We start from the raw sequence: 56,473 nt of genomic DNA, 5'->3' as shown, positions 1-56,473 counted from the left end.
GACGAGCGTTGATCATGGTGTTGTCGTGGTCCGTCTCGGCGTTCCGCCACGACAACGCCACGATCAACCGAAGTGGGTGCGTTCGGGAAGGTGGGTGGTGAACCAGGTGGCAGCCTCGTGCGCGACCTGCTCCAGGGTGCCGGGTTCCTCGAAGAGATGGGTGGCCCCCGGGATGACGGTCAGCTCGGCGTCGTCGGGCAGGGCGTCCTGGGCCTGCTCGTTGAGCGCGATGACCTCTTCGTCCCGGCCGCCGACGAGCAGGAGCGTCGGCGCGCGTACCCGGCCGAGGGCCGGGCCGGCCAGATCGGGCCGCCCACCCCGGGACACCACCGCGCGGACCAGTCCGGGCCGCTCCGCGGCGGCGACCAGGGCGGCGGCGGCCCCGGTGCTCGCCCCGAACAGCCCGACCGGCAACGCCCGGTACGGTTCCTCCGCGGCGAGCCAGTCGACGATCCCGGCCAGCCGGCCGGCGAGCAGGTCGATGTCGAAGCGCAGCTCGGCCGTACGCTCATCCACCTGGTCCTCGGCAGGAGTCAGCAGGTCGACGAGCACCGTGGCGAGGGCACTGCGGTTGAGCACGTGCGCCACCGCCACGTTGCGCGGACTGTGCCGCGAACTGCCGCTTCCGTGCGCGAAGAGCACCACCCCGGTCGCCGGCTCCGGGACCAGCAGGTCGGCCGGCAGCTCCACCGCACCGGCCGGAATCGTCACCGTACGACTCCGCACGTCCACGCCCCCACCTCCACTTCCCGCTCCCACTCCGTGACCCGTGCGGCCCGGACCCACAGCCCCTGCCCCGCCCCACCGGTTCTCCCTGGCCCCGCCGACTCCCCCTCGACCCGCCAAGCTCCCCTTGCCTCGTCAGGTCTTCCCGACTTCCCCGCGAACCCTTCCGCACACCGTCATCCGCCGTCCTGTCCCCACGTGGTGCCCGTGGTCGAGGCGCGCGGACGGCCGACGCGCGGACGGCCGGCACGCGGCAAGGGTGGCGGGTGGCGAGGGTCGCGGGTGGCGACGGTCGCGGGTGGGGGACGGTTTGCGGCGTTTGGCGGCATGCCCGCCGGGTAGGCGACGCGGGACCGCAGACCGTACCGGCGCGACGAGTGCCCCGACGGATCGCGAGGATCGCCATGGCGCAGCAGGAGCAGCGAGGATCCCGGCAGCAGCCCGCCGAGCGGGATCGACCGGAACAGGACGCCGAGCGCAACCGCGACTGGGCGGACGAGGCCGCTGAGGCGCGTACCGCCGACGATCCGCGGGCGATGGCACCGCGCGACGCCGGTGGCCGCCCCTCCCAGGGACGCCCGCTCTGACCGACCGATGTGAGGAAGGGTCCCTTTTACCACGCCAGGCGTTAATAGGGGGCCCTTCCTTACACCCCTTCCTTACATTTACTGCTCGCGTTCGGGGAGGCGGAGGAGGGGTGCGCGACCGGGGGCCTGTTCCGGTGGCGGGCCGGTCACCTCGGCCGGCGGGATCGGCACGGTCACCGGTTCACCGGCGGTGACGGTGATCAGTTCACCGTGGTGGCGAAGCTCGATCAGGTCCTGCGGGCCGCCGTGCCGCAGGGAGTACGTGGTCTGGTGTGGGCGTACGTCCACGCGCAGCCGCAGTCCACGCCACTGGAGGGAGAACTCCAGACCGGCGAGGCGGCTGGAGAGGCGGGGCGCGAAGGACAGTTCCCCGTCGTGGTCGCGCAGCCCGCCGAACCCGGCGACGAGGGCGATCCACGCCCCGGCCAGCGAGGCCATGTGTACGCCGTCGCGGGTGTTCTCGTTGAGGTCGTGCAGGTCCATCAGCGCGGCCTCGCGCAGGTAGCTGTGGGCCAGCTCGGGATGACCCACCTCGGCGGCGAGGACGGCCTGGGTGCACGCCGACAGCGACGAGTCCCGGACGGTACGCCGCTCGTAGTAGAGGAAGTTACGCAGCTTCTGGTCGGGGGTGAAGGCGTCGCCCCGCCAGTGCATGGCCAGCACCAGGTCGGCCTGCTTGATCACCTGCTTGCGGTACAGGTCGAAGTACGGGTAGTGCAGCAGTAGCGGGTACTTCTCCGGCGGGGTGCCCTCGAAGTCCCACTCCTGGAGCCGGGTGAAGCCCTCCACCTGTTCGTGGACGTCGATCTCCTCGTCGTACGGCAGGTGCATGGCCGCGGCGGCGTCCCGCCACGCGGCGGCCTCCTCGTCGGTGACCCCGAGGTGGAACGCCTCGTCCCGGTACTTCATCACGGCGTCGGCGGCGGTGACGAGGTTCCGCTGGGCCATCAGGTTGGTGTAGATGTTGTCGTTCTTCACCGCGGTGTACTCGTCGGGGCCGGTGACCCCGTCGATGTGGAACTGGCCGTGCCGGTCGTGGTGGCCCAGCGAGCGCCAGAGCCGGGCGGTCTCGACCAGCAGTTCCAGCCCGATCTCCCGTTCCAGGTCGGTGTCCTCGGTGGCCAGCACGTACCGGCGTACCGCGTCGGCCACGTCGGCGGCGATGTGGAAGGCGGCGGTGCCGGCCGGCCAGTAGCCGGAGGACTCGGCGCCCTCGATGGTCCGCCAGGGGAAGGCGGCACCCTCCAGGTTGAACAGCCGGGCCCGTTCCCGGGCGGTCTCCAGGGTGCGGTACCGCCAGTGCAGCGCGTCGCGGACCGCGACGGGATAGGTGTACGTGAGCACCGGCAGGACGAACATCTCGGTGTCCCAGAACGCGTGGCCGTCGTACCCGGGACCGGTGAGGCCCTTGGCGGAGATGGCCCGGCGTTCGGTGCGGGCGCCCGCCTGGAGGACGTGGAAAAGTCCGAAGCGGACCGCCTGCTGGACCTCGGGGTCGCCCTCCACGACCACGTCGGCGGCGTCCCAGAACTCGTCGAGGTATTCGCGCTGCTCGCGGAGCAGCCCCTCCCACCCGTCCAGGCGGGCGGCGGCGAGGGCCGCGCCGACCTGGTCGCGCAGCGCCGGCAGCGAGCGGCGGGAGGACCAGCCGTACGTCAGGTACTTGACCACGCGCAGCTTCTCGCCGGGCTTGAGGACGCAGGCGACGGTGGTGCGGACCCAGTCCTGGTATCCCTCGGACTCGACGGTGGTCCGGGCGGTGGTGCTGATCTCGTGGTCCATCGCGGCGGCGAGCCGCAGCCCGGAGACCTTGGTGCGGTGGATGAGCAGACCGCCGTCCGCGGTGGTCAGCTCCTCCTCGGCGGCCAGCGGTGACTCCAGCACGGCCGCCACCCGGGGGTCCTTGCTCTGCGGCGGCAACGTCTCGTTGGCGACCAGCTCGGACTGCACGATGAGCCGCAGCGGTACGTCGACGGCCTCGACCTCGTAGTTGATCGCCGCGACCGAACGCTGGCTGAACGACACCATCCGGGTGCTGCGGACCTTCACCTCGCGGCCGGCCGGGGAGCGCCAGTGCATCTCCCGGTGCAGGGTGCCGGCGCGCATGTCGAGGACACGCTCGTGGGAGAGGAGTTCGCCGTACCGGACGTCCAGCGGCTCGTCGTCGACCAGCAGCCGGATCAGCTTGCCGTTGGTGACGTTGACGACGGTCTGGCCGGACTCGGGAAAACCGAAACCCGCTTCGGCGTACGGGAGGGGACGCAGCTCGTAGAAGGAGTTGAGGTAGGTGCCGGGCAGGCCGTGCGGTTCGCCCTCGTCGAGGTTGCCGCGCAGCCCGAAGTGGCCGTTGGAGAGGGCGAAGACCGACTCGGACTGGGCCAGGACGTCCATGTCGAGCCGGGTCTCCCGGACGTGCCAGGGCTCGACCGGGTACGCCCGTTCCCGGATCACGCGGGATCCCCGGTGTGCGGCTCGACGTGCAGCAGGTCGGCCAGGTCGGTGACCACCACGTCGGCGCCGTGCGCCAGCAGCTCGGCGGCCTGGCCGACCCGGTCGACGCCCACCACGTACCCGAATCCGCCGGCCCGGCCGGCGGCGACCCCGGCGAGCGCGTCCTCGAAGACCACGGCGTTGGCCGGGTCGACGCCGAGCAGTTCGGCGCCGGCCAGGAAGGTGTCCGGCGCGGGTTTGCCGCGCAGGCCGCGGGCGCGGGTGACCAGGCCGTCCACCCGGGCCTCGATGAAGGGCTCCAGGCCGGCGGCGGCGATCACCTCCTGACCGTTGGCGCTGGCCGTGACGACCGCGCGGCGCAGGCCGGCGGCGGCCACCTCCTTGAGGTACGCCACCGAGCCCGGGTAGACGTCCACCCCGTGCGTGCGCAGCTGGTCCAGCAGCAGCACGTTCTTGCGGTTGCCGACGCCGTTGACGGTCTCCGCGTCCGGCGGGTCGTCGGGGTGCCCCTCGGGCAGCACGATCCCCCGCGAGGCGAGGAAGCCACGGACCCCGTCGGCGCGGGGACGTCCGTCGACGTAGCGGTTGTAGTCCGGACCGGGGTCGAACGGCCGGAACGGCAGCCCGGTGGCGGCGGCGTGCCGTTGCAGGAACGCGTCGAAGGTTGCGGTCCAGGCGGCGTTGTGGACGCGGGCGGTCTGCGTCAGCACACCGTCCAGGTCGAAGAGACAGGCGGTCACATGAGCAGGTAGGCCCAGCACGGTACGAATCTATCCAGGCGACGCCGAACGCAAACCGACTTCGGGTGAAGGCCTTGACGCAACCAGGCGGTTGCCATAAGTTTTTGGCAACTGAATGGTTGCTATCGAAGGAGTTATCCGATGGGCTTTCCCGACCGGATCGAACGCACCGTACGGATAGACCGGCCGCTGGACCGGGTGTGGGACGCGATCACCACCGCCGAGGGACTGGGCACCTGGTTCGGCGACAGCGCCGAGGTCGACCTGCGGGTCGGCGGCACCGCACAGTTGACCTGGGACAGCGGCGACGCGGCCCGACTGCGCATCGAGCGACTCGAACCGAAGACGGTCTTCGGCTACACGTGGGGCATCCACGGCCTGCCGGCGGACGACCCGCGCCGCACCTACGTCGAGTTCACCCTCGCGCCGGAGGGCGACGGCACCAGCCTCACCGTGGTCGAGACCGGGTTCGCCCAGCTCGCCCCCGAGGAGCACGACCGGGCGTACGGCGGCAACACCAAGGGCTGGGCCAGCGAGCTGGACGAACTGGTCGCCTATCTCCATGTCTGACCGCGCGTCGGAGTCCGTCGCCGAGGCCGTGTTCGTGGCGCTGGCCGACCCGAACCGGCGCGCCATCCTGGCCGCCCTCGCCGAGGCCGGCCCGGCCACCGCGACGGATCTCGCCACCCGCCTGCCGATCACCCGGCAAGGGATCGCCAAGCACCTCGGGCTGCTGGCCGAGGCCGGCCTGGTCACCGCCGAGCCCGGCGAACGGCGCCGGGTCCGCTACCGCCTCCGGTCCGAGCCGATGCGGGTCGCGCAGCAGTTCCTCGCCGCGCTGGCCCGCGACTGGGACGGCCCGCTGGCCGCCCTCCGGGAACACCTGAGATGAAGGAGCAGCAGATGAGCGACGACAGCTTCACCACCACGTTCGTGGTGGACCGGACCCCGGCCGAGGTCTTCTCGGCGGTGACCGACGTCCGCGGTTGGTGGTCCAGGGACATCGAAGGGCCGACCGACCGGCCCGGTGCCGAGTTCACCTACCACTACCAGGACATCCACCGGTGCCGGATGCGGATCGTCGAGTTCGTCCCCGACCAGCGGATCGTCTGGCACTGCCTGGAGAACCACTTCAACTTCACCGACGACAAGACCGAGTGGACCGGGACGAGGATCAGCTTCGACATCTCCCGCGAGGACGAGGGCACCCGGCTGCGCTTCACCCACCACGGGCTGACCTCCGACTACGAGTGCTACGACGTGTGCCGGACCGCGTGGGGCGGCTACGTGACGGAGAGCCTGCGGACCCTGATCCTCACCGGCAACGGCGACCGCGACAACGAGGTCCGCAACGCGAAGGCACTCAGCCAGCACCGCTGAATTTCTGAGTACGGCCTTCGGTGTCACGCTCCGCAGGGCGTGGCGGGGTTCGATGCCTTCGAGGCCGCGCTGCACGCCTTCGTCGCCGCACCTGGCACGCTGCGGGTCACCGGCACCTACACCCGGATGCCGGACGAGCCGGTCATCCTGAACCACAACCGGACGACACGACAGGTCGTGATCCAGAAGACCGCGACCGGGGAGTTCGTCTCCGGATGGACGATGAGTGAAGCCCAACTCGGTTACGTCGTACGAGATCGGAGGCTGGGTGGCGGAAGCTGAAGCATGGTGGGAGGCGACGCCGGTCTCCCCCACGGTCTACGCGCACCTGGCGGCCATCCGGGCCTTCGTCGACGGGAGGCTGACGGCCCGCGAGTTCGAGGTGATCTACCTGAACATCTTCAAGTACGACCCGCATCCGCACGAGGACTCGGTGGCGATGCCGCTGGAGCGGCTCTTCGCCGAGGTCGACGCCTTCGTCGCCGATCCTGCCCTGCGGGCGGAGGTCGGTGGGTCGGACGAAGAAACGCTGCGGCAGGTGGCCAGGGAGACGCTGGCAGGCTTCTGACCAGCTGAGGGTGGTGGGGTCGCGGCGAAACACCGGCCCCACCACCCGGACCGGCCACGAGCGCGATGTTTGCGACCCGGGCACGTCCGGGTAGCGACGGGCATCGACGAATGGCACCGTCGCCACCACGACGCACAGGGGGTAGCCGCCATGGATCGCCCATCCACCGGCGAGGGACCGTACAGCCGGAACACCATGCGCCTGCTGGCCATCAGCTCCGTCGTACTGGCGGCCGTCGTCGCCATCCGGGGCCTGTTCCTACTGGCGACCGGCGGCCCGAACGGCACCCGGATGCTCGTCATCGGACTGGTGCTCGGTGCCGTCACGGCGGCGGCGGTCCCGCTGGCCAAGCATCGGGGACGGATGTGAGCGGCGAGCTGCCGGTGGCGGTGCGGGTCACGCGCAGACCGAGCCGATGAGCGACCGAGGGCGCGACCCGGGACGGGTTGCCGGCATGCCCCGCTGGCAGCAATGGACACTGCTGGTCACCATGTCGCTGGTCTTCCTGTCCCAGGTCGGGACGGGATTCGACCGACCACTGAACATCATCGCCGGGGTCGGAGCCGCCGGCCTGGCGCTGTTCTGCGCCGCCGCCCTGGTCGTCGGCCGGAGACGGCGGTAGGCCGACGACCAGGGAGAGCACGGACGCGAGTCGGTCAGCGGTTCGGGCGCAGGGTCCAGATCACGGTCATCTCCGCGGTCGGCTTGCCCTCCTCGGTGGCGATCTCCACGCGTACCGGAAACTCCGGTCGCTGCCCGGCGTCCAGCTCCGCGATCACCTCGGCCGCCGCGCACCCCAGCCAGGCCTTCGCGAGCACCGGACCCATGGCGAGCTTGCGGTACGCGATGTCGGCGCGCACCGCGAGCGGCGTGGCCCGGTCCAGCAGGTGCCCGAACGCGGCGAGCACGACCGCGCCGGACGCGGTCTCGCCGAGGGTGAACATCGCGCCGGCATGCGGCCCGCCGACGTGGTTGTGGGTGGCCGGCGAGTCGGGCAGCCGGACGACCGCCCGGACGCCGCCGTCGGCCTCCGGGGCCACCTCGACGAATTCGAAGCCGAGCGTACGGGCGAAGGGCACCGCTTCGAGCATGCCGGCCGCCACCTGGCGCGAGTCGATGGTCATGCCCGAACGTTACTAGCCGGTAACTAGACCGGCAAGCGCACCATCGGCAAGATCCGCTTGCGCCCCGTTAGCCGGCCAGTTTCGACAGCGCCCGGAGGCCGTCGAGGACCTCCTCGGCGGTGGGCGCATTCTCCGGGTCACTCAGGCACTGGATCATCACGCCGGACATCAGGGCGAGCTGCACCGCGCCGAGCGTCCGAACGGACCCCGGCGGCACCTCACCCTCCGGCACGCTCTCCAGGATCGCCGCCATCCCTCGACTGCCCTGCCGAACGCCGTCGGCGAGCTGGGGGCGCAGCTCCGGTTGCCGCTGGGCCTGCATGAACAGCTCCACCGTGGCCAACCACAGGTCGGGGTGGGTGGCGAACTGCTCGATCAGGCTCCGCCAGAGCTGGGCGAAGTGCCGAACCGGGTCACCCCCGGGGTCGTCGACCGGGACCAGGGCCCGACCCATAGCGTCGCCCCACTCGTCCAGCATCGCGAACAGCGCCTGGTTGAGCAGCGCCTCCCGGGACCCGAAGTGGTAGCCGATGGCGGCCATGCTGACCCCGGCGGCCGAGGCGATGTCGCGGACGGTCGTGCGGTCGTACCCCTTCTCCCGCAGACACCGGGCCGCGCCGGCCAGCAGCTTTTCACGGTTGCCCATGCGGCGACCGTACCAAAGCTCTGGCGCGATCGAATTAGGCAAGCGCCTCAGGCGAACGCATTGCGCGTTCGCCCAAGTTTCTTTATCCTCGACGCACATCCGTCGAAGGGAGACGCAGCATGAGCGACAACCAGGATTCACGGCCGGATCGCTGGTCGAGGCTGCTCCGGGCAGTCATCGCCGTCGCCGGGCTGCTCGTACCGGCCGCCGCCTCCGTTCCCCCGGCGAACGCCGACGCCCGACCCGACCCCGCGGTGGTCCGGACCACCGCCGGTCAGGTACGCGGCGTGCTCGACGCCGAGGTCCGCAGCTTTCAGGGCATCCCGTACGCGGCGCCGCCCATCGACGATCTCCGGTGGGCGTCCCCCCAACCGGTGAGGTCCTGGAAGGACGTCCGGGACGCCACGGCCCCCGGTGCGGCCTGCCCCCAGGCGGAGAGCGGCTACCCGATCGGCGTCCCCAGCACCGTCGAGGACTGCCTCTACCTCAACGTCACCGCACCCCGCCGGCCCGCCCGGGATCTTCCGGTGATCGTCTGGATCCACGGCGGCAGCATGATGGTGGGCAGTGGCGACAGCTACCGGCCGAACCCGCTCGTGGCCGCCGGCGCGGTGGTCGTCTCGCTGAACTACCGGCTCGGCGTGATGGCGTTCCTGACCGACGCCGCGCTGGACGGGCCGGCCGCCCGCCACGGATCGGGCAGTCTCGCCCTGGAGGACCAGCAGGCCGCCCTGCGGTGGGTCCGCACCAACATCGGCGGGTTCGGTGGCGACCCCGACAACGTGACCGTCATGGGCCAGTCCGGTGGCGGCTACGCCGTCTGCGACCACCTGGCCTCACCGGTGTCGGCCGGTCTCTTCGACCGGGCCGTCGTGCAGAGCGCGCCTTGCGCCACCGGCGGGTCACGGACCCGGGCGGCGGCCGAGACCGAGAGCGCCGGCGTCATCGCGGCGGTCGGATGCGCCACCGCCGCCGACGTCGCGACCTGCCTGCGCGCCACCGAGGTCACGACGCTGCTGGACGCGTACGAGGCGACGGCCGGCGAACCCCGCCCGGTGAGCGGGACCGCGCTGCTGCCGTTGCCGCCGGGCGAGGCGCTGCGCACCGGACGGTTCAACCGGGTACCGGTGCTCCTCGGCGTCAACCACGACGAGGAGAACGGCCGTATCGGCGGCGCGGAGCTGGCCCCTGGAGGCGCGCCGATGCGGGACGAGGCGTACGCGCCGGCGATCCGTGCCGAGTTCGGCGCCGACGCTCCCGCCGTACTCCGACGCTATCCGCTGGCCGGCGACGTCTCCGCGGGGGAGGCGTTCGCCACCGTCCTCACCGACGCGCTCTGGTCCGTACCGACCCTGGACACCGCGCGGATGCTGTCCCGCTGGACACCGACGCACCTGTACGAGTTCACGGCGGAGGACACCCCGTGGTACGTCGGCTATCCCCGTCCCAGCTTCCCGATGCGCGCGAACCACATGTCGGAGTTGGCGTACCTGTTCGACATGGCGATCTTCGAGGAGTTGACCCCCGCCCAGCTCGATCTGCGCCTGCGCCTCGCCAGCACCTGGGTCCGCTTCGCCCGTACCGCCGAACCCGCGCGGCCGGACGCGTGGCCCGCGTTCCGCGACGACCTTCGGCACGGCAGGTACGTGCGGTCGCTGACCCCCGGACGGTGGTGTCGGGCCGACTTCACGGACGACCACCACTACTCGTTCTGGAAGCGGCTCGACCGTTCGTGACCGAGATCGACCTCGGGCGGGACGACAACCCGTTCGTCCCGCCCGGGCCGCTCTCGCTGCCGCTTGGCGAAGCCGTCCTCAGTGCCGCTTGGCGAACTGCACGAACGCCCGCCACGCCACCGGGTCGAACGCCAACGCCGGCCCCCGCCGGTCCTTGCTGTCCCGGACGCCGACCACGCCGGGGAGGTTGTCCGCCACTTCGACGCAGTCGCCCTGATTGCCACTGCTCCGGGTGCTCTTCCGCCAGATCGCGCCGGTCAGGTCCATTGCTCTGCCGCCTCCGAGATCATCCTGAGGGTGGCCCCGTGGGGCAGCGCCTCGGCCCGGACAGACTCCCAGGTCTGCCGCAGCGAGTTTACGTCCACGGTGCGCTCCACAATGGTGCCCTGCAACTGGTTGTCCAGGTAGACGATGTCGTCGCCCTCGGGCGGTGTCGCGACCACGAACGCGCCGTTCACGCCCGGGTACGCGCCGACGCCGCGCGGCACCACGTGCAGGTGCACCCTGGGTCGCTGCCCCACCTCGACCAGGTGGAGCAGTTGCTCGCGCATCACCTGTGCGCCGCCGATCGGCCGCTCCAGCACGCCCTGGTCGAGCACCACCACGAACTGCGGCGGTGTGGGCCGGTCCAGGACCGCCTGCCGCGCGAGCCGGGCCGCGAGCGGTTGCTCGACCTCGTCGCCGGCCAGGTGACTCGCACCCTCGTAGAGCGCCCGCGCGTACCCCTCGGTTTGCAGTAGCCCCGGCACCACCAGCGGCTGGAAGCTCCGCAGCGTCACCGCCTCCTGTTCGATGGTCACCCACTCGCGGAACCACGGCATCAGGCTCTCCCGGAGGATCGCCTCCCTGATGCGTACCAGCAGGCCGCCGGCCTGTAGGACGCTGTCGCACCGTTGGGTGAACTCCTCCCGGGGTGGCCGGCGTGACTGCTCCACCGCCGCCACCAGCGAGGCGGAGTAGTTGAGCTGCTCGCCCAGCGCCTCCTGGGACATCCCGGCGTCCACCCGCAGGCGGCGCAGCTCACCGGCGAACAATTCCAGCATCGGCATTCGGGACATCTGCACACCTCTGCACGCGGGGGACGGCTGATCGCACGACTCGCCTGGTCGAACACGAACGCCTTCCGACAGTAGTCGCGGCATCACCAGACTGTCACGCAGCGGATCCGCTCCCATCCACCGGGGACGGGGCGGATCCAGCCCGGGACCGCCCCGGATCCCGTCCCAGGAGCGGCCCCCGACCCGGGACCGTCCGCATTCCCCGTGCCGGGGCGGCCCGAACCGGGGCCGTCCCGGCATCCCCCCCGCCGGGACGGCCCCGGATCCGGGAGCCTGCGCGGGCCGGCTCCCGGGCCGACCACTTCCCGGCGGGCAGCCGCCCCCGCCGCCGCGAAGGGAGCCCGATGACCGGACAGCAACGTCCGCACCCCGCCGAGGGACCGCCACCGGACCGGCCCCGGCCGTACCCCCCGCACGCCACGCCGCACACCCCGCTGCGTCCGCTGTGGTGCTGCCGCGCGTGCGGCCGGCCATGGCCGTGCGCGCACGCCCGCCTACTACTCAAGGCCGAGTACGCGGACAACCCGGTCGGCCTGTCGATCTACCTGTGCGGGCTGCTGTACGAGGCGACCCGGGACCTGTACCGGCTCAACCCGGACGACGGCCCGAGCCCGCGCGACCTGTTCGCCCGGTTCGTCGCCTGGGGCCTGTACCGCCGCCCAGCCCTGCCGGACGCCGACCTCCCCGAGCCCGGGCGTTAAGAAGGGGCCCTTCCTCTACACCAGGCGTTAAAAGGGTGCCCTTCCTTACGCCTCAGCGCCAGCCGACGTCGATGCGGTCGCCGCGCTCGTCGAAGAAGTGCAGGGCGTCCATGCGTACCTGCACCGCCATCGGGTGACCGGAGCTGACCGCCGGGTACGGGGCCAGCCGGACCGCGAGTTCCGCCGGGCGGCGGTGGTGGCGGCCCGGGTCGTGCAGGACGCTGGTCCGGGTGCCGCCGCGCGGTCCGTCCTCGTCCTCGTTCTCGCCGCCGGACCGACCGGCGAAGCGCTGCATGACCTGGCCGAACCGGCGCAGGCCGCGCTGGCCGGACTCCGGGGTCTCCACCGGGCCGCTGCCCATCTCGTCGACGACCACGGCGGTCGCACCGATGTCGAGGAACGCCAGCGACTCGTGCCCGTGGTGCTCCAGGTAGCGGATGCGACCCTGGAGCACGTCGCCCGGGCTGTCCGGGGAGACCGGGGTGAGCGCCTCCGCGCGCATGCCGACCACGATCCGTTCCCCGTGGTAGTGCGCGACCGCCCGGGTACGGATGTCGTTCCACGGCAGGTAGAGGGCCTGCTCGCCGAGGGTGAGGGTGACGTACCGGTCGAGGTGGACGTAGACCGACGCCTCCAGCAGGTTCATCCGCGGGCTGCCCAGGAAGGCGGCCACATAGAGGGTGGCCGGGCGGCCGTAGACCTGGGTGGGGGTGCCGACGTCCTGGAGAACGCCCTTGCGCATGATGGCGACCCGGTCGGCCATGGTCAGCGCCTCGGCCTGGTCGTGGGTGACGTAGACCGTGGTGACGCCCAGTTCCCGGGTGAGGCCGGAGATCTCCGCGCGCAGCTCGGCCCGCAGTCCGCTGTCCAGGTTGGACAGTGGCTCGTCCATCAGGAAGAGCCCCGGCCGGCGGACGATCGCCCGGCCCATCGCGACGCGTTGCCGCTGCCCGCCGGAGAGTTGGCTGGGCTTGCGGGCGAGCACGTCGCCGATGCCCAACGCGCTGGCCACGTCGGCGACCCGTTCACCGCGCCGGTCCGGTTCGAGTCCGGCCAGCCGGAGTGGGAACGCGATGTTTTCGTTAACACTCATGTGCGGATAGAGGGCGAAGTCCTGGAAGACCATCGCGACGCCGCGCTCGCGGGGCGGCAGGTCGTTGGCGAGTTCGCCGTTGAGCAGCACCGCACCGGAGGTCGGGTCCTCCAGGCCGGCGACCATCCGCAGCACGGTGGACTTGCCGCAGCCGGACGGGCCGAGCAGGACCATGAACTCGCCGTCGGTGACGTCGAGATTGACCTTGTCGACGGCGAGCGTGCCGTCCTTGAAAACCTTTGTCACATCCTTGAGCGCGACGGTGGTCACCGTCTCCTCCCCCAGCTCGCCGGACAAACCCCGGCAATGACTGTGACGAGCATCATTCGGTTCGCACATCGGGTGAACGTGCCATGTTCGGCTCGTAACAGTCCCATTACACGTCTTCGAGGAAGACCCGGCGGACCACCCGCTCGGCGGCGTGCCCGTCGTCCAGCCGGCAGAAACGGTCCCGGAAGGCCCGGCGCGCCCGTTCCGCCTCCGCTCCGCGTACCGCGCCGGACCGGAACAGGTCCACCAACTCGGCGGGGGTACGGGCGACGGCGCCGGGTGGTTCGGCGGTCACGTCGAAGTAGACACCCCGGGCCAGCCGGTACGCCTGGAGGTCCGGCGCGTAGACGACGATCGGCCGGTCCAGCACGGCGTAGTCGAACATCGCCGACGAGTAGTCGGTGACCAGCACGTCGGCGGCCAGATAGAGATCCTCCACCCGGGGGTGACCGCTGACGTCGTGCACCCGTTCCCGGTCGACCTGGCGCAGGGCCCGCCGGTCCCGGTCGTGGAAGTAGTGGCTGCGGATCAGCAGGCGCCCGGTCGGGCCGAGGGCGTCCAGCAGGCGGTCCGGGTCGAACGGCGGCCGGTAGCCGGGCAGGTGCTCGCGGTGCGTCGGCGCGTACAGGACGACCTGCTCGCCGATGCCGAGCCCCAGTTCGGCCCGGATCCGCAGCACCTCCTCGGTGCCGGCGGTGACCAGCCGGTCGTTGCGCGGGTAGCCCACCTCCAGGGTGGTGTACTCGGCCGGGTACGCCCGCTCCCACATCTGGGTGGAGAAGCTGTTCGAGGTGATGCTGTAGTCCCACCGGTCCACCCGGCGCAGCAGCGCGGCGAAGTCCACGCCCGCCGCGCCCACCGGGTAGCGCTGCTGGTCCAGCCCCATCACCTTGATCGGGGTGCCGTGGTGGGTCTGCACGTGCACGGTGCCGGGCCGCTTGCGTACGTGGTCGGGGAAGTTGACGTTGTTGACCAGCCACCGGGCCCGCGCCAGCGCCCGGTGCGCGGCGGGCGTCCCGGCCACCACGTACTCGACGCCCTCGGGCAGCGTGCCCACCCGGTCCCGCCGCACGATCCACACGCCACGGATCTGCGGCGCCAGCCGCCGCGCGGCCTCGTAGATCGCGGCCGGGTTGCAGGCGTAGCCCCGGTACCAGTAGGCCGCGTAGACGGCCAGCGCCGGGTCCACCGGCCGGCGCAGCTCGGCCCGGTAGTACTCGCGCAGCACCACGTCCCGGCCCCGCCGGGCGGTCCGCCGCGCCGCCGGGGTCACCCGCCGCCGCACCCGCCGGACCCGACGCCCCGCCGCGTCCCGGGCCAGGTACGCGGTCCGCAGCGCGCGGAACGTCCGCCACCGCCCGGTGGCGACCAGCCGGTGCTTGAGCCCCTCCGCGCCGGCCGGGACCGGATAGCCCCCCGGCGGCAGCCAGCGCCGGTAGTCCTCGCTGATCCGGGCGAAGAACCGGGGCCGCAGCTCGGGTGCGATCCGTTCGGAGTTGACGAGCACGGTCAGGTAGTGCCAGATCATCCGCTCGAAGACGACCGGCCGCAGCTCGTCCACCGCCGGGCCCCACTCGTCCATCAGCCGGAACACCCGGTGCCACTGGTCGAACACCTCGAAGTGGCGGTCCCCCCGGGTGCGGGTGATCGCACCGGTGCGCCGCTGCCGGTAGTTGACGCACACCAGGTCGAGTACGCCGATCCGCTCGGCGGCCAGCAGCGCCGGGTAGCTGAACGAGACGTCCTCGTACCAGCCGGGGAAGAAGCGCAGCCCGTTGTCGAGCAGGAACTGCCGGCGCAGCAACCGGTTCCAGGCGGTGTGCAGCAGCCGGGCCGCCGCCGGCCGCTCGCGCAGGCGGAAGGTCTCCGGGCCGACCGGCTCGGCGAAGACCTCCCGCATCCCGCTGCGGGTGGTGGTGTCGTTCCACCAGGCCCGGACGTGGTCCACCACGAGTACGTCGGGGCGGGTGGCACGGAGCCGGTCGGCGACCGCGGTGAGGCAGTCCGGGACCAGCCAGTCGTCGGCGTCGACGAACCACACGTACCGGCCGGTGGCCCGGTCCAGCCCGACGTTGCGGGCCGGACCGAGACCGACGTTCTCCGGCAGCCGGATCACCTCTACCCGGGGGTCGCGGGCCGCGTACTCGGCGAGGATGTCGCCGCTGTCGTCGGGCGAGCAGTCGTCGACGCCGATGACCTCGATGTCGGTCTCCGGCTGCCCGAGGATCGAGTCCAGGCACTCCCGCAGATAGCCCTGCACCCGGTAGGCCGGTACGACGAAGCTGATCAGGGTCACACCGGCCGTCCCTCGTCTCAGCCCGGCGCGCCACCTCCGGCACCGACCGGACCGGCCGTCACGCGCGCGGCGCGGGCCGGCAGGACCACCCAGGCCAGGGCGACACTTGCCACGAAAAACACGAGAAGGTACGCACCGAGTGTAACCATCCCGATCTCCGCAATTCCGGCTATCGCCGCCAGTGCCAGCACCAGCGAGCGCCCCTCCCAGCCCAGCGTGAAGTCGTGCAGCGGCGGGGCCACCTGACGCTTCTCCAGCCGGGCGGTCAGGTCGTAGTGGTGCAGGGTCAGCACGAAGACGTACCCGAAGATCACCCACGCGGGCACCCCACCGACCACCCCGACGGCGATCGCGAACAGGTACTCGGCGGCCCGCAGCGCGGCCGGCACCAACCAGTCCAGCGCGCCACCGTGCGGCACCCGCGCCATACCGGCCGCGGGCAGCAGCCACACCAGGGCGGCCAGCGGCACCCAGCGCGGGACGGCCTCGCCGCCGAGCAGGGCGAGCACCAGCAGCCCCGCCATCCCCGCCGCGGCGAACACCCCCGACTCCAGCGGTCGCCGCCACCGCGGCGTCGGTAGCCGGCGGGCCAGCGGCCCGTCGTCGCGGTGCAGCGAGGTGTCGACCGTGTCCAGCACCCCGACCCGCATCCAGCGGGCGCGCAGCGTGCGCAACGCCCCGGTGTACGTGAACGCCAACGTCCCCCACACCAGCACCGCCACCAGGGCGACCAGCGGGTTGAACAGCGCCACGGCGATCGCGATCAGCGCCCACCGCTCGCCGATCGGGAAGACCACCGTCCGCTTCAGCCAGTACGACAGCGAACCCGTGTCCGACTGCACCCGGTTCGACGCGGCGTTGAGCCGGTCGCCGATGCCGCCGCCCCCGCCGGTCGTCTTCGGGCGGCGCGCCGCCTCGTCGTGCAGCGCCCCGTACCAGGTGTCGGTCATGTGCCGGACGGTCTGCAGGGTCATCGCGGCGATCGCCAGCGCCCACCCGTACCGGTGTCCGGCGGCGGTCGCGCCGTAGCCGAGGCCGGCGTACACCACGTACTCCTTGGCCCGGTCGGCCATCGTGTCCAGCCAGCCGCCCCACGCGCTGAAGTTCCGGGTGTAGCGGGCCAGCTGACCGTCGACACAGTCCAGCACGAAGCCCAGGTACAGCAGCACCCCGCCGAGGACCAGCGCCGGCCGGTCGCCGACGCCGAACAGCACCGCCGCCGCCACCGCGAACAGGATCGAGATCATCGTGACCACGGTCGGGGTCAGGCCCAGCCGCGCCGACACCTTGGTCACGTACGGCGACCAGGTGCTGACGAAGTACGTGGTGAAGAAGTCGTCCCGCTCCTTCACCGACAGCCGCAGCTCCGCCCGGTCCTCGTCGACGGCGGCCACCTCGGCCTCCGCGCCGCTCCGCTCGGTGGCGTCGGCGACCCGGTGCGCCACAAGCAGGCGTACCCGATGGGCGAAGGTCAGCGTGCCGCGCGCGGTGAGGTCGGCGAAGAGCCGGTCCAGCGCGGAGGAGGCCCGCTGCCCACCGGCCGGCGCGGCGGCACCCACGGTGACCACCCCGGCGGCCACCTCCCGGGCGGCGGCGACCAGCGCCGGCAGGTCGGCGGTGCCCACCCGCAACGCGCCACCGAACGTGCCGGTGGGCTCGCCGCCCAGCTCGTCGGCGACCACCTGGCCCCGCTCCTCGCGGACCGTCGTGCGGCCGTGCCCCGGCGGGTCGCTGAGCACCAGTGCCACCGTCGGCCCGACCGGGCTGGTGAGCAGGTGCCGCAGCACGGCGGTGTGCGCGACCAGGTCCGCGCCGGTGACCAGCACCGGGCCGGTTGCCGTGGCGGCCACGGCGGCCAGCTCGTCCAGGTCGGCGACCCGGCGTACCTCGGTCGCCCCGGCTTTCCGGCACTGCTCGGCCAGCCGCTCGGCCAAAGGGCCGTCGACGCCGGATGCGCTCCCGGCCGGACCACCGGCGGTGAGCACGATCGCCAGGGTCACCGCTCCACCGCGCCGTGGTACGCGGCCAGCGCCTCGTCGATCGTCCCGTCGACGATCAACCGGCCCGCGTCGAGGTAGAACCCCCGACGGCAGAACCGGGTCAGGTCGTTTTCGTTGTGTGACACCAGAACCAAGGTGCGCCCCTCTCCGAGCAGACGATCGATCGTCGCATAGCACCGCTGCCGGAACTCCGCGTCCCCGACCGCCGTCACCTCGTCCATCAGCAGGATCGGGTGGGGCAGGTGGGAGATGATCGCGAAGCCGAGCCGCACCTTCATCCCCGACGAGTAGTGCCGTACCGACGAGTCGATGGCGCGTTCCACCTGCTCACCGGCGAACGACACGATCTCGTCGAAGTGCCGTTTCAGGTACGCCGACGACAGCCCGTGCAGCCCGCCGACAAGGTACAGGTTCTCCCGGCCGGTCAGGTCGCTGGAGAACCCGGCGGACAGTTCCAGCAGCGGCGCGACGTCACCGGAGACCCGGATCGCGCCCTCGTCCGGGATCAGCACCCCGGCGATCAGCCGCAGCAGGGTGCTCTTGCCGGTGCCGTTGCGGCCGATCACGCCGACCGTCTCCCCGGCCCGCACGGTGAACGTCAGGTCGCGCAGCGGCCAGAACCGGCCGTCGTCGCCGGTCCGCCGCCCCCGGTGGATGAAGAGTTCCCGCAGCCGCAACTGCCGCCGGCGGTTCCGGACGAACCGGATGCCCAGCCCGTCGGCCTCGATGATCTTCTCGGCCATTCACAGTTCCTTGAGCACGGCCGGTTCGAGCCGGCGGAACGCCCACCAGCCGGCGGCGAGCACCAGCACGCTGCCGGCGACGGTGGTGGCCAGCAGCCGCGCCTCCGGGAACTCGTCCGGGTACCAGACCGCGTGGTGCAACTGGAAGATGCCGACCAGCGGGTTCAGCTCGTAGCCGGCCTTCACCCAGCCCGGCAGGTCGGAGCCCCGCACCAGGCTCAGCGGGTAGATGATCGGCGTGGCGTAGAAGAGCACCCGGATCACCAGCCGCATGAACCGCTCCACGTCGCGCATCAGCACGTTCGCCGCCGACAGCAGCAACGCCAGGCCGACCAGCAGCGTGCCCTGCACGGCGATCGCCAGCGGCAGCACCAGCACCGACCAGCCGATCTGCACCCGCCCGTACGCCGCGTACGCGATCGCCACGGCGACCAGGATGGGCAGTCCGGCCGCGTACTCGGCGACCCGGCCGGCGACCCGGCCGATCGGGAAGAGCTGCCGGGGCATGTTCATCGTGGTGATCAGCCGGGCCTGGCCGGTGAGCGCGTTGGTCGCCTCGCTCAGCGCCGAGCTGGTCCACATCCAGGCGAAGACGCCGGTGATCAGGAACAGCGGGTACGAGTCGGCCGCGTCGCCCAGGTTGCGGGTGGTGTCCCGGGCGTAGAGCACCCCGAACACGAAGAAGTAGATCGCCCCGGTACCCAGCGGCTCGATCAGCGACCACAGGTACCCGAGCACCGACTGCTGGTACTTCACCGCGAGGTCGCGCCGGACCAGGATGCGCAGCGCGGAGCGGTGCGACCACAACGCCCCGACTCCCGAGGTCACGCCGCCTCCCGCCCGGCCAGCGCGTGAACACCGCCGATCAGCACTCGATCACGTTGACGGCCAGGCCGCCGCGTGCCGTCTCCTTGTACTTGACCTTCATGTCCGCCCCGGTCTCGCGCATCGTCTTGATGACCTTGTCCAGGGAGACGTGGTGCACGCCGTCGCCGCGCAACGCGAGCCGGGCGGCGGTGATCGCCTTGATGCTAGCCACCGCGTTGCGCTCGATGCAGGGGATCTGCACCAGGCCCCCGACCGGGTCGCAGGTCAGGCCCAGGTTGTGCTCCATCCCGATCTCGGCGGCGTTCTCCACCTGCTCCGGGGTGCCGCCCAGCGCCTCCGCCAGCCCGGCGGCGGCCATCGAGCACGCCGAGCCGACCTCACCCTGGCAGCCCACCTCCGCGCCGGAGATCGACGCGTTCTCCTTGAACAGCACGCCGATCGCGCCGGCGGCCAGCAGGAACCGCACCACGCCCTCGTCATCGGCGTTCCCGATGAAGCGGGTGTAGTAGTGCAGCACCGCCGGGATGATCCCCGCCGCGCCGTTGGTGGGCGCGGTGACCACCCGGCCGCCGGCCGCGTTCTCCTCGTTCACCGCGAGGGCGAACAGCGTCACCCAGTCCATCACCCGCAGCGGGTCGGTGGCGTCGACCTCCGCGTCCAGGCCGCGCCGCAGCTCCGCCGCGCGCCGCCGGACCTTCAGACCCCCCGGGAGTACGCCGTCCCGCTCGCAGCCGCGCGCCACGCACTCCCGCATCACCCGCCAGATCTCCAGCAGCCCGGCGCGCACCTCCCCCTCGGTACGCCAGGACAGCTCGTTGGCGAGCATCACCTCGCTGATCGACAGCCCGGTCGCCCGGGTCACGTCGAGCAGCTCCGCGCCGGTCGAGAACGGGTACCGCACCCGGGTGGTGTCCGGCTTGATCCGGTCCGCCCCGGCCGCCGCCTCGTCGACCACGAACCCGCCGCCGACCGAGTAGTACGTCCGCGTCCGCACCTCCGCCCCGTCCGCGTCGTACGCGGCGAACGTCATCCCGTTCGGGTGGTACGGCAGCGACCGCCGGCGGTGCAGCACCAGGTCCCGGTCCGGGTCGAAGTCCACCTCGTGCGCGTCGAGCAGGCTCAGCCTCCGCTCGGCGCGGATCCGGGTCACCCGGGCGTCGACCGTGTCGGTGTCGACCGTCTCCGGCGCCTCGCCGGCCAGCCCGAGCAGGACCGCCCGGTCGCTGCCGTGGCCGTGGCCGGTGGCGCCCAGCGAGCCGAAGAGCTCGGCGCGTACCCGGGCGGTGCCGGCGAGCAGCCCGTCGGCCTTGAGCCCGGCGGCGAACGTCCGCGCCGCCCGCATCGGCCCGACGGTGTGCGAGCTGGACGGCCCGACACCGACGCTGAAGAGGTCGAAAACGCTGATCATGTCTGCACTTCCTCGCCGCCGCCCTCGTCGTGGGAGGACGGCACGTCCGGGCGCCCGGGGTGTGGGCGCCCGACCGACGAGCCTACCCGCCCTGGTCACCCCCGACCCGCACTAAACCCGCCCGCCCACCCGTCCCCGCACCCCACGCCCCGCACCCCTGCGGCCCCGCACCCCTGCGGCCCCGGGGCCCGCACCCCCACGCCTCACGTCCCACGCCCGCGCCCCGCACCCCCGGCGGCCCCGCGCCCCGTACCCCGTACCCCGTACCCCGTACCCCGTACCCCGTACCCCGCGCCCCGCGCCCCGCGCCCCGCGCCCCGCGCCCCGCGCCCCGCGCCCCGCGCCCCGCGCCCCGCGCCCCGCGCCCCGCGCCCCGCGCCCTGCGCCCCGCGCCCTGCGCCAAGATCGTGCTCGATCCGTGAAGTAGTGCCCTCCGACCCGGTCCGAGGCCACTACTTCACGGATCGAGCGTGATCTTGCACGCTCGGCGGAGTCGCGGGGGAGGCGTTGCGGGCGGTGCGCCCGGGTATGCACCTACGGGTGGACGGGTCACTGATCCTCCCTGTGACCGAGGGAGCGGTGGCCGACCCTTCCTACCGTTGACGACAGAGCGGCGGATCGCCGCAGAGTGGGAGTACGACGATGAGCAGGCTTGTCCGCCCCCGTCAGGGACGCATGATCGCCGGCGTGTGCGCCGGCCTGGCCCAGCGCTTCGGGAAGTCCGCCGGGTTCATCCGGCTGCTGTTCCTGCTGTCGCTGCTGCTGCCCGGCACCCAGGTGATCGTCTACCTGGTCCTGTGGGTCCTGATGCCCAACGAGGACCGCCACGCCACCCGCTACTGAGCCACACCCCGCCTCCAGGCGACCCGGAGGCCGCAGTTTCGGGGAAATAGCGGCCTCCGGGACCAGAATGGCCACACTCCCCCGAAACTGCTGGCCGGGCCGCCGCGCGGGCCGGCTGCCGGTGGTCACGCGGCCCGGCGGCCAGACGGCCAGACAGCCAGACGGCCCGGTGGCCAGACGACCCGACGGCCAGACAGCCAGACAGCCAGACGACCCGACGGCCGGTGGCCAGACGGCCCGGTGACCGACGGGCAGCCAGCGGGCAGGCAGGCGGGCAGGCGGCCGGGACTCGGCCGGCGGGCACCGGGTGGGCGGGCCCAACGAACGGGCGCTTGCGGGCGGACGCGCGGCGGCGCCCGTCCCCGGAACTCCGGGGGCGGGCGCCGTGGCGTTGACGGGTGCGGCGGTCAGGGAGCGGTGTAGGTGATGGTGACCTTCTCGTAGCCCAGGGAGCGGAGCAGTCCCTCCAGCATCTTGCGGGTGTTCTCCTCGGCCCGCTGGTTGAGGCCGCTGTCCCGGGCCGCGGTGGTGATCCGCTCCTCGGCGAGCTGGTAGACCTGCTGCTGCCGGTTGGGGTCGCCGCCGACCAGCTCGCCGACCCGGTTGAGCAGCCCCCGCTCCTCGGCGAAGACGTAGCTCTTCTCCAGGTCGAGGTTGGTCTTGCCGAGCTGCGGTGCGGGCAGCTTGATCTCCACCGACTTACCGTCGGCCGACTGGACGATCGCGCCGTCGGAGATCTTCGTGAAGTCGACGTAGGCCTCGACGCTGCCCGCGCCGACGAACAAGGTGCGCTCGTTGAGCAGCCAGTCCGGCACGTTGCGCCGGTCGTTCTGGAGGTCGACGACCACCTGGAAGTTGCCCTCGGCGGCCACGTAACGGCTCAGGTCCTGGATCGACTGGAGCAGCGGCGGCTGGCTGCGGTCGGTCTGCTCCTTGGCGAACGGGTTGCGGAAGTCCGGCAGCAGCCCGGTCGCCTGCACGCCGAGCAGGATGACCACGGCCAGCGCCGCCGCGCCGAGCACCGCCAGCAGGCCGCGCGGTGGGCCACCGGCCGGCCGGGACGGAGCCGGACCGCCGGGCTCGGGCGGCTGCGGTGGCTCGTCCGACCGTGTCTTCAGCGTGTCGGCGGTCGGGTAGCCGGGAAACTCCCTGGTGGGTTCGTTGATCTCAGCGTCGCGGGCCATGGCCCTCTCCGTCCTCGTCAGACACGTCGTCTCATTCAGACGGTACGGCCCCGGTACGACACCCGCTCGCCGAGCGGCCCGAAAGGCCCACGAACCAGCAAAACCCCAGGTCAGGCGAACGCGGACAGCCCGGTGAGCTGCTGCCCGATGACCAGCTGGTGGATCTCGGAGGTGCCCTCGTAGGTCAGCACGCTCTCCAGGTTGTTGGCGTGCCGCATGACCGGGTACTCGCCGGACACGCCGTTCGCGCCGAGGATCGTGCGGCACTGGCGGGCGATGGTGAGCGCCTCCCGGACGTTGTTCAGTTTGCCCACGCTGACCTGCTCGGGGCGCAACTTCCCGGCGTCGGCGAGCCGGCCCAACTGGAGGGCGAGCAGGAAGCCCTTGTTCCACTCGACGGCCATGTCGGCGAGCTTGGCCTGGGTGAGCTGGAACCCGGCCAGCGGACGGCCGAACTGGGTGCGGGTGGTCGCGTACGTCAGGGTCGTCTCCAGGCAGTCCCGGGCCGCGCCGAGCGCGCCCCAGACGATGCCGTGCCGGGCCTCGGTCAGGCAGCTCAGCGGGGCCTTCAGCCCCGCCGCGCCGGGCAGCAGCGCGTCCGCCGGGAGCCGGACGTCGTCGAGAGTGATCTCGCCGGTGGCCGAGGCGCGCAGCGACATCTTGCGCCGGATCTCGCGCGCCGTCACACCGGGCGTGTCCATCGGTACGGCGAAGCCGCGTACGCCCTCGTCGGTCCGCGCCCAGATCACCGCGACGTCCGCGACCGGAGCGTTGGTGATCCACATCTTGCCGCCGTGCAGGACCCAGTCGTCGCCGTCGCGGCGGGCCCGGGTGGCCATCGACGCCGGGTCGGAGCCGTGGTCCGGCTCGGTCAGCCCGAAGCAGCCGATCGCCTCACCGGTGGCCATCGACGGCAGCCAGCGCTGCTTCTGCTCCTCGCTGCCGTAGCGCCAGATGGCGTACATGGCCAGCGAGCCCTGCACCGAGACCAGCGACCGGACGCCGGAGTCGCCGGCCTCCAGTTCCAGGCAGGCCAGCCCGTACGCGACGGCCGACGAGCCGGCGCAGCCGTACCCGGTCAGGTGCATGCCGAGCAGGCCGAGCTTGCCGAACTCGCGGGCCAACTCGCGGACCGGGACCTGGCCCTCCTCGTACCAGCCGGCGACGTGCGGGCGTACCCGGTCGTCGACCAGCTGGCGCACGACGGCGCGGATCTGCCGCTCCTCGGAGGTGAGCGACGCGTCCAGGTCGAGCAGGTCCAGAGGGCTCATACCGGCCACCTTAACGAAGGTTCACTCCACGGCCTCGGAGAGCACGAGCACCCGGGCGTGGATCTGGTTGCGTTGCTGCAGGGCCGCCCGCAGCGCGCGGTGCAGGCCGTCCTCCAGGTAGAGGCCGCCGTTCCACTGCACCACGTGCGGGAACAGGTCACCGTAGAAGGTGGAGTCCTCGGCGAGCAGCTTGTCCAGCGCCAGCTCCCGCTTGGTGGTGATCAACTGGTCCAGGCGCAGCGGTCGCGGCGGGATGTCCGCCCACTGCTTGAGCGTCAGGTTGTGCTCCGGATAGGGACGCCCGTCCCGGACCGCTCTGAAGATCACGACGGCACGCTCCCCTCCCCGTGGCCCGGGCCGCCCCACGGCACCGGCCGGGACGCGGCGTGGCACCACGACCCGCGGCACCGATGACCGTGCCAGCGTAGCGGCCCGATGCACGACGCGTTCTGCTCCCTGATGTCAGTTTCGCCACCTGACGTCCGGTTCACCACCGGACGAACCCTGCGCGTCCGGTCAGCTCCACCGTCCCCGGTGGACCACCTCGTCCACCGGGCGGCGTCCGCGACGCAGCGACGGTGACCGGTGGTCAGGGGCACGGTAACCCACCGTGATCGCTCCGACGGGCTGGTGGTCCGGTGGCACCCCGAAGGCGGCCCGGTAGTCGTCCAGCCGCTGCGGCGGGATGCCGAAGAAGCACGCCCCCAGGCCCTCGTCGACCGCGGTGAGCAGCATCAGCAGGGCGGCGAAGCCGGTGTCCACGAACCAGTACGGCACCGGCCAGCGCTCGGTCGACCGGTCCGTCCAGCCCTTGTCCCGCTCGGCGTACCGGTCGAGGTACGCCGAGCGGTTCGCGTGCGGCACGATGATCAACGGAGCCCGGCGCATGCCGGCCAGCCAGCGCTCCCGCCCCCCGCCGTCCGGGGTGGCCACCGACCAGAACCGCTCCCGGTCGGCCGGGCTCTCCAGCACCAGGAAGCCCCAGCCCTGCGCGAACCCGGCGGACGGGGCCCGGATCGCGTGCTCCAGCAGGCGGTCCACCACGTCCGGCGGGACGGGACGGTCCGGGTCGTAGTTGCGCACCATCCGGCGCCGCCGGACCACCTCACCGAACTCCACGACGCTCCCTCACACCCCGGGCCGTACGCCCCAGACACCGCGCCAGGCGACTCCGGGCTTCAGGGCGACCACGTCCCGGCCGGAGCGGAACGCGTCCGGCGGGCAGGTCATCGGCTCGATCGCCACCGAGCGCCGGTGCCGCTGGCCGGTGAGGGCGTCTCCGGTGAACACCTGCCACCAGCCGAACTCCCGGTCCGCCCAGATCCGCACGCCGGACGAGGAGTCCGGGGCGGCCAGGCTCACCGCGGAACCGCCGTCGTCGTCGCGGACCACGTCGCCGAAGCACATGTCGAGCTGCGCCCCGCCGATCCGGCGCGGGCTGGTCCAGTCGTACTCGCTGCCGGACACCGGGCTGACCGCGACCGGCAGCAGCCGCGAGTCGACCTGCACCCGGCTGCGCGCCGGCAACCCCAGCACCAGGTCGTCCACCGGCACCCCGGGCAGCCGCAGGTACGGGTGCACGGCGAACCCGAACGGCGCCGGCTCCCCGCCGGTGTTGGTCACCTCGTGCTCGGCCCGCAGCCCGTCCGGTCCGACCGACCAGCGGGTCCGTAGCCGCAGCGGCCACGGGTAGCCGGGCGTCGGCGGCAGGTGGTAGCCGACCGTCACCGCGTCCGCGGTCCACTCCTCCAGGCCCCATGGCACCCAGTTGACCAGGCCGTGGATCGCCACGCCCCGCTCCGGCTCGCTGAGGGTCAGTTGCAGGTCACGGTCACCCCAGGAGTACTGGCCGTCCCGGATCCGGTTCGGCCACGGCGCGAGCACCTGCCCGGCGCAGCCGGGACAGATCTCGTCCTCGGCGTACCCGTCGAGGTAGTCGACGCCGCCGTGCCGGTAGGTCCGCAGACCGCCGCCCACCTCGACGACGACGGCCTCGTGGCCGGCGGCGGAGATCGTCCACTGCGCGCCCGAGGCGGGACGCTGGTCGGAATTGTCCATCCGGCGACCTTAACCGCCCACCGTCGCGGCCCGCTCGGCGTGACCACGGAGCGGACCTGAGCCGCGGCTCATTCCCGGTCGGGGCCGGTGACCGCGGTCGCCCGGTAGCGCAGCAGCGCCGGGAACGCCACCGCCAGCGCCACCGCGAGCACCGCCGCGCCGAGCCCGCCGCCGACCCAGGCCACCCCACCGCCGAAGCCGGCGGCCATCGTGCCGGCCCGCAGGTCACCGAGGCGGGGACCGCCCGCGACCACCACGATGTTCACGCCCTGGAGCCGGCCGCGCATCCGGTCCGGGGCGTACACCAGGAGCATGGACTGGCGCAGCACCGCGCTCACCAGGTCGGCGGCCCCGGCCACGGCGAGCAGCAGGACCATCAGCCAGAGCTGGCCGGCCAGGCCGGCGGCGGCGACGGCGAGCCCCCAGCCCACCACCGCGACCACCAGGGCGACGCCCTGCCGGCGGATCCGGCCGATCCAGCCTGAGGTGAGTCCGCCGAGCATCGCGCCGATGGCGATCGCGCTGTAGAGCCAGCCGACCGCCGCGCCCCCGCCGAACCGGCTCTCGGCCACCTCGGGGAAGAGCGCCCGGGGCATCGCCAGGATCATCGCGATCAGGTCGATGGCGAACGACAGCAGCAGCACCGGCGTGGTGGCCAGGTAGCGCAGGCCGTCCACGATCCCGGCCAGCCCGCCGCGCCGCGCCTCGCCGTCGGCCACCGGCTCGGGCGGCATCGCCGGCAGCCGCAGCGTCGCCACCACCATCCCGGTGAACAGCACCGCGTCCAGCGCGTACGCGATCGGCAGGCCGACGTCGGTGCCGAACCCGGCGAGGATCAGGCCGGCGGCCAGCGGGCCGACCACCGACGCGGCGGTGAAGGTGGTGTAGTTCAGGGTGGTGGCCGCCGGCACCAGCTCCGGTGGCAGCAGCCGGGGCAGGATCGCCGACCGCGCCGGCGAGCTGATCGCGAACGCGATCGAGTGCACCGTCACCAATCCGAGCAGCAGCGCCGCGCTGCCCACGTCGACCAGCGACTGCGCCAGCAGCGCCAGCACCGACGCCCAGAGCAGCGCCGAGCCGCCGAGCAGCACCCGGCGCCGGTCGCGGGCGTCGGCCACCGCGCCACCCCAGAGCCCGAAGACCAGCAGGGGTACGAAGCCCGCGACGCCGAGCAGGCCGACCCAGAGCGAGTCACGGGTCAGCGCGTACATCTCCACCGGCACCGCGACCGCCGTGACCTGGAACCCGAACGACGCCACCGTGTTGCCCAGCCACAGCCGCCGGTAGGCGGGCACCGACAGCGGACGCAGGTCGATCGCCAGCCGGCGCGCCCCGCGCCGCCGGCCGCCCTTGAGCTGGGTCACGGCGCCAGCCGCTCCACGGCCCACTCACCGGGCCCGACCAGCCGGAACCGCAGCCGGTCGTGCAGCCGACTCGCCCGCCCCTGCCAGAACTCCACCGACTCGGGACGTACCCGCAGGCCACCCCAGTGCGGCGGGGCCGGGATCGGCTCCACGTCGGCGAAACGCTCGGCGGCCGACCGGTACGCGTCGTCCAGCGCCACCCGGTCGCCGATCACCCGGGACTGGGTGCTCGCCCACGCGCCGAGCTGCGAACCACGCGGCCGACTCGCGAAGTACTCCTGGGTCGCGGCCCGGTCGACCCGCTCCACCGGCCCGGCCACCACCACCTGCCGCTGCATCGGGAACCAGGGAAACACCAGGCTGGCGTACGGGTTGACGGCCGCCTCGACGCCCTTGCGCGAGTCGTAGTTGGTGAAGAAGACGAAGCCCTCCGGGTCGTACCCCTTCAGCAGCACCGTCCGGGCGCTGGGCCGCCCCGCGGCGTCGGCGGTGCCCACGACCATCGCGTTCGGTTCGGGCAACCCGGCGGCCACCGCCTCGCCGAACCACCGGCCGAACTGGGTGTGCCAGTCCGCGGCCAGCTCCGATTCGGTCAGGCCCCGGTCCGCGGAGTACTCGTTACGCATGCCCGCCGGCGGCGATGTGTCCCCCGTCACGTCCCTCTCCTCCCCCGCCGGCCGGTCACCGTCCCGCACGCAGGCCAGCCCGCGCCGCCCAGTGTCACCGACGCTACCGGCCGGCGCTCAGCCGGGGATGTCGCGTGTAGCACAGCGGTCGCGGGTCGCGCACTTCCGTAACCAGCAGGCAAGATGGCACGAACACATCCCTGAGGGTCGCCTAAGGCGCTCACCCGGCTGGGCCGGGTCCGGAGCCCGGGGCGGGCGCACCGAGCAGATCCAGGAGAACGACATGGCCGACTTCAAACCCGGGCTGGAGGGCGTCGTAGCCTTCGAGACCGAGATCGCCGAACCCGACCGCGAGGGCGGTGCGCTGCGTTATCGCGGGGTCGACATCGAGGATCTGATCGGCCAGGTCTCCTTCGGCAACGTGTGGGCGCTGCTGGTCGACGGGCGCTTCGGCCCCGGCCTGCCGCCGGCCGAGCCGTTCCCGGTGCCGGTGCACTCCGGTGACATCCGGGTGGACGTGCAGTCCGCCGTCGCCATGCTCGCCCCGTACTGGGGGCTGAACCAGCTGCTGGACATCTCCGACGAGCAGGCCCGCGAGGACCTGGCCCGGGTGTCGGTCACCGCGCTGTCGTTCGTCGCGCAGTCCGCCCGCGGCCTGGGCCTGCCGGCGGTGCCGCAGAAGGAGATCGACAAGGCGTCCACCATCGTCGAGCGCTTCATGAAGCGTTGGCGGGGCGAGCCGGACCCGCGGCACGTCAAGGCCGTCGACGCCTACTTCATCTCGGCCGCCGAGCACGGCCTGAACGCCTCCACCTTCACCGCCCGGATCGTCGCCTCCACCGGCGCGGACGCCGCGGCCTGCATCTCCTCCGGCATCGGGGCGCTGTCCGGCCCGCTGCACGGTGGCGCGCCCTCCCGGGTGCTCAGCATGCTGGAGGCGGTCGAGCGCAGCGGCGACGCCGAGGGCTACGTCAAGGGCGTCCTGGACCGGGGCGAGCGGCTGATGGGCTTCGGCCACCGCGTCTACCGGGCCGAGGACCCGCGCGCCCGCGTGCTCCGCCGGACCGCCCGGGAGCTGGGCGCGCCGCGCTTCGAGATCGCCGAGGCGCTGGAGAAGGCCGCGCTCGCCGAACTCCAGGCCCGCCGTCCGGACCGGGTACTCGCCACCAACGTCGAGTTCTGGTCGGCCGTGGTGCTCGACTTCGCCGAGGTGCCGGCGCACATGTTCACCTCGATGTTCACCTGCGCCCGGATGGGCGGGTGGAGCGCGCACATCCTGGAGCAGAAGCGCCTCCAGCGGCTGGTCCGCCCGTCGGCCCGCTACGTCGGCCACAGCCCGCGCAAGCCGCAGGAGGTCGAGGGCTGGAACGCCATCCCCCACGGCGTCTGAGAGGTAAGGAAGGGCCCCTTCTTAACGCCTGGTGCATAGGAAGGGGCCCTTCTTAACGCGCCCGTGCGGAACGCGGGCGTGCGGACCGGGCGCAGGCGGCGGGCGCGCCGCTGTGGCGTACGCCTCAGGGTCCGGCGTGGGACCAGCCACGGTGACCGCCGGGTGGGGTGCGAGGATGAGGGTCGGCAGTGTCGCCGGACGGCTCGGGTCCCGGCCGCGCCGTGCGCCTGACGCACGCCGCCCGCCGCCGATCCGCGCCTCACCAAGAACGGGCCCGCCCTCGCCCATGCGGAAGGATCGAGAAAACCGTGGCTGACGCACCGACCATCCGGATTCCCGACGAGATCAAGCCCGCCGACGGCCGTTTCGGCTGCGGGCCGTCCAAGGTCCGTCCGGCGGCGGTCTCCGCCCTGGCCGACGTGGCGACGAGCTACCTGGGCACCTCGCACCGGCAGAAGACCGTCCGCGACGAGGTCGCGCGGCTGCGCCGGGGCATCGCCGAGTTCTTCTCGCTGCCCGAGGGTTACGAGGTGGTCATCGGAAACGGTGGCACCACCGCCTTCTGGGAGGTCGCCACCTTCGGTCTGATCCGGGACCGGGCGCAGTTCGCCAGCTTCGGCGAGTTCGGCGCGAAGTTCGCCAAGTCGGTCAAGGACGCCCCGTTCCTCGGTGAGCCGACGATCCGCAAGTCGGAGGCCGGTTCCGCGCCGACGCTGACCGCCGAGACCGGGGTGGACGCGTACGCGACGCCGCACAACGAGACCTCCACCGGCGTGGCGGTGCCGATCGGCCGGGTGGCCGGCGCCGACGAGGGCGCCCTGCTGCTGGTCGACGCCACCTCCGGCGCCGGCGGCCTGGAGGTCAACGTCGGTGAGACCGACGTCTACTACTTCGCCCCGCAGAAGTGCTTCGGCTCCGACGGTGGCCTGTGGCTGGCCCTGATGTCGCCGGCCGCGCTGGACCGGGCCGCCGAGATCAAGGCGTCCGGTCGCTACATCCCGGCCTTCCTCGACCTGGTCACCGCGATCGACAACTCGCGGCTGGAGCAGACCTACAACACCCCGGCGCTGGCCACCATCTTCCTGGCCGCCGAGCAGACCGACTGGATGAACTCGCAGGGCGGCCTGACCTGGGCGGCGAAGCGCACCGCCGAGAGCGCCGGCATCGTGTACGGCTGGGCGGAGCGCTCGTCGGTGGCCGACCCGTTCGTCACCGACCCGGCGCTGCGCTCCAACGTGGTCGCCACCATCGACTTCGCCGACTCCGTCGACGCCACCGCGATCGCGAAGGCGCTGCGCGCCAACGGCATCGTGGACACCGAGCCGTACCGGAAGCTGGGCCGCAACCAGCTCCGGGTCGCGCTGTTCCCGGGCGTCGAGCCGGCCGACGTGGAGGCGCTGACCGCCTCCATCGACTACGTCGTCGAGCGCCTCTGATCCTCGGTCACGGTCGGTGGTCGGGAGCCCCTCGACGGCCACCGACCGTGATCATCACCGCAGCTCAGTCACGACATGCGGGGTGTCGCTTCCCCCACCCGTGTGCAGATGCGCGTACGGTGGTGCGAGACGCCCGGGTGGCCGACTCGTGGCGTGCGGCCAGCGAAGCGGGACGGAGGCAACGCTATGCGCCCAGTACGCTTCGTCGCCCTCTCCGAGGACGGCCAGGCGCTGGTGCTCGCCGACGAGGTCGGGCGCCTGCTCGCCCTTCCGATCGACGAGCGCATCGCCACCGTTCTGCACGCCGAGCCCGGTGCGCCGCCGCTCGCGGTGGCCCCGTCCAGCGCCGCCGATCCGGCCCCGTCACTGTCGCCGCGCGACATCCAGGCGCGGATCCGTTCCGGCGAGTCCGCCGAGGACGTGGCCCGCATCGCCGGTGTCCCGGTGGACCGGGTGCTGCGCTACGCCGGCCCGGTGCTCCAGGAGCGGGCGATGCTCGCCCAGCACGCCCGCCGCACCCGGCTCAAGGGCGCGGAGAAGCCGACCCCGCTGGCCGAGGTGGTCAACGGCCGGCTGGCCCAGCACGGAATAGACACCGAGAAGATCTCGTGGGACGCGTGGCGGCGCGACGACGGCACCTGGCGGATCGTCGCCACCTGGCCGTCCGGCAAGGCCACCGCGCAGGCCGTGTGGGACCTCGACAAGACCCGGCAGAACGTCACGCCGCACGACGACATGGCGCAGTACCTGTGCGCCGAGCGGCCGGTGCCGATCCTCGGCCAGGAGCCGGCGCCGGAGCGGGGGGGCCACGGCCTGCCCGGGACGTCCCGCAGCGAGCCCGGTCGTGGCGGTCACGGCCTGCCCTCGCCCGGCGAGCACGCCCGTCCGAGCCGGGACCCGATCCGCGCCGGGCGGGACGCCCTGCTCGCCTCGCTGGACCGGCCGTTGGGCTCGTCGTCGGGACGGGGCCTGGAACCGCGTACGCCGGCCGCCCTGACCGGGGGTGACTCGCCCCGGCAGCGGGCGGTGGGCGGTGGTGCCGCGGCGCTGCTCGGTGGTGGCCAGGGTTCGGCCTTCGACGACGACTCGGACGCGCCGAAAGAGGTGCCGGCCGTGCCGTCGCTGGCGGTGCTCCGGCCCCGCCGCACCGGTGCTCCGGCCGCCGCGGCGGGCGAGTCCACCGACGCCGCCGGCAAGCCGCGCAAGCGCCTGCCGAGCTGGGACGACGTCCTCTTCGGCAGCGGCCCGGCGGCCCGCGAGTCCTCCTGATCCTCGGTTCCACCCCGGCGCGCGCCGTTCCCGCGTGCCAGGGTGGAGCCATGGAATACACCAACCTCGGCCGCACCGGCCTGTCCGTCAGTCGCCTCTGCCTGGGCACGATGAACTTCGGCCCGCAGACCAGCGAACCGGACAGCTACGCCATCATGGACCGTGCCCTGGAGCACGGCATCAACTTCTTCGACACGGCCAACGTCTACGGCTGGCAGACCGGCGAGGGTGTCACCGAGCAGATCATCGGCCGCTGGCTCGCCCAGGGCGACGGCCGGCGGGACAAGGTCGTGCTCGCCACGAAGGTCTACGGGAAGATGGGCGAATGGCCCAACGACCAGGGGCTCTCCGCCCGGCACATCATCCGGGCCTGTGAGGAGTCGCTGCGCCGCCTGCAGACCGACACCATCGATCTCTACCAGATGCACCACATCTCCCGGACCACCCCGTGGGAGGAGATCTGGCAGGCGATGGAGACCCTGGTCGCCCAGGGCAAGGTGCTCTACGTCGGATCGTCCAACTTCGCCGGCTGGCACATCTCGGTCGCACAGGAGGCGGCCGGGCGGCGCAACTTCCTCGGACTCGTCTCCGAGCAGTGCATCTACAACCTGCTCACCCGGCACGTGGAGCTGGAGGTCGTACCGGCCGCGCAGCACCACGGGCTGGGCATCATCCCGTGGTCGCCGCTGCACGGCGGGCTGCTCTCCGGGGTGCTGCGCAAGATGGCCGAGGGTGGGGCGGCGCGCGGCACGTCCGGCCGCGCGGCCGACGCGCTGGCCGAGCACCGATCGACGATCGAGGCGTACGAGAAGTTCTGCGCCGACCTCGGCCACGACCCGGCGGACGTGGCGCTGGGCTGGCTGCTCGCCCGACCCGGTGTGACGGCCCCGATCATCGGTCCGCGCACCACCGAGCAGTTGGACCGCTCCTTGGGAGCGCTGACCGTCGACCTGGACGAGGCGGCACTGAAGCGCCTCGACGAGCTGTTCCCCCCGGTCGGCAACGGCGGTCCCGGCCCCGAAGCCTGGGCCTGGTGATCCCCGTCCCCCGCCGCCGCGTCGATCTGAATCGACGGGTCAGCGGTGGCGTTGGGGGTGCTCGGCGCGGACGGCGGGCAGGGTGAGGCCGGCGTCGTGCAGCAGGCCCTCCATCCGGACCCGTTCGATCTCCCGGTCTGCCCCGGTCAGCTCGGCCAGGTGCTCGGTGAACCCGAGGGCGGCGCAGGCCATCCGGAGGCGGTCGTCGTACGCCTGACGGGCCGTGTCGTGCCAGACCACCGCCCGCCCGCCGCGTCGCCGGCCGCCGATGCGGCGCAGGTCGGCGGCGAGCTGTTCCAGCGGCCTGCGGTCGGGCCGGTCGAAGCCGCTCATGTCGATGCCCCGGGTGAGGGTCTCGGCGTCGACCGCCCGGTCCAGGTCGGCGATGGTACGGCGGTCGTGGCGGCGTTGCCGCCAGCCGCCGACACCGCAGGCGATCCGGTCCAGCAGCTCGTCGGCGCAGCAGACGGCGGCGAGCAGCACCGGCAGGCCGAGCACGGCGAGGACCGCAAGGCCGAGCACGAGTCCCCGTCCGACCTCCACGGATCGACGCTAAGCCGCAGGTCACGCCCTCGCCACCGGTTTGCCGGCATCCGTGGGGCCCGGCGTTAGGAAGGGGCCCTTCCTATGCACGAGGCGTTAAGAAGGGGCCCTTCCTTTCACTCCACCGGGGTGACGTAGAAGCGGGGCGCGGGCAGGATCCGGAAGCGCAGCTTGGCCCCCGAGTGGCGAAGTTGCCAGGCGAGTGCGAGCAGTGCGGTGGCCAGCGAGACCAGACCACCGATCCAGATGCTGGCCCCGGCGCCGTACGTCTCGGCGAGCCAGCCGATCACCGGGGCGCCGATCGGGTTGGTGCCGAGGAAGACCAGCACCCACAGGGCCATCACCCGACCACGGAACGCCGCGTCGGTGCCGAGCTGGATCCGCTGGTTGCAGGCCTGGGCGAAGAACACCATGAAGAACCCCGTCGGCGGCAGCAGTGCCACCACCAGCCAGTACGCCGGGGCGAGCCCGACCAGGGTGCCGGACACCGAGCAGGCGATCCCGGCGGTGAGGACCACCCAGACCGAGGGCCGGCTGCGCCGGCCGGTGCCGGCCAGTGCCCCGATCAGCGCGCCGGCGGCGAGGGCGCTGCTGAACAGGCCGAACGACGCCGCGCCGGTGTGGAAGGTGGTCTTGGCCAGGGCGGCCAGGGTGAGCTGGAAGTTGAACAGCGAGGTGGCGATCACCAGGATCATCGCCATCGGCAGCAGCAGGTCGGGACGAGCCCACACGTACCGCAGCCCGTCGATCACCTTTGCCGACGCCCGCTCGTCCCGGGGCAGCAACGCCTCGCGGTGCAGTTCGGCGGGGCGCATCCGGACCACGTTGACCAGCGGGGCGATCGAGCTGAGTGCGGTGACCAGGAAGACCGGTCCGACGTCGAAGGCGGCGATGGCCAGGCCGGCCAGGGCCGGTCCGATGATCCGGGCCGAGTTGAAGGTGGCCGCGTTCAGCGACAGCGCGTTGGGCAGCAGCGGAGTGCCGACCAACTCGGACACGAACGCCTGGCGGACCGGGGTCTCCACCGCGTTGGCGACGCCGAGCAGGGCGGCGAAGGTGAACACGTGCCACAGCTGCACCAGGCCGGTGACCACCAGGACGCTCATGGCCAGCGCCAGCACCGTCCAGAAGGCGTTGGCGACGAAGAGCAGCATCCGCTTGTCGTACCGGTCGGCGAGGCGTCCGGAGAGCAGGGTGAGCAGCAGTACGGGGGTGAACTGGAGCGCGACGACCACGCCGAGGGCGGTGGCGGAGTTGCCGGAGAGCTCGAGGACGAGCCAGTCCTGCGCGATGAACATCATCCAGACGCCGATCAGTTTGATCAGCTGCCCGGTCGCGAAGAGCCGGTAGTTGCGGACCTGTAGGGACTGGAACATCGTGCTCAGCTTCGCCTGCACTCTTGGTGCGCCTCCTCGCGTACACGTCATCGCCGTCGGACGGCACGGACGCGGTGGCGCGGTCAGGCGCGGGCGAGCTGGTGCAGGATCTCCGCCGCGCGGTGCAGCGTGTCCCGATCGGTCTCGTCCAGGTCGGCCAGCCGGCGGGCCAGCCACTCGTCGCGGACGCGCTCGAACTGGTCGAGCACCGCCTCGCCTGAATCGGTCGCCGCGAGGATGACCTGCCGGCCGTCGGTCGGATGGGGGGTACGCCGCACGAGACCGCGTTCCTCCAACTTCGCGACGATCTTGGTCATCGTCGGTGGCTGCACCCGTTCGACATCGGCCAGTTCCCGGGGCGTCAGCGCGCCCGCCAGCCGGAGGCTGGTGAGCGCGGAGAGCTGGGTGACCGTGAGGTCGCCGACCGGCCGGGCCTGGCGGACCCGCCGGTTGAGCCGCATGATCGCATCACGCAACTGGGGTGCCAGCTGCGCCGGTGGCACGCGTTCCGCCGTCACCGTCCGCTCCGTCACGATAGTTAGCCTAACTAATGAGCCTGGCTAACGACATCCGATATGACCATGCTCACGAGGGGGTTTGCCCCGTTCCGGGCCGGGTAGTCCGGCCCGGAACGAGACACGTCACAGCACCACGGACTCGATCGGCCCGCGCAGGAAGTACAGCACGAACAGGGCGGCCACGCCGTACAGCAGCGGGTGGATCTCCCGGGCCTTGCCCTTGGCCAGCTTCACCACGACGTAGGCGATGAGGCCGGCCCCGATCCCGTTGGAGATCGAGTAGGTGAACGGCATCAACACGATCGTGAGGAACGCCGGGATCGCGATCTCGTAGTCCGACCAGTCGATCGTCCGCACCGCGGTCATCATCAGGAAGCCGACCACGACCAGCGCGGTGGACGCGGCCTCGAACGGCACGACCTCCACCAGCGGCGCGAGGAACATCGCCAGCAGGAAGAGCACGCCGGTGACCAGGTTGGCCACGCCGGTCCGGGCACCCTCCGCGACACCGGCGGCACTCTCGATGTACGACGTGTTGCTGGACACGCTCGCCGCGCCACCGCTGGCCGCGGCGATCGAGTCGACCAGCAGGATCTCCTTCGTCCGCGGCGGGGTGCCCTGCTCGTCGAGCATGCCGCCCTCCTGACCGACGGCGACCATGGTGCCCATGGTGTCGAAGAAGTCGGTGATCAGCAGGGTGAAGATGAACATCAGCACGACGACCCAGCCGGCCCGGGCCCACGAGTCGAACACGTTGAAGTTCCCGAGCAGCGACAGGTCCGGCACCCCGAACGGGTTCGTGGGCAGCGCCGGGACGTTCAGCGCCCAGCCCTTCGGGTTGGGCTCACCGTTGACGAACGACGGACCGATGTTCCCCGTCGCCTCGACGATCATCGCCAGCACGGTCGAGGCGAGAATGCCGATCAGGATCGCGCCCCGGACCTTGCGGACCACCAGCACCAGGGTCAGCAGCAGACCCACCACGAAGACCAGCATCGGCCAGCTGACCAGCTTGCCGCCGATGCCCAGGCCGACCGGCACGGTGGTGTTGCCCTCGGTCCGGCGTACGAAGCCGGCGTCGACCAGGCCGATGATGGTCAGGAACAGGCCGATGCCGACACCGATCGCCGTCTTCATCTGGGTGGGCACCGAGCGGAACACCGCCGTGCGCAGCCCGGTCAGCACCAGGACCGCGATGATCACACCTTCGATCACCACCAGGCCCATCGCGTCCGCCCAGGTCATCTCCGGGGCGATCTCGTACGCCACCAGCGCGTTGACGCCGAGGCCGGCGGCCAGCGCCAGCGGGAACCGGCCGACCACGCCCATCAGGATCGTCATCAGCCCGGCGACCAGCGCGGTCGCCGCCGCCAGCGCGGGGATCGGCAGCTTCTGACCGTCACCGTCGGCGGCCGCACCGAGAATCAGGGGGTTGAGCACCACGATGTACGCCATCGTGAAGAACGTCGCCAGTCCACCGCGGACCTCGCGGCTCATCGTCGAGCCACGGGCGGAGATCTCGAAGTAGCGGTCGAAACCGTTCCGCGGCGTTGCGGACGGTGTGCCGTTGTCGGGCGGGGCTACTGCCATCGGGTCCCTCGCAGGTGATCATCCGTTGTCGCGCCGCATCGTCCCAGATCAGCGGCGGACAGGGAAACTCGATCGCGTACGCTTGCCGCGTGCCGAAGCAGCAGCAGCCGCGGCCGGAGCCGCTCGACCCGCCGATGGTGCCGTTCGCCCTCGCCGGACTGGTGGCCTGGGCGGTCGCCGGACTCGTGCTGCTGGTGTTCTTCCGCGACTGGCTGTCCGCCAACGATCACGAGAACTGGCTGTGGACCTGCCTCGCCGGTTTCCTGTGGGGCTTCCCCGGTCTGGCGGTGATGATGCGGCACGACGCCCACCGTCGCCGCCGCCGCGCCGGACGCTGAGCTACGTGGTCGCCGGGCTGACCGGGACCGCCTCCACCGCGCTGTCGTCGTAGACCGTCGGCATCTCCTCGACCGGCGACTCGCCGGTCTCGATCAGGGTCTCCGAGTGGGCGCCGCAACCGTGGTCGGCGCTGACCACCCGACCGTCGTCGGGGGCGTAGAAGTTGCCGCACGCGCCGAAGGCCTGGCGCAGCGCACCGGCGAGCGGCAGGTAGAAACCGCAGCTGCCGCAGCGGGCCGCCCGTGGGGCGGACACCGAGATCGCCGCCGAGGGACCGTGCTCGCCGTCGTACCACCGCTGGGCCGTGTCGGCGCGCCCCTCCCGGGACAGCACCCGGGCCCGCCCGAGGCCCAGCTCCCAGCCGGTCTCCTCGACCGCCGGATCGTCGGAGAGCAGGTAGCCGGGCTGGAGCCGCTCGTCGTCCGACGGGGTGGGCAGCAGGTCACCGGGGCCGAGGTCGCCCGGCTTGAGCCGCTCCTGCCAGGGCAGCCAACCCGGCGCGAGGAGCGCGTCCGGGCCGGGAAGGAGCACCGTCTCGCAGATCGTCACCGTACGACTGCGGGGCACCCGCGTGACGGTGACCGCCCAGCGCCACCCGCGGTAGCCGGCGAGCCGGCACTCGAAGTAGTGCGTGACGAGGCGGTCGCCCTCGGCCACCGCCTGGAGGTGGTCGCCGACGTCGGAGGGGTCGACCTCGGTGATGGCGTCGCGCGCCACGTCGACGGCGGCGGCGCAGACCTGGTCGAGGCGGGCGGCACGAGCGGAGGCGGGCCTGGTCACCCGACCATTGTTCCCCATGCTTACGGCGGACCGACAGGCACTCCCTCCAGATGTTCTCCGCCGGTGGTGCGGCGAGCGCCGATCCGATGGGCGAGGATGGTGCACATGCCTTTGTTCTCCCGCTCCGGGCGGTCCGTTCTCGGGCAGACCGTCGGCACGGGGGTGAAGGCCGTCCGCCTGCTGTTGCGCGGCTCGATGAGCAGTGGCCGCTGGATGACCCGCCGGGCCGGCCGGGCCCGCGCCCGGGGCGCCGGCGGGGATGTGGGCATGGTCCGGCTCTTCGACCTGCACGCGATCTCCTGCGCCGGGGACACGCTGATCGCCATCGGCCTGGCCGGGACGATCTTCTTCAACGTTCCGTTGGGCGAGGCGCGCAGCAAGGTCGCCCTCTATCTGCTGGTGACCATGGTGCCGTTCGCCATGCTCGCCCCGGTGGTCGGCCCGCTGCTCGACCACTTCCGGCACGGCCGGCGGTACGCGCTGGCCGCCACCATGCTCGGCCGGGCCTTCCTGGCCTGGCTGATCTCCGACTACATCCACGGCTTCGGGCTCTATCCGGCGGCGTTCGGGGTGCTGGCGCTCTCCCGCGCGTACGGGGTGGCCCGCTCGGCCGCCGTCCCCCGACTGCTCCCGGAGGGGCTCGGCCTGTCCCAGGTAGGCGCGCGGGCCAGCGTGTACGGGACGGTTGCCGGCGCGCTGGTGGCGCCGATCGGGCTGGCCGCCTTCTGGTTCGGCCCGCAGTGGCCGCTCCGGGTCGCCTCGGTCATCTTCCTGGTCGGCATGGTGATCTCCCTACGGTTGCCGCCGAAGGCGGACTCGGAGCCGCCGGAACGCGTACCCCGGCCGTTGCGGGCCCTCGGGCGGCGGGCCGGGGACCGGCCGCTCGGCCGGGGCCGACCCGCCGGGCGACTGGTGATCGCGACCCTGGTGGGCGCCGCGACGCTGCGCGCGGTGTACGGCTTCCTGCTGCTCTTCCTCGCCTTCGCGATCAAGGCGGGGGACCTGACCACGGTGGTGTTCGGCCGGGACCTGGGCGACGAGGGCGCACTCGGGCTGGTCGGTGGTGGCCTCGCCGTGGGCAGTTTCCTGGCCACCGCGATCGGCACCCGGCTGCGCATCCACCGGCCGGCCGCGATCCAGTCCAGTGGCATGATCATCGTGGCCGGGGTGGCGGTGCTCACCGCCCTCAAGTTCTCCCTGCCGATGGTCGCCCTGCTCTGCCTCGTCACCGCGCTGACCAGCGGGATCGCCAAGCTGGCCGTGGACGCGTCGATCCAGGAACGGATCCCGGAACGGCTGCGGGCCAGTTCGTTCGCGCACTCGGAGACGGTGCTGATGCTGGCCTTCGTCGCCGGTGGCGGCCTCGGCCTCGTACCGTTCGACGGCCGCATCGGCATCGCCGTCGCCGCCGGTGTGGCCGCCCTGGCCGCCGCCCGGGGTGTGGTGATGGCCGGGCGGCTGCGCGCGGAACAGCTGGTCGGACGACCGTTGGCGGACGACGAGCTGACCGAGGACGAGTCGGACCCGGCCGACCCGGCACACGTCGGCCCGGTCGAGGACGACCCGACGCCCACCTCACCGGCGCCCACCTCGCCGACCCCGACCTCGCCGGCGCAGGCCGCACCGGCACCGGCCCGGGGTGACGACGGGGCTGCGGCCGATCTGGCACCGCCCGGCTACCACATCTACCGGCCCTCCTCGGCGGTGGGCGGGCCGGGCGCGACGGACGACGACACCCGGCGCGAGACGAGAGGTCCGCTGCCATGACGCTTCTGCTGGTGGTCACGGCCGTTCCGGCCGAGGCCGACGCGGTCCGCGCGGGCCTGCCGGACGGTGCGGCGACGGTGGTGCCGGTCGGGGTGGGGCCGGCGGTGGCGGGCGCGGCGACCGCCCGGCTGCTCGCGCTCGCCGAGGCCGGCGGTCGCCCGTACGCCGGTGTGGTCAGCGCGGGTGTGGCCGGCGGCTTCACCGACCACGTCGCGGTCACCGGGACGGTGCTCGGCAGCAGCGCGATCGCGGCCGACCTGGGTGCCGAGTCGCCGGACGGCTTCATCCCGGTGGACCGGCTCGGCATGCCGGCGGAACTGCTGGGGGCGGGCACCACGCTCACCGCCGACCGCGACCTGCTGGCCGCGCTGCGGGCCGGCCTTCCGGACGCCACGGTCGGTCCGATACTCACGGTCAGCACCGTGACCGGCACCACCGCCGGCACCGCGGAGCTGCGTCGGCGACACCCGGACGCGGTGGCCGAGGCCATGGAGGGGTACGGGGTGGCCGTCGCCGCCGCCCAGGCCACTGTGCCCTTCGTCGAGCTGCGGACGATCTCGAACCCGATCGGGCCGCGCGACCGTGCCGCCTGGCGTCTCCACGAGGCCCTCCAGGCCCTGACGGTCGCCTCCGCCGCGCTACCGGCGGTCACCACCGCCGGGAACTGATCGGGCCCGGTTCCCGCCCTCCCGGTCCGTCCGGTCGAGCCGCATGCTCCACGGCCTGCTCGCCCGCAGGGCGAACCCGCACGAGCGCAGCAGGCCGACCGCCGGCCCTTCGGCGATGGCGTGGGCCGTGCGGATGCCGACCCGGGCCATCTCGTCGGTGGCCCGGAGCACCAACCGCCGGCCGATCCCGAGCTGCCGGTAGCGGTCGGCGACGAGCACCCCGTCGAGGACGAGTTCGCGCTCCCCGCTCGGTGGGTCCCCGTGCCGCAGGTGCGGGCTGCGCTCGTGGGCCCGCAACTCGCCGACCAGTTCGCCGTCGGGAAGCTCGGCCACGAAGCGCCACGACGTCGCCGGCAACCCCGCCCCGGTCACCCGCCGGACCCGTACCGTCCGCCGCACCTCCTCGCCCCACCGGCGTTGGTCCCGGTAATCACGGTTCCGGTGGTAGCTCGCCGCCGGCGGTCGCAGCGGCCACAACGCCTCCGGCAGGTTGTACCAGGCGGCCCACCAGGCGCCGGGCCAGTCCCGTGGCTCGCGGACCTCCCAGACGTCCAGGTGCGCCGGGTAACGACGCCCCGCCGCGTCCCGCAGCTCGTCGTGCGGCACCGCCGAAAGCGCGTCGCCGGCAGATGCGGCGTCGGCAGTCACGACGTCGGCAGTCACGACGTCGGCAGATGCGGCGTCGGCAGTCGCCGCGTCGGCCGGCGGACGCGGGACCGACACGCTGACGGACACCCGCCCGCCTGCCGCGCGGACGAGTGACTCCACCGTCCGGTATCGAGGATCACCCGTCCGCCCCGCCTCGATCCGGGCCAGGGTCGCCTGCGGTACGCCGGCCCGCTCGGCCAGTTCCCGCTGGCTCAGATCCGCCCGCCGGCGCAGCGCGCGCAGCGTCGCCGCCAACCCTCCCGGCCCGCCCGGTTCGACATCGTCCACCCCACCATGGTCGTGGGCCCGCCCACGACGTTCAACAGGCCGAGCCATCCTGTGGATAAACCTGTGGAAAGCGCATCTGTCCGCGGAGGAGCGGGTAGTGAGGCAGGCCCCTTTCGAGCTGAGTCACGAACGTCATCACGCAGAAAACCGGCCTGGGCGGCCTGGGCGATTCTGCTCGGCGGGCAGGCGGTGGGGAGCCCTGGTCGGCGGGCAGAGGCGGGGGCCGAATTGTCGCGCCGGTCGCGATTCATCCACGACATCAGCTCGAAAGGACCTGCGACACGCATGTCGCCGCCGACCCGGCCGGAGACCGAAGCGCCGGGGCCGGGAGCCCTGAAAGGCCCGGGAGGCCAGGAGACCCAGGACCCGGGACCGGGAGGCCGGAGGCCAGGAGACCCGGAGAGCCGGGAAGCCGGGAGGGGCGAGGACGGGGGCGGGGGCGGGGGCGGAGCTACGGTGGGTGCGTGGCGCTCTCCCTGGCGATCTCGCCCTGCCCCAACGACACGTTCGTCTTCCACGCCCTCGTGCACGGCCAGGTGCCCGGTGCACCGCCGGTCGAGGTGACGTACGCGGACGTCGATGTCACCAACACGGCCGCCGAACGGGGGGCCTTCGACCTGGTCAAGGTGAGTTACGCGGCGTTGCCGTGGCTGCTGGAGGACTACCACCTGCTGCCCTGTGGCGGAGCGCTGGGCCGCGGCTGCGGCCCGCTCGTCCTCACCCGCGGCGGCGACCGTCGCCCCGACGACACCGGCTCGGCCGGCGACACCGACCTGACCGGTGCGACGGTGGCGGTGCCGGGTGACCGCACCACGGCGTACCTGCTGTTCCGGCTCTGGTCGGCGGACCGGCCGCCGGCCCGGATCGAGGTGGTCCCGTTCCACGAGATCATGCCGGGCGTGGCCGCGGGGCGGTACGACGCGGGGCTGGTCATCCACGAGGCACGGTTCACCTACCCCCGGCACGGACTGACCGCGCTGGTGGACCTCGGCGAGTGGTGGGAGGCCGGCACCGGGCTGCCGATTCCGCTCGGCGCGATCCTGGCCCGGCGCGGCACGGTCGACCCGGAGGCCGCCGCCGGGTGGATCCGCGAGTCCGTCCGGCGGGCGTGGGCCGACCCGGCGGCGAGCCGGCAGTACGTGCTGGCGCACGCGCAGGAGATGGAGCCCGACGTGGTGGACCGGCACATCGGGCTCTACGTCAACGAGTTCACCGCCGACCTGGGTGCCGCCGGATTCGCCGCCGTGGAGGCGCTGCTCGGTCGGGCCACCGACGCCGGGCTCGTCCCTCAGACCTCCAGCTCGCGCGCCACCGCGTGGACCAGCTGAGCGACCTTCTGGGCGGTCTTCCGGTCCGGGAAACGACCCCGGCGCAGGTCCGGCTGGACCTTCGCCTCCAGCACCTTGATCATGTCCTCGACGAGGCCGTGCAGTTCCTCCGCCGGCCGGCGGCGCAGCTCCGCCACCGACGGTGGCGCGTCCAGCAGCTTCACCCCCATCGCCTGGGCACCCCGGCGGCTGTCCACCACGCTGAAGTCGACCCGCTGCCCGCCCTTGAGCTCGGTGACACCCGCCGGCAGCGCGGCCTTCGGCAGGAACACGTCGCCACCCTCGTCGCTGGTGACGAACCCGTATCCCTTGGCCACGTCAAACCACTTCACTCGACCCGTCGGCACGTGAAACCCCTGCTTCGCTCGATACGTCTACTGCTCCAAGGCTAACCGGATCATCCGGTCCAGCGCCGCCGGGAATCCGCCTAGATCATCGAGCACCGTGTCCGCACCGGCCGCGCGTAGCTCATCCGCCGCGCAGGGGCCGGTCGCCACGCCGATCCCGGGTACGCCGGCCGCTGCCGCCGCCACCATGTCCGCGACGTGGTCGCCCACGTAGTGGGTGGCCCCGTTCGCCTTCAGCGCGGTCGCCTTCTCCTCCGCGAACAGGTCACCGGCGAGTTCGTCCACGACCAGTCCCAGGTGGTCCAGGTGCAGCCGGGCCAACCGCCCGATCTTGGAGGTGACGACGAGCACCCGTCCACCGCGCGCCCGTACCGCGTCCAGGGCGGCCCGGGCGCCGGGCAGCGGCACGGTCGGCGTGATCGCGTACGCCGGATAGAGCTCGCGGTAGACGAGCACGGCCTCCTCCACCTGCTCCGCCGGGAACCAGTGGGCGATCTCGGTGCGCAGCGGCGGCCCCAGCCGGGACACGGCGAGGTCGGCGTCCACGTGCACGCCGGTGCGGGCGGTCAGTGCCCGGTAGGTGGCGGCGATGCCGGGGCGGGAGTCGACCAGGGTCATGTCGAGGTCGAATCCGACCGTCAGGACAGGCATGGGCCGAACCTAGTCGAGAAGCGGGAAGTCCCACCGGCGGGCTAGCGTGGAACGACGATGACCACCTCACTCGCCGATCACCTGCGGGCCCTGCCGGACGAGGCGCTCGCCGCGCTGCTCCAGGCGCGGCCCGACCTCGTCGTACCCGTGCCGGCCGACCTGTCCGCGCTCGCCATCCGGGCCCAGTCCCGGGTGTCGGTGGCGCGCGCCCTGGACGGGCTGGACCAGTTCACCCTGCTGATCCTCGACGCCGCCCGACTCACCCGGGACCCGGAGAACGGCACCACCTCGGTCGACGGGGTGCAGACCATGGCCACCACCGGACCACGCCCGCCGGCACCCGCCGAGGTGCGCGCGGCGGTGCACCGACTGCGCGGGCTGCTCCTGCTGTACGGCCCGGACACCGCCCTGCACCTGGTGGGTGGCATCGACGAGCTGTCCCCGTACCCGGCGGGGCTCGGCCGACCGGCGGCGGAGCTGGACCTGCGGACGGCGGCCCTCTGCGCCGACCCGGCGAAGCTGCGGCGGACGCTGCTGGCGGCCCCGCCGTCGGCCCGGGCGATCCTGGACCGGCTCGCCGCCGGCCCGCCGGTGGGCAGCGTCCCGCCCGGCGCGCTGCTGGCGCCGCCGGTCGGCGGCGAGGACGACCTGCCACCGGACGCCACCAACGGCGGCGCGCCGACCGGATCCCCGGTGCGCTGGCTGGTCGACCACCGGCTGCTGGTGCCGGTCTCCGGTGGGAAGACCGGTGCGGCCGGCACCGTCGAGCTGCCCCGGGAGGTCGGGCTGCTGCTGCGCCGGGACACCGGCCCGCTGGGCGCGCTGCGCACCGCCGCACCGCCGGTCGCGGCGGCACCGCGGGAGCCGAAGGCCGCCGACTCCGCGGGGGCCGGGCAGACCATGGAGGCGGTACGCCAGACCGAGGCGCTGCTGGAACAGCTCGCCGCCGAACCCGCGCCGGTGCTCCGCTCCGGTGGCCTCGGCGTGCGTGACCTGCGCCGGCTGGCCCGCGCGGTGGGGCTGGACGAGTCGGCGGCGGCGCTGCTGCTGGAGGTGGCGTACGCGGCCGGCCTGGTCGGTGAGATGGACCTGCCCGGCGCGACCACCGGCCGGTACGGCGCCGACCAGCAGGTCCTGCCCACCGGCGGCTACGAGGTGTGGCGGGCGGTGTCACTGGCCCAGCGCTGGGAACAGCTCGGCCGGGCCTGGCTGACCATGACCCGCCAGGCCGGTCTGGTCGGGCAGCGCGACGACCGGGACCGCCCGATCGCCGTGCTCTCCGCCGAGGCGGAACGGGCCGGCGCGCCGGCCGCCCGACGGGCCGTCCTCGGCGTACTGGCCGACCTGGAACCGGCCACCGCACCCACCCCGGAGGAGGTGCTCGAGCTGCTCGACTGGCGGGCTCCGCGCCGCGCCCGGGGGCGGGAGACCGCGCATCGGGAGGTGCTGGCCGAGGCGGCCACGCTGGGCGTGACCGGGCTGGGGGCGCTCACCTCGTACGGGCGGCTGCTGCTGGCGGACGTCACGTCGGCCGACGAGCGGGGCGCCGACGACCCGCTCGGGCTGCGGGCGGACACCGAGAGCGGGGACCCGTCGACCGCCGTGCGGGCGCTGGACGCGCTGCTGCCCGCCCCGGTGGACCACTTCCTGGTCCAGGCCGACCTGACCGTGGTGGTGCCCGGCCCGCCCGACCCGGCGCTCGCCGCCGAGCTGGAGGTGGTGGCCGAGCACGAGTCGGCGGGCGGGGCCAGCGTGCACCGGGTCACCCCGGCGAGCGTGCGCCGCGCGTTGGACGCCGGCTACTCGGCCGACGACCTGCACGGGCTGTTCCGGCGGCGCTCCCGCACCCCGGTACCGCAGGGTCTGACCTACCTGGTGGACGACGTGGCGCGCAAGCACGGCGGGCTGCGGGTCGGTTCCGCCGGGGCGTACGTGCGCAGCGACGACGAGGCACTGCTCGCCGAGGTGCTCGCCGACAAGCGGCTGGAACCGCTGGCGTTTCGTCGGCTGGCCCCGACCGTGCTGGCCACCCCCTACCAGGTGAACCGGATGCTGCTCACCCTGCGCGACGCCGGGTACGCCCCGGTGCCCGAGGACGCCGCCGGCTCGGCGGTGCTGTCCCGCCCGAAGAACCGGCGCGCCCCGGCCCGGGTGTCGGTGGCGACCCGCACGGTCGACCCGTTGACCGGCCCGAAACTGTCCCTGCCCCGGCTGCTCGGTGTGGTGGAGCAGATCCGGCGGGGCGACGCGGCGGCTCGGGCGGCCCGGCGCGCCCCGGCGGTCGTCCGGGGCGGTACACCCACCCGCCCGACGCCCGCGCACACCCACAGCGACGCGCTGGCGGTGCTCCAGCAGGCGGTACGGGACAAGGCGCTGGTCTGGGTGGGTTACGTCGACGCACACGGGGCGACCGCGTCGCGGCTGGTGCGGCCGGTGTCGATCGGGGCGGGTTACCTGCGCGCCGAGGACGAGCGGACCGAGATGCTGCACACGTTCGCCCTGCACCGGATCACCGCCGCGGTGCTGGAGGAGTGAGCGGGGCCGGTCAGCGCCGGCTCTGGCGTACCGTCCCGACGATGGCGACGGCGAGCAGCAGCCCGAAGGCGGTGCCGGCGGTCTCTCCCACCGAGGCGACGAAGCCCTGTCGCTGCACCAGCCAGCCGAAGAGGAACCAGCCGGTCAACAGCACCGCGGCGATGGTGTAGCCGACCACGGTCGCGGTGGTGACCTCGGCCGGTTCGTCCAACGGGAAACCCTGCTCGTGGCTCAGCCCGCGGCTCTGCTGGTGGTCCTGTTCCCGGATCGTGTCCCGGTCGACCGTCATCCCGCCTCCCCGTCCGTCCCGCGCCCTGACGTCCAGCGTGGCAGGGCAGGGACCGAAGTGACAGGGGTTAAAACCCGGAACGGACCAGGTGTGCGGTGCTCAGGTGCCGGGACGCCGGCCGATGAGCACGACCCGGGAGCCGACCTTGCCCAACTTCCAGTAGCGCACCGCGTCGTCGTGCAGCAGGTTGACGCAGCCGTGCGAGCCGATCGCCTTGTCGTGCAGGTAGGTGGTGGTCTCGTGGTAGCCCATTCCCTGGGTGAAGTGCTGCCAGTACGGCAACCACACCTCGTACGGGTTGGACCACTCCTTCACGTTCCGGTAGTTGATCCTGAACGTGCCGGCCGGGGTGCGGTAGCCGGGCATCCCGGTCCGGGTCACGGTCGGCTTCTCCAGGACCCGCCCGTTGCGCATCACCCAGGTGGTCTGCCGGGTCAGGTCGATGCAGAAGGTGGTGCCGGAACCCGCGCCGCAGGCGTCGGTGTCGGTGGTGGCGAGCCGCTTGGCCACGTCGTACGTGGTCGGTCCGGCGCGGCCCTGGACCGGGCGGATGTCGTACCGCCGCTGGAAGCTCTTGATCGCGGCGCAGTCGGCGGCCGACTGCCGGCCGTCGACGGTGATCGTGCCGAACCCGCCGAGGCGGGTGAGGTAGGTCTCCACCGCGCGCTGGTACTCGCCCTGCGGGCAACCCTTCGCGGACGGCGACGGCCGCGGCCTCGGCGCGGTGCGGCTCGGCTCCGGGGCGCGCGGGCTCGGCGCGGTCCGGCTGCGGGTGGGTTTCGGCTTCGGGGTGTCGGCGGCCCGGGTCTCCCGGTCCGGACCGGGCGTGTCGCTCGCCCCCGTTCCCCGCTCCGCGGCACCGACCGGGACGGATCCCCCGCCCCGGCCACCGTCGGCCCGCGGATCGAACGCACACGCACCGGCCCCGACCAGCATGACCGCTGCCAGGGCGACGACCCGAACGGTGTTTCGGATGTGCGTCATGGCGCCTCCCGGTGAGACAGCTGTCACCCTGCTAGACGTCCGGGGCCGGGTGCTGGTTGCCTCGTTGCGCGGTTTTCTCGGCGTGCGCCGGATGCGTGCAACACTGGATGGTCGGTCCGGGGCCGGTCAAGCGCCGGTTCGGTGGCCGACACCGACGAGGAAAGAGGCGCGGGCGTGAGCGGTGGACCCCTGATCGTGCAGTCGGACAAGACGCTGCTGCTGGAGATCGACCACCCCGACGCGCAGGCCTGCCGGATGGCCATCGCACCCTTCGCCGAGCTGGAGCGCTCCCCCGAGCATGTGCACACCTACCGGCTGACGCCGCTGGGACTGTGGAACGCGCGGGCCGCCGGCCACGACGCCGAGGGCGTGGTGGACGCGCTGCTCAAGTACTCGCGCTATCCGGTCCCGCACGCGCTGCTGGTCGACGTGGCCGAGACGATGGACCGGTACGGCCGGCTCCAGCTCGCCAACGACCCGGCCCACGGCCTGGTGCTGCGTGCCCTGGACCGGGTGGTCCTGATCGAGGTGGCCAAGAGCAAGAAACTCGCCGGCATGCTCGGCACCAAGCTCGACGACGACACCATCCAGGTGCACCCGTCCGAGCGGGGCCGGCTCAAGCAGGCGCTGCTCAAGCTGGGCTGGCCCGCGGAGGACCTGGCCGGTTACGTCGACGGCGAGGCGCACCCCATCGACCTTGCCACGGACGGCAAGGACGGGTCGAAGCCGTGGACGCTGCGGTCCTACCAGCGGGAGGCCGTGGAGGCGTTCTGGGCCGGCGGGTCGGGTGTGGTGGTGCTGCCCTGCGGCGCCGGCAAGACGCTGGTCGGCGCGGCGGCGATGGCCGAGGCGAAGGCCACCACGCTGATCCTGGTCACCAACACGGTCGCCGGCCGGCAGTGGAAGCGGGAGCTGATCGCCCGCACGTCGCTGACCGAGGAGGAGATCGGCGAGTACTCCGGCGAGCGCAAGGAGATCCGCCCGGTCACCATCGCCACGTACCAGGTGCTCACCTCGCGGCGCGGCGGCGCGTTCACCCACCTGGACCTGTTCGGCGCCCGCGACTGGGGCCTGGTCGTCTACGACGAGGTGCACCTGCTGCCCGCGCCGATCTTCCGCTTCACCGCGGACCTCCAGGCCCGCCGCCGGCTGGGCCTGACCGCCACTCTGGTACGCGAGGACGGGCGGGAGGGCGACGTGTTCAGCCTGATCGGCCCCAAGCGGTACGACGCGCCGTGGAAGGACATCGAGTCGCAGGGGTGGATCGCCCCGGCCCAGTGCACCGAGGTCCGGGTGACCCTGACCGACGCGGAACGCATGTCGTACGCGACGGCGGAGGCCGAGGAGCGCTACCGGATGGCGGCGACCGCCCGGACGAAGATGCCGGTGGTTCGCGCACTCGTGGAGCGGCACCCGCAGGAGCAGGTGCTGGTCATCGGCGGATTCCTCGACCAGTTGCACCAGCTCGGCGAATATCTGGACGCCCCGATCATCCAGGGTTCCACCACGAACAAGGAACGGGAGCGGCTGTTCGACGCGTTCCGCTCGGGCGCGATCCGCACCCTGGTGATCTCGAAGGTGGGAAACTTCTCGATCGATCTGCCGGAGGCGGCGGTGGCGATCCAGGTCTCCGGCACGTTCGGCTCCCGGCAGGAGGAGGCGCAGCGGCTGGGGCGGGTGCTGCGGCCGAAGGCCGACGGCCGGCAGGCGCACTTCTACACCGTCGTCTCCCGGGACACGATCGACACCGAGTACGCGGCACACCGGCAGCGCTTCCTGGCCGAGCAGGGGTACGCGTACACGATCGTGGACGCGGACGACGTCCTGGGCCCCTCGCTGCCCTCGCTCGACTGACCCGTCGCGCCCTCGGGCGGACGGTCGTCTCGGGCACTTTCGAGCTGATGTCGTAGATGAGTCAGCCGGTCGCTCGGGCCACGTACGGCATGCTGGGGCGGGAGGCCGCGCTCGGTCGACCGCCCCGCACCGATCAGGCGGCGCTGAGCCTCCGCAGGACGTGGTGGTCGAGGCTCATGCCGTCCTCGGCGGCCTGCATGGGTCGATGCGCCTGCTCGTGTCAACGCCGGCTCAACCCTGGCTCTGGCACCTGCCGTGAGTGGTCTTCGAGGCGGCTCACGGCAGGGCCAGGCCGAGCCGACAGTCTGCCGGGACACCTTCGACAACGGATACGCGGTGTCAGCCTTGGGTGGAAGGTCGGCCGTGCACCGACCTTCCACCCCTGTGCGACTCCGGTAGCGGAACCGACCGGTGGGTAACGCTTCCCTACGCCCGCGGTTGTGGGCCGAGCGGTACCAGGTTGCGGAGCTCATCCTCGGCGAGATCTCCGCTGAGCCACCGCAGGATCTCGGTCATCTGCGCAACCCGCAGTCCGCAGACGTCCCGAAGAGCTACGACAGCGACATACTGCTCTGACCTGTCCTCCGGCGCGACCCGCGCCACCTCTCGCGCCACGTCGACCACGTCACCACCCCGAGACACGATCCCGGAGCAAATCTCGCCCCACTGCTCCTTCGTCGGCATCGCACCTCCTATGGCTTGACGAACCTGACTTCGATCTTGGTGAAATCTCCATCCGGACCGTCTGTGTAGATCGACTCGATCTTGGTGAAACCGTGCCGCGAGGACATCTTGCCGGTCCAGGTCGCCCAGGCAGCCGCCTCCTTGTTCCCGCCGTTCGCACGGTAGGCGGAGTTGAACGTGTCCCGGTTGTCATCGATGAAGTTACCCGTGATCGACTTCACCCGGGGTCCCAGGTGTTCCCACATCATCTCGAACATCTGAAAACCCTTGTGCGGATTGCCCTCCTCCACCTTGATCAGCATGGTCAGATCGCCGTCCGCGTCGAGCATCGCCTCGAATAGGCTTCTGGTCTCCGTGTGGTAGTAGCTGAAGCCATCGGCAGGGGTTTTGATCGTGACGCAGTTGTGCACCAGGACCGGCGTGCCACCTGCCACCACGTAGTAGGTGTGCAGATCGGCAACGGTGAGGTTGTGCATGATCCGGCTGCCGGTGTAGCGCTGGACCGCCGTCACCGTCGCCGGGCCACCCCGCCCGAGCAACGCGTCGCCCGGTCGGAGGTCACCGGCGTCGGTCCAGTCGCGGGTGGTGGCATTCCAGAACGGGTGGTGCTGGGTGCTGCGGACGACCTGGTCGCCACGGCTGCCGCTGATCGTGACGTCGGCGAACTCGGTGTCGAGGTTGCGGTGCAGCTCGGTGACCCGTTCGGCGCTGGTCATGCCGGTCAGCGGGTCGGTGGCGAGCACCTCGTCGCCGACCCGGATGTCCGAGATCGGCGCCGTCACGCCGTTGGCCAGCAGGACCGGGGTCTCCGGGGCGAAGCTGTCCCCGGCGCACGTCTTCAGCAGGTCTTCCAGACCGTCCAGGATGGTCTTTCCGTCGACCAGCCCCTTCAGGGCGCTCTCGACGGCAGGGAAACCCTTGACGTCGATCACGAGCTTGAGCGCGTTCAGCTCGTCCGCGCTGAACGTGATCTTCTTTGGCAGGTCGACGTTGAGTTCCAGCAGCTTGGTGAGCTTGAGCGCGCCGAGCTTCTTGATCGCGGCGTCGATCACGTCGGTGCCGAGGGCCTTCAGACCGGCCAGCAGTTCACCGGAGAGCAACTTGGCGAGACCCGCCGCCATGCCGTCCTTGAGCAGGTCGATGCCGGCGGTTACTTTCCCGATCTTCGGCAGTTCGAGCGTGAGCAGGTCGACCACCGTCATGCCCAGCGCCTTGGCGTACTCCCCGTTGCGCCATTCGTCCAGGTGGATCAGCGAGCCGGGGTTGTCGATGAGCGCCTTGATGCCGTCCTTGAGCATGTTGCAGGCTTCTTCGGAATCCGGCGTGTTGCCGGGGCTGTTGCCCGACGCCCCGAACGCGCACAGCCCGGTCAGCCACGCCCCGCCCACGATGCCGAGGATGGCCTCGCTCTCGCCGCGGTAGAAGTCCTTCAGCCAGTCGGGGTAGTCCTCGCCGTCGAGCTTCTTCTCGACGTAGTCCCGCCAGGTCTGCATCCAGGAGGTCTGGCGAGCCAGCTTCTCCGCCTCCGCCAGGTCGGCCACCTGCTTGACGGCCGTCCGCATGTCCTGGGCCAGCTTGACCATCGCGGCGGCGGTCGTCTTCATCGCGTCGGCGAACTTGCTCGCCGAGATCGACGCCGCCGAGATCTGCTTGACGATGGTGGCGGCGTTGGTGGCGGCGGTCTGGGCCTGGTTGGCGTAGCCCCGGGCAGCGCCGGCCGCCTGTCGCGCCACCGCGGCGTCGTGCCCGGCCTCGACCGCCATCCCCTCGGCGGCGTTCGAGTACGCGGTGGCCTGCTGCGCCGCTCTCGCGGCGTCGCCGGCGGCGGCCACGGTGGCTTTCGCCTCGGCCACGGCGCCCCGCGCGGCGTCGATCGCGACCTTGCTGGCCCGCACCGCCCGGGCCGCCTCCTCGGCCGCCCGCTGTGCCGCCGCGTACGCCGGCTTGACCTGCTCCTGCGCCCGCAGCGCCTCCTCGGCGGCGTGCACCGCCGCGGCGTGCGCGTCGGCCGCGTGCTGTTGGGCGGCGGCGCTCTGCTCGGCGCCGATCAACACCGCGCTGTTCGCGATGTCGACCGCCATCGCCGCGTCGTTGTCGGTCTCGGCGTACTGCTCGGCGACGCTGAGCGCCTTCGCTGCGGGGTCGGCGATCGCCAGCGCCGAGGCTCGGGCGTTGATCGCGGCCCGGCCGGCCACCCGGCTCTGGAACGAGGCGATTCCCGCCTCGCGCAGCGCCGAGTCCGCGGCGGACCGGGTCAGGTCGGCGTCGGCCTTCGCGGCCGCCGCGTGGCCGAGCGCCTGCCGGGCGACGTTCACCGACTGTCGCGCCAGTTCGTTGGCGCGCTGCGCGTCGGCGATCGCCCGGCCGGCGGCCGCGGCCGCGTCGGCAGCGTCGCGACGCGCGGCCGCCGCGGCCGAGGCGGCCGCCGCGGCTTCGGCCCGGGCGGCCTCGGCCGCGGCACCGGCCCGCTGGGCAGCGGCTCCGGCGGAGTCCGCCGCCCCGGCGGCCGTGTTCGCCGCGGCCTGCGCGCTGTCCGCCGCGGCGCGGGCGGCGGGCAGCTGAGCTTCGATGATCGCGGCCTGTCGGGCGGCGTGGTCGCCCTCGGCGGTGCCCTTCTTGGCGATCGCCTCCTGCGTGTACGCCGCGAAGCTCACTTCCTTGGCGTTGCGCTCCTGGAACGCCTTCTGGGCGCGCGCCGTCGCCGCCTTCGACTCGTTGACGAGCCCGTCGAACCGGGTGATCGAACTGGTGACCTCGTCCGCCGCCGTCTTGGCGGTGGCACCCTTGCTGGCGGCGATGTTCTGCTGCTCGACCGCCCGCCGCGCCGCGTCGTAGGCGGCGGCCTGCTGGGCGAGAGCGACGGCGGTCTGCTGGCGGGCGATGTCCCGCTGAGCCTTGGCCCGATGGTAGTGGTTCTGCGCGTCGGCCGCCTGCGCCCACGCGTCGCGGGCGTCCTGCTCGGCACGCAGCCGCTCCCGGTGCGCGTCGGCCTCGGCGGCCCGCGCGGCGGCGGCGAGCTTCTCGGCCTGATCGGCGAGCTTGGTCGCGGCCGCGGCCTCACGCTCGGCGGCCTGTCGGTACTTGACCGCGTTGTTCGCCTCCACCGTGGCGTTCCGGTCGGCGTCCAGCGCCTTCGCCGCGGCCTCGGTCGTCTCGGCTGCGCTGCACGCGGTCGCGGCGGCGTATTTCGCCGCCGTCGCCGCATCGCTCTGCGCACCCAGTACCGCGACCCACTCGACACCGTGCGTCAGCCCGGTCCGCACCAGTGTCTCGGCCGCGGTGGTGGCGACCCCGGCGTGGGCGATCGTCTGGTCGGCGTTGCGGGTCGTGGTGGCCGACTCGGCACACGCGTCGGCACGCAGCCTGGTCAGGTCGGCGGTGTGGGTGGCGCCGCCGGCCCGGCGGATCGGCAGGTCGCTCGCATAGATCGCGTCGGCCTGCTTGGCGTACTTGTTGACCAGGCCCATGGAGTTGGCGGCGATGGTCAGCGACTTGGTCGCGGTCACGCTCTCCGTGATGATCGTGGTGCGGGCGTTCGCCGCCTGGGTGGCCCGGCTGGCCAGATCGGCCAGGTCGTTGACGGCCTTGGTGCGAGCGGCCAGCGCCGCCTCGACCTGCTGCTGCGCGGTGGTGTCCCGGGCCGCCGCCGCGGCGTACCCGGTGTTGTAGAAGACGGCGATGGTCGCCGGGTCCTCGGTGTCCAGCGCGGCCTGACCGGCGGACCTCACCTCGTAGCCACCGGAGGCGACGAGTTGCTCGACCCGCGCCTTGATGGTCCTGGCCTGCTCGGCCGCGTTGATCTCGTCCTGTCGGTCCGCCGCGATCGCCGCGGCGTGCCCGATCGCGACGAAGTCGGCGATCTTCTTGTCGTCCTTCGTGGCAAGCACCGCGGTCGCGCGCTCCCGGACGACCGGGCCGCCGGTCTCGGCCCACCCCTGGACCATCGAACGGTTGGCGTCGGCGACCCGCTTCCGGCGCTCGGCCGCCGCCTCCCGGTAGATCGGCAGCGCGTTGTCGAGGAACGCGACGAACTCCTCGGGGTCATCGGTCAGCAGCACCGCGGCCGCGGCGGCACGCACCTCCGCGTCCTCGTCGTAGTCGGCGAGGTCCTGGATCAGCATCCGGTTGAGTACGGCGTCGTCGATCGGATCGGTCGCCGCCGCGAGTTGCCGTTCCCGCTCGACCTCGGCCGCCTGCGCCCTGGCGATCCAGTCCTGGAGGGTGAGCGATTTCACCACCGACCCGGTCTTCGGTGCGACCGGGACGGCGGCATTGGCGGCTGGTGACAGCAGGACGACTGCCAACAAACCCGCGATCACCGCAGCAAAACGTGCGCGCGTCATGGTTCCCCCGTGTGTGCGGTTGTGCGCTGTCCGAGACGGAAAGCTCAGGCGGCGGGTGCCGGGCTGGGCGAGGAAGGTGCCGGGCTGGGCGAGGAGGTCGGGCCCGGGGCGGGGATCGCTTCGGCGCTCGCCTTCGCCGACTCGTACAGGGCGGTCCACTCGGCGGCCTGGTTCTGTGCCCAGGTGACCTCGTCGGTCCATGACCCGCTGGTACCGGCCGCCTTGTCCGCGATCGCCGGCCAGTTCTGCTGGGTGCTCGCGGTCAGCGCGAAGTCGCGCACCTGCTGCCACGCCTGGGCTTGCGTCGCCGCCAGCTGCTGATTGGCCAGCCAGGAAGCCTGCGTCGCCGCGGCCGTGTCGGCCGCCGTGGTCCACGCCGACCTGGCGTCCGCGGCCGCCTTGTCCTTGGCCGCCTCCGAGGCCTGCTCGTACGCCTGCTGCGCCTGCTCGGCGAGAACGATCAGCTGAGCCAGCCGGTGCCGGTAGGTCAGGTCCTGCTCCACCAGGTTCATCCGGAACGCCTGCAGGTCACAGTCGCCCGCGCTGGCCCACGCGTACTTGAAGAACTCCTGGATGTCGTTGTCGGTGCCCTTCTGGATCGCCCGCTGTGCCGCTGCCCGCACCCACGCTCCCGATCCGTGCACCGCGATGTCGGCCACGTAGTCGCGATCCTGCTGCGCCTGCTGCTTCGCCTGCTCCACCGGCGAATGCTTCGCGTCCAGGTCCTGGGCCTCCTTGAGCCCGGTGCGTACGTAGCGGTCCTTCTCGGCCAGCGTGCCGTGGGACGCGCGGACCGCGGTGAGATGCACGATCGGCGAGGTCGTCGGCGTGGTCGTCGCGATCGTCCGGGAGATCAGGAGATTGTTTCGCGACGCGTTCTGCGATGCCCGCGCCCGCGCCTTCTCGTACCCGCCACCCGGGGTCAGGAAGTCGGTGACCGCGGTTGGCACGTCACTGATCAGGGCCGACCATGCCGCCGTCTGGACCTCCCACCGCGGGTCGTTGTCGGCAAGCCGCCGCACCAGCGCGCGATAGCGGTCGGTGGGGTCGGCGGCCGTCGCCGCGACGGCCGGGGTCGCGCCGGCGGCTGGTTGTACCGCGACCGGAAGCCCCACCACCACAGTGGATGCGGCGAAGAGCGCGAAAGAGCGAAGGGTGATGCTGAACATGGACTGCCCCCGTGTCGTGACTGCGGAGTCGATCGATGACGCTCCGCGCCGACAGCCTTGCAGAAGTCCGACGATCTCGTGGCCCCGTGACGACCGCCTCCGCGGGCGTCGATGAGCGGGGGCGATGCCAGAGCCGGCAACGGTCTACATTGATGACGCCTACCCCCTGGTTACTGAACGGGGGAGGCCGGCGCGCTGGGCAACTGTGCCCACGCCGCGCGTTTCGTCGAGTAGTAGCAATCGGGGGGACACTCACGTGTCATTGAAAAGAGCCGATCTTGCCGGTGTGGTCGCGGGCCTGACAACCGTGGTGATGTTGACCACGGTCGCCGGTCAGCCCGCGTGGGCCCAGAGCCCGTCCACGACGAGCGCCGTCACCGCGAGCAACTCCCTTGTGGCCGACCCGACCAACCTGGCGACCGACGAGGACAAGGTCGCGGCGGCCCGGGTGCTCGGTATCAACCCGGGCATCGACATGCTGGTCCTCAACGACCAGGAGTTCGTCTTCTCGATCTGGCGGCAGGCACGCGACGGCAGCTTCGTCAAGGCCGGGGCGCTCCGGACGTACGAGTCGGACGACCCGAACGCCGCGTACGCCTTCATCACGGTCGGGATCTTCGCGGCCTCGGCCGACGACGCGCAGGCCGAGATCATCGCCGAACGGGCGAAGGCGTTGCGCAGGTCGGTGGCGGTGACGGTGGGCCTCGACCCGTCCGACACCGCACTGATCGAGAAGAACGATCGCGACTTCATCTTCAGCGTCTGGCAGCGGGTCACCGCGGGCAGCCACGTATGGACCGCTGCCCGGGACGCGATCGCCGACGGCACCGACCAGGAGGACTGGACGGCGTTCCTGACCGTCGGCGCGGCCGCCGCGCACGCCCAGGACGTGGCCGACGCGATCGCGCAGGCGGACGCGGAGCTGGCCGCCCGGCTCGC

The 56,473-nt window shown here is 72.4% G+C and carries 55 protein-coding genes (1 of these 55 only partly in view); 23 read left to right on the top strand and 32 right to left on the bottom strand.

Annotated features, from left to right (window positions below; all coding sequences use genetic code 11):
- Nucleotides 1-63 precede the first annotated feature (63 nt).
- Nucleotides 64-732: a dienelactone hydrolase family protein gene (locus D7223_RS11095; protein WP_120727828.1), complete on the bottom strand. Its 669-nt coding sequence runs from the start codon at nt 730-732 to the stop codon at nt 64-66.
- 398 nt (nt 733-1,130) lie between these two features.
- Between D7223_RS11095 and D7223_RS11090 the strand changes: the two genes are divergently transcribed.
- Nucleotides 1,131-1,313, top strand: a complete 183-nt coding sequence (locus D7223_RS11090) for a hypothetical protein (protein WP_120727825.1) — start codon at nt 1,131-1,133, stop codon at nt 1,311-1,313.
- Between the two features lie 78 nt (nt 1,314-1,391).
- Here the strand turns inward: D7223_RS11090 and D7223_RS11085 are convergent, their stop codons facing one another.
- The gene (locus tag D7223_RS11085; RefSeq protein WP_120727823.1) at nt 1,392-3,764 is read right to left on the bottom strand and encodes a glycoside hydrolase family 65 protein; all 2,373 of its coding nucleotides are present in this window, start codon (nt 3,762-3,764) and stop codon (nt 1,392-1,394) included.
- The gene (locus D7223_RS11080; protein WP_120727821.1) at nt 3,761-4,525 is read right to left on the bottom strand and encodes a beta-phosphoglucomutase family hydrolase; all 765 of its coding nucleotides are present in this window, start codon (nt 4,523-4,525) and stop codon (nt 3,761-3,763) included. The genes D7223_RS11085 and D7223_RS11080 overlap by 4 nt, the downstream gene beginning before the upstream one ends.
- A 120-nt stretch (nt 4,526-4,645) precedes the next feature.
- On the opposite strand from D7223_RS11080, the gene D7223_RS11075 reads away from it, so the two are divergent.
- From D7223_RS11075 to D7223_RS32470, 7 genes are all read left to right on the top strand, one after another.
- Entirely contained in the window at nt 4,646-5,074 is a 429-nt protein-coding gene (locus tag D7223_RS11075; protein ID WP_120727819.1) for an SRPBCC domain-containing protein, read from the top strand.
- Nucleotides 5,067-5,396 carry an ArsR/SmtB family transcription factor gene (locus tag D7223_RS11070; protein WP_120727817.1) on the top strand — a complete coding sequence of 110 codons (330 nt, stop codon included), beginning with the start codon at nt 5,067-5,069 and terminating at the stop codon, nt 5,394-5,396. The genes D7223_RS11075 and D7223_RS11070 overlap by 8 nt, the downstream gene beginning before the upstream one ends.
- A gap of 11 nt (nt 5,397-5,407) precedes the next feature.
- Nucleotides 5,408-5,884 (top strand): SRPBCC family protein, encoded by a 477-nt coding sequence (locus D7223_RS11065; RefSeq protein ID WP_120727815.1) that lies wholly within the window; start codon nt 5,408-5,410, stop codon nt 5,882-5,884.
- A gap of 39 nt (nt 5,885-5,923) precedes the next feature.
- Entirely contained in the window at nt 5,924-6,166 is a 243-nt protein-coding gene (locus tag D7223_RS11060; protein ID WP_158610860.1) for a colicin D domain-containing protein, read from the top strand.
- Complete coding sequence (locus tag D7223_RS11055) at nt 6,153-6,452, top strand: colicin immunity domain-containing protein (RefSeq protein ID WP_158610859.1); 300 nt, start codon at nt 6,153-6,155, stop codon at nt 6,450-6,452. Before D7223_RS11060 ends, D7223_RS11055 begins: the two co-directional genes overlap by 14 nt.
- A gap of 150 nt (nt 6,453-6,602) precedes the next feature.
- Nucleotides 6,603-6,821 carry a hypothetical protein gene (locus tag D7223_RS11050; protein ID WP_120727809.1) on the top strand — a complete coding sequence of 73 codons (219 nt, stop codon included), beginning with the start codon at nt 6,603-6,605 and terminating at the stop codon, nt 6,819-6,821.
- A 46-nt stretch (nt 6,822-6,867) separates the two neighbouring features.
- On the top strand, nt 6,868-7,074 hold the full coding sequence (locus tag D7223_RS32470) for a hypothetical protein (RefSeq protein ID WP_147252612.1): 207 nt from the start codon (nt 6,868-6,870) through the stop codon (nt 7,072-7,074).
- A gap of 34 nt (nt 7,075-7,108) precedes the next feature.
- Here the strand turns inward: D7223_RS32470 and D7223_RS11045 are convergent, their stop codons facing one another.
- Nucleotides 7,109-7,576: a DUF4442 domain-containing protein gene (locus D7223_RS11045; RefSeq protein WP_120727807.1), complete on the bottom strand. Its 468-nt coding sequence runs from the start codon at nt 7,574-7,576 to the stop codon at nt 7,109-7,111.
- Nucleotides 7,577-7,643: 67 nt separating this feature from the next.
- Nucleotides 7,644-8,222 (bottom strand): TetR/AcrR family transcriptional regulator, encoded by a 579-nt coding sequence (locus tag D7223_RS11040; RefSeq protein ID WP_120727805.1) that lies wholly within the window; start codon nt 8,220-8,222, stop codon nt 7,644-7,646.
- 119 nt (nt 8,223-8,341) lie between these two features.
- On the opposite strand from D7223_RS11040, the gene D7223_RS11035 reads away from it, so the two are divergent.
- Nucleotides 8,342-9,958, top strand: a complete 1,617-nt coding sequence (locus D7223_RS11035) for a carboxylesterase/lipase family protein (protein WP_120727803.1) — start codon at nt 8,342-8,344, stop codon at nt 9,956-9,958.
- Between the two features lie 78 nt (nt 9,959-10,036).
- Here the strand turns inward: D7223_RS11035 and D7223_RS11030 are convergent, their stop codons facing one another.
- On the bottom strand, nt 10,037-10,225 hold the full coding sequence (locus D7223_RS11030; RefSeq protein WP_120727801.1) for a DUF397 domain-containing protein: 189 nt from the start codon (nt 10,223-10,225) through the stop codon (nt 10,037-10,039).
- Nucleotides 10,216-11,016 carry a helix-turn-helix domain-containing protein gene (locus D7223_RS11025; protein ID WP_120727799.1) on the bottom strand — a complete coding sequence of 267 codons (801 nt, stop codon included), beginning with the start codon at nt 11,014-11,016 and terminating at the stop codon, nt 10,216-10,218. The genes D7223_RS11030 and D7223_RS11025 overlap by 10 nt, the downstream gene beginning before the upstream one ends.
- A 344-nt stretch (nt 11,017-11,360) precedes the next feature.
- On the opposite strand from D7223_RS11025, the gene D7223_RS11020 reads away from it, so the two are divergent.
- A complete protein-coding gene (locus D7223_RS11020; RefSeq protein WP_120727797.1) occupies nt 11,361-11,717 on the top strand; it encodes a hypothetical protein in 357 nt (118 codons plus the stop codon).
- A gap of 52 nt (nt 11,718-11,769) precedes the next feature.
- On the opposite strand, the gene D7223_RS11015 is transcribed toward D7223_RS11020, so the two are convergent.
- The 6 genes from D7223_RS11015 to D7223_RS10990 form a co-directional block, all read right to left on the bottom strand.
- The gene (locus D7223_RS11015; protein ID WP_120728177.1) at nt 11,770-13,080 is read right to left on the bottom strand and encodes an ABC transporter ATP-binding protein; all 1,311 of its coding nucleotides are present in this window, start codon (nt 13,078-13,080) and stop codon (nt 11,770-11,772) included.
- Between the two features lie 106 nt (nt 13,081-13,186).
- The gene (locus D7223_RS11010; RefSeq protein ID WP_120727795.1) at nt 13,187-15,376 is read right to left on the bottom strand and encodes a bifunctional glycosyltransferase/CDP-glycerol:glycerophosphate glycerophosphotransferase; all 2,190 of its coding nucleotides are present in this window, start codon (nt 15,374-15,376) and stop codon (nt 13,187-13,189) included.
- Between the two features lie 17 nt (nt 15,377-15,393).
- On the bottom strand, nt 15,394-17,376 hold the full coding sequence (locus D7223_RS11005; RefSeq protein WP_120727793.1) for a DUF5941 domain-containing protein: 1,983 nt from the start codon (nt 17,374-17,376) through the stop codon (nt 15,394-15,396).
- On the bottom strand, nt 17,373-18,119 hold the full coding sequence (locus tag D7223_RS11000; RefSeq protein WP_120727792.1) for an ABC transporter ATP-binding protein: 747 nt from the start codon (nt 18,117-18,119) through the stop codon (nt 17,373-17,375). The genes D7223_RS11005 and D7223_RS11000 overlap by 4 nt, the downstream gene beginning before the upstream one ends.
- A complete protein-coding gene (locus tag D7223_RS10995) occupies nt 18,120-18,947 on the bottom strand; it encodes an ABC transporter permease (protein WP_120727789.1) in 828 nt (275 codons plus the stop codon).
- 37 nt (nt 18,948-18,984) lie between these two features.
- Entirely contained in the window at nt 18,985-20,355 is a 1,371-nt protein-coding gene (locus D7223_RS10990) for an L-serine ammonia-lyase (RefSeq protein ID WP_120727787.1), read from the bottom strand.
- 642 nt (nt 20,356-20,997) lie between these two features.
- Here D7223_RS10990 and D7223_RS10980 point away from each other — a divergent pair.
- On the top strand, nt 20,998-21,198 hold the full coding sequence (locus tag D7223_RS10980; protein ID WP_120727783.1) for a PspC domain-containing protein: 201 nt from the start codon (nt 20,998-21,000) through the stop codon (nt 21,196-21,198).
- A 407-nt stretch (nt 21,199-21,605) separates the two neighbouring features.
- On the opposite strand, the gene D7223_RS10975 is transcribed toward D7223_RS10980, so the two are convergent.
- From D7223_RS10975 to pdxH, 7 genes are all read right to left on the bottom strand, one after another.
- Nucleotides 21,606-22,382 carry a DUF4230 domain-containing protein gene (locus D7223_RS10975; RefSeq protein ID WP_120727781.1) on the bottom strand — a complete coding sequence of 259 codons (777 nt, stop codon included), beginning with the start codon at nt 22,380-22,382 and terminating at the stop codon, nt 21,606-21,608.
- A 110-nt stretch (nt 22,383-22,492) separates the two neighbouring features.
- A complete protein-coding gene (locus tag D7223_RS10970; RefSeq protein WP_120727779.1) occupies nt 22,493-23,653 on the bottom strand; it encodes an acyl-CoA dehydrogenase family protein in 1,161 nt (386 codons plus the stop codon).
- Between the two features lie 21 nt (nt 23,654-23,674).
- Nucleotides 23,675-23,980 (bottom strand): type II toxin-antitoxin system VapB family antitoxin, encoded by a 306-nt coding sequence (locus D7223_RS10965; RefSeq protein ID WP_120727777.1) that lies wholly within the window; start codon nt 23,978-23,980, stop codon nt 23,675-23,677.
- Between the two features lie 189 nt (nt 23,981-24,169).
- Nucleotides 24,170-24,772, bottom strand: a complete 603-nt coding sequence (locus D7223_RS10960; RefSeq protein ID WP_120727775.1) for a nitroreductase family protein — start codon at nt 24,770-24,772, stop codon at nt 24,170-24,172.
- 9 nt (nt 24,773-24,781) lie between these two features.
- The gene (locus tag D7223_RS10955; RefSeq protein ID WP_120727773.1) at nt 24,782-25,711 is read right to left on the bottom strand and encodes an aldose 1-epimerase family protein; all 930 of its coding nucleotides are present in this window, start codon (nt 25,709-25,711) and stop codon (nt 24,782-24,784) included.
- Between the two features lie 68 nt (nt 25,712-25,779).
- Entirely contained in the window at nt 25,780-27,075 is a 1,296-nt protein-coding gene (locus tag D7223_RS10950) for an MFS transporter (protein ID WP_120727771.1), read from the bottom strand.
- The gene (gene pdxH, locus D7223_RS10945; protein WP_120727769.1) at nt 27,072-27,701 is read right to left on the bottom strand and encodes a pyridoxamine 5'-phosphate oxidase; all 630 of its coding nucleotides are present in this window, start codon (nt 27,699-27,701) and stop codon (nt 27,072-27,074) included. Before pdxH ends, D7223_RS10950 begins: the two co-directional genes overlap by 4 nt.
- A gap of 283 nt (nt 27,702-27,984) precedes the next feature.
- Here pdxH and D7223_RS10940 point away from each other — a divergent pair, with 283 nt between their 5' ends.
- The 4 genes from D7223_RS10940 to D7223_RS10925 all read left to right on the top strand — a co-directional run bounded on the left by D7223_RS10940 (nt 27,985) and on the right by D7223_RS10925 (nt 32,833).
- Nucleotides 27,985-29,091, top strand: coding sequence for a citrate synthase 2 (locus tag D7223_RS10940; RefSeq protein WP_120727767.1), 1,107 nt, complete (start codon nt 27,985-27,987; stop codon nt 29,089-29,091).
- A 308-nt stretch (nt 29,092-29,399) separates the two neighbouring features.
- Nucleotides 29,400-30,527, top strand: coding sequence for a phosphoserine transaminase (gene serC, locus D7223_RS10935; RefSeq protein ID WP_120727764.1), 1,128 nt, complete (start codon nt 29,400-29,402; stop codon nt 30,525-30,527).
- A 186-nt stretch (nt 30,528-30,713) separates the two neighbouring features.
- Nucleotides 30,714-31,796 carry a septation protein SepH gene (gene sepH / locus D7223_RS10930; RefSeq protein WP_120727762.1) on the top strand — a complete coding sequence of 361 codons (1,083 nt, stop codon included), beginning with the start codon at nt 30,714-30,716 and terminating at the stop codon, nt 31,794-31,796.
- 50 nt (nt 31,797-31,846) lie between these two features.
- Nucleotides 31,847-32,833, top strand: a complete 987-nt coding sequence (locus D7223_RS10925) for an aldo/keto reductase (protein WP_120727760.1) — start codon at nt 31,847-31,849, stop codon at nt 32,831-32,833.
- Between the two features lie 39 nt (nt 32,834-32,872).
- Here D7223_RS10925 and D7223_RS10920 read toward each other — a convergent pair whose 3' ends face one another.
- The 4 genes from D7223_RS10920 to D7223_RS10905 form a co-directional block, all read right to left on the bottom strand.
- Nucleotides 32,873-33,376 (bottom strand): hypothetical protein, encoded by a 504-nt coding sequence (locus tag D7223_RS10920; RefSeq protein WP_120727758.1) that lies wholly within the window; start codon nt 33,374-33,376, stop codon nt 32,873-32,875.
- A gap of 116 nt (nt 33,377-33,492) precedes the next feature.
- Nucleotides 33,493-34,773 (bottom strand): MFS transporter, encoded by a 1,281-nt coding sequence (locus tag D7223_RS10915; protein ID WP_120727756.1) that lies wholly within the window; start codon nt 34,771-34,773, stop codon nt 33,493-33,495.
- 62 nt (nt 34,774-34,835) lie between these two features.
- A complete protein-coding gene (locus D7223_RS10910; RefSeq protein WP_186832291.1) occupies nt 34,836-35,285 on the bottom strand; it encodes a MarR family winged helix-turn-helix transcriptional regulator in 450 nt (149 codons plus the stop codon).
- Nucleotides 35,286-35,393: 108 nt separating this feature from the next.
- The gene (locus D7223_RS10905) at nt 35,394-36,860 is read right to left on the bottom strand and encodes an NCS2 family permease (protein WP_120727752.1); all 1,467 of its coding nucleotides are present in this window, start codon (nt 36,858-36,860) and stop codon (nt 35,394-35,396) included.
- Nucleotides 36,861-36,949: 89 nt separating this feature from the next.
- On the opposite strand from D7223_RS10905, the gene D7223_RS10900 reads away from it, so the two are divergent.
- Nucleotides 36,950-37,198 carry a DUF2530 domain-containing protein gene (locus D7223_RS10900; RefSeq protein WP_120727750.1) on the top strand — a complete coding sequence of 83 codons (249 nt, stop codon included), beginning with the start codon at nt 36,950-36,952 and terminating at the stop codon, nt 37,196-37,198.
- A gap of 1 nt (nt 37,199) precedes the next feature.
- Here D7223_RS10900 and D7223_RS10895 read toward each other — a convergent pair whose 3' ends face one another.
- The gene (locus D7223_RS10895; protein ID WP_120727748.1) at nt 37,200-37,997 is read right to left on the bottom strand and encodes a DUF3027 domain-containing protein; all 798 of its coding nucleotides are present in this window, start codon (nt 37,995-37,997) and stop codon (nt 37,200-37,202) included.
- An 87-nt stretch (nt 37,998-38,084) separates the two neighbouring features.
- Between D7223_RS10895 and D7223_RS10890 the strand changes: the two genes are divergently transcribed.
- Nucleotides 38,085-39,746 carry an MFS transporter gene (locus tag D7223_RS10890; protein WP_120727747.1) on the top strand — a complete coding sequence of 554 codons (1,662 nt, stop codon included), beginning with the start codon at nt 38,085-38,087 and terminating at the stop codon, nt 39,744-39,746.
- The gene (locus tag D7223_RS10885) at nt 39,743-40,414 is read left to right on the top strand and encodes a futalosine hydrolase (RefSeq protein ID WP_120727745.1); all 672 of its coding nucleotides are present in this window, start codon (nt 39,743-39,745) and stop codon (nt 40,412-40,414) included. Before D7223_RS10890 ends, D7223_RS10885 begins: the two co-directional genes overlap by 4 nt.
- Here D7223_RS10885 and D7223_RS10880 read toward each other — a convergent pair.
- A complete protein-coding gene (locus D7223_RS10880) occupies nt 40,385-41,350 on the bottom strand; it encodes a GNAT family N-acetyltransferase (protein ID WP_238161803.1) in 966 nt (321 codons plus the stop codon). The two genes, D7223_RS10885 and D7223_RS10880, sit on opposite strands and share 30 nt — an antisense overlap.
- A gap of 464 nt (nt 41,351-41,814) precedes the next feature.
- Between D7223_RS10880 and D7223_RS10875 the strand changes: the two genes are divergently transcribed.
- Complete coding sequence (locus D7223_RS10875) at nt 41,815-42,678, top strand: 1,4-dihydroxy-6-naphtoate synthase (protein WP_120727741.1); 864 nt, start codon at nt 41,815-41,817, stop codon at nt 42,676-42,678.
- Here the strand turns inward: D7223_RS10875 and D7223_RS10870 are convergent.
- Complete coding sequence (locus D7223_RS10870; protein WP_120727739.1) at nt 42,639-43,025, bottom strand: cold-shock protein; 387 nt, start codon at nt 43,023-43,025, stop codon at nt 42,639-42,641. The genes D7223_RS10875 and D7223_RS10870 overlap by 40 nt on opposite strands.
- A gap of 27 nt (nt 43,026-43,052) precedes the next feature.
- Nucleotides 43,053-43,676, bottom strand: coding sequence for an HAD family hydrolase (locus tag D7223_RS10865; RefSeq protein ID WP_120727737.1), 624 nt, complete (start codon nt 43,674-43,676; stop codon nt 43,053-43,055).
- Nucleotides 43,677-43,733: 57 nt separating this feature from the next.
- Here D7223_RS10865 and D7223_RS10860 point away from each other — a divergent pair, with 57 nt between their 5' ends.
- Nucleotides 43,734-46,211 (top strand): helicase-associated domain-containing protein, encoded by a 2,478-nt coding sequence (locus D7223_RS10860; protein ID WP_120727735.1) that lies wholly within the window; start codon nt 43,734-43,736, stop codon nt 46,209-46,211.
- A 10-nt stretch (nt 46,212-46,221) separates the two neighbouring features.
- Here D7223_RS10860 and D7223_RS10855 read toward each other — a convergent pair whose 3' ends face one another.
- Together D7223_RS10855 and D7223_RS10850 are read right to left on the bottom strand one after the other, a co-directional pair.
- Nucleotides 46,222-46,500, bottom strand: a complete 279-nt coding sequence (locus tag D7223_RS10855; RefSeq protein ID WP_238161799.1) for a hypothetical protein — start codon at nt 46,498-46,500, stop codon at nt 46,222-46,224.
- Nucleotides 46,501-46,599: 99 nt separating this feature from the next.
- Nucleotides 46,600-47,484: a L,D-transpeptidase family protein gene (locus tag D7223_RS10850; protein ID WP_120727733.1), complete on the bottom strand. Its 885-nt coding sequence runs from the start codon at nt 47,482-47,484 to the stop codon at nt 46,600-46,602.
- Nucleotides 47,485-47,658: 174 nt separating this feature from the next.
- Between D7223_RS10850 and D7223_RS10845 the strand changes: the two genes are divergently transcribed.
- Nucleotides 47,659-49,338, top strand: a complete 1,680-nt coding sequence (locus D7223_RS10845; protein ID WP_120728173.1) for a DNA repair helicase XPB — start codon at nt 47,659-47,661, stop codon at nt 49,336-49,338.
- A 411-nt stretch (nt 49,339-49,749) separates the two neighbouring features.
- Nucleotides 49,750-49,914 carry a hypothetical protein gene (locus tag D7223_RS32745; RefSeq protein WP_158610858.1) on the top strand — a complete coding sequence of 55 codons (165 nt, stop codon included), beginning with the start codon at nt 49,750-49,752 and terminating at the stop codon, nt 49,912-49,914.
- Nucleotides 49,915-50,030: 116 nt separating this feature from the next.
- On the opposite strand, the gene D7223_RS10835 is transcribed toward D7223_RS32745, so the two are convergent.
- Both D7223_RS10835 and D7223_RS10830 read right to left on the bottom strand, forming a co-directional pair.
- Nucleotides 50,031-54,365 (bottom strand): polymorphic toxin-type HINT domain-containing protein, encoded by a 4,335-nt coding sequence (locus D7223_RS10835; RefSeq protein ID WP_120727729.1) that lies wholly within the window; start codon nt 54,363-54,365, stop codon nt 50,031-50,033.
- A gap of 44 nt (nt 54,366-54,409) precedes the next feature.
- On the bottom strand, nt 54,410-55,534 hold the full coding sequence (locus D7223_RS10830) for an ALF repeat-containing protein (RefSeq protein WP_120727727.1): 1,125 nt from the start codon (nt 55,532-55,534) through the stop codon (nt 54,410-54,412).
- A gap of 256 nt (nt 55,535-55,790) precedes the next feature.
- On the opposite strand from D7223_RS10830, the gene D7223_RS10825 reads away from it, so the two are divergent.
- On the top strand, nt 55,791-56,473 hold the 5' portion of the coding sequence (locus tag D7223_RS10825; protein WP_158610857.1) for an FG-GAP repeat domain-containing protein. 1,246 nt of this gene lie beyond the right edge of the window; only the first 683 of its 1,929 coding nucleotides appear in the window; it begins with the start codon at nt 55,791-55,793; the stop codon falls past the right edge of the window.

Origin of the sequence: Micromonospora endolithica, assembly GCF_003626595.1 — a bacterium.
In the GTDB taxonomy this organism is placed as follows: domain Bacteria; phylum Actinomycetota; class Actinomycetes; order Mycobacteriales; family Micromonosporaceae; genus Micromonospora; species Micromonospora endolithica.
The sequence above is the reverse complement of the archived record's forward strand: the minus strand, read 5'-3'. Positions and strand labels throughout refer to the sequence as shown.

Bases quoted from the DNA above. Each gene is read 5' to 3' on its own strand.
- D7223_RS11090 (WP_120727825.1), top strand. From the start codon at position 1,131: ATGGCGCAGCAGGAGCAGCGAGGATCCCGGCAGCAGCCCGCCGAGCGG.
- D7223_RS11075 (WP_120727819.1), top strand. From the start codon at position 4,646: ATGGGCTTTCCCGACCGGATCGAACGCACCGTACGGATAGACCGGCCG.
- D7223_RS11070 (WP_120727817.1), top strand. From the start codon at position 5,067: ATGTCTGACCGCGCGTCGGAGTCCGTCGCCGAGGCCGTGTTCGTGGCG.
- D7223_RS11065 (WP_120727815.1), top strand. From the start codon at position 5,408: ATGAGCGACGACAGCTTCACCACCACGTTCGTGGTGGACCGGACCCCG.
- D7223_RS11050 (WP_120727809.1), top strand. From the start codon at position 6,603: ATGGATCGCCCATCCACCGGCGAGGGACCGTACAGCCGGAACACCATG.
- D7223_RS32470 (WP_147252612.1), top strand. From the start codon at position 6,868: ATGAGCGACCGAGGGCGCGACCCGGGACGGGTTGCCGGCATGCCCCGC.
- D7223_RS11045 (WP_120727807.1), bottom strand. From the start codon at position 7,576: ATGACCATCGACTCGCGCCAGGTGGCGGCCGGCATGCTCGAAGCGGTG.
- D7223_RS11040 (WP_120727805.1), bottom strand. From the start codon at position 8,222: ATGGGCAACCGTGAAAAGCTGCTGGCCGGCGCGGCCCGGTGTCTGCGG.
- D7223_RS11035 (WP_120727803.1), top strand. From the start codon at position 8,342: ATGAGCGACAACCAGGATTCACGGCCGGATCGCTGGTCGAGGCTGCTC.
- D7223_RS11030 (WP_120727801.1), bottom strand. From the start codon at position 10,225: ATGGACCTGACCGGCGCGATCTGGCGGAAGAGCACCCGGAGCAGTGGC.
- D7223_RS11025 (WP_120727799.1), bottom strand. From the start codon at position 11,016: ATGTCCCGAATGCCGATGCTGGAATTGTTCGCCGGTGAGCTGCGCCGC.
- D7223_RS11020 (WP_120727797.1), top strand. From the start codon at position 11,361: ATGACCGGACAGCAACGTCCGCACCCCGCCGAGGGACCGCCACCGGAC.
- D7223_RS11000 (WP_120727792.1), bottom strand. From the start codon at position 18,119: ATGGCCGAGAAGATCATCGAGGCCGACGGGCTGGGCATCCGGTTCGTC.
- D7223_RS10990 (WP_120727787.1), bottom strand. From the start codon at position 20,355: ATGATCAGCGTTTTCGACCTCTTCAGCGTCGGTGTCGGGCCGTCCAGC.
- D7223_RS10980 (WP_120727783.1), top strand. From the start codon at position 20,998: ATGAGCAGGCTTGTCCGCCCCCGTCAGGGACGCATGATCGCCGGCGTG.
- D7223_RS10975 (WP_120727781.1), bottom strand. From the start codon at position 22,382: ATGGCCCGCGACGCTGAGATCAACGAACCCACCAGGGAGTTTCCCGGC.
- D7223_RS10970 (WP_120727779.1), bottom strand. From the start codon at position 23,653: ATGAGCCCTCTGGACCTGCTCGACCTGGACGCGTCGCTCACCTCCGAG.
- D7223_RS10955 (WP_120727773.1), bottom strand. From the start codon at position 25,711: ATGGACAATTCCGACCAGCGTCCCGCCTCGGGCGCGCAGTGGACGATC.
- pdxH (WP_120727769.1), bottom strand. From the start codon at position 27,701: ATGCGTAACGAGTACTCCGCGGACCGGGGCCTGACCGAATCGGAGCTG.
- D7223_RS10940 (WP_120727767.1), top strand. From the start codon at position 27,985: ATGGCCGACTTCAAACCCGGGCTGGAGGGCGTCGTAGCCTTCGAGACC.
- sepH (WP_120727762.1), top strand. From the start codon at position 30,714: ATGCGCCCAGTACGCTTCGTCGCCCTCTCCGAGGACGGCCAGGCGCTG.
- D7223_RS10925 (WP_120727760.1), top strand. From the start codon at position 31,847: ATGGAATACACCAACCTCGGCCGCACCGGCCTGTCCGTCAGTCGCCTC.
- D7223_RS10905 (WP_120727752.1), bottom strand. From the start codon at position 36,860: ATGGCAGTAGCCCCGCCCGACAACGGCACACCGTCCGCAACGCCGCGG.
- D7223_RS10895 (WP_120727748.1), bottom strand. From the start codon at position 37,997: ATGGGGAACAATGGTCGGGTGACCAGGCCCGCCTCCGCTCGTGCCGCC.
- D7223_RS10890 (WP_120727747.1), top strand. From the start codon at position 38,085: ATGCCTTTGTTCTCCCGCTCCGGGCGGTCCGTTCTCGGGCAGACCGTC.
- D7223_RS10885 (WP_120727745.1), top strand. From the start codon at position 39,743: ATGACGCTTCTGCTGGTGGTCACGGCCGTTCCGGCCGAGGCCGACGCG.
- D7223_RS10865 (WP_120727737.1), bottom strand. From the start codon at position 43,676: ATGCCTGTCCTGACGGTCGGATTCGACCTCGACATGACCCTGGTCGAC.
- D7223_RS10860 (WP_120727735.1), top strand. From the start codon at position 43,734: ATGACCACCTCACTCGCCGATCACCTGCGGGCCCTGCCGGACGAGGCG.
- D7223_RS10855 (WP_238161799.1), bottom strand. From the start codon at position 46,500: ATGACGGTCGACCGGGACACGATCCGGGAACAGGACCACCAGCAGAGC.
- D7223_RS10850 (WP_120727733.1), bottom strand. From the start codon at position 47,484: ATGACGCACATCCGAAACACCGTTCGGGTCGTCGCCCTGGCAGCGGTC.
- D7223_RS10835 (WP_120727729.1), bottom strand. From the start codon at position 54,365: ATGACGCGCGCACGTTTTGCTGCGGTGATCGCGGGTTTGTTGGCAGTC.
- D7223_RS10830 (WP_120727727.1), bottom strand. From the start codon at position 55,534: ATGTTCAGCATCACCCTTCGCTCTTTCGCGCTCTTCGCCGCATCCACT.